This is a genomic window from Streptomyces sp. NPDC090445, assembly GCF_044769385.1.
In the GTDB taxonomy this organism is placed as follows: domain Bacteria; phylum Actinomycetota; class Actinomycetes; order Streptomycetales; family Streptomycetaceae; genus Streptomyces.
The window spans coordinates 1-57,671 of sequence record NZ_JBIVXV010000010.1 but is presented as its reverse complement, the minus strand read 5'-3'; the positions used below and the strand labels follow the sequence as shown (position 1 = coordinate 57,671).

Sequence of the window (57,671 nt, the reverse complement as noted above, 5' to 3'; positions counted from 1 at the left end):
CACGGCGGCCGGCGGCGGCCCGGTCGGCACGGCCGATCTGAGGCGCCGGGTCGCCGAACTGGCCGCCGAGCACCGCGGCTTCTGGGCGAAGTCGGCGCGCGAGGCGGGGGCCGAAGCAGAGCTGGTGGAGCAGGCGGTCGTCCGGCTCGCAGCCCTCGGCCTGATCGCCCGCACCTCCGACGGCGTCGTGCCCCGCCCCGCCCTCGCCCGGTACGCCGTCGGCGAGACCGTCGTCCTCGCACCCCGTACGGCGGGCACCGCCGAGGTGCCCGCGCAGCGAAAGGCGTCACCGCGTTGATCCCCCGTACCGTGCTCCCGGCCCCCGCGCGCTCCCGCTGGCAGCCCCTGCGGATGGGCCTCGTCGACCTCTTCCACTACGACGTGGAGGAGTTCCACTTCCGTGACGGCAGGCTCCTGCTGCGCGGGAACAACGGGACCGGCAAGTCGAAGGTGCTCGCCCTGACCCTCCCCTTCCTCCTCGACGGGGACCTCGGCGCCCGCCGGGTCGAGCCGGACGGGGACGCGGGCAAGCGGATGGAGTGGAACCTGCTGCTCGGCGGCGAGCACCCGCACTCCGAACGGCTCGGCTACACGTGGGTGGAGTTCGGGCGCCGCGACGAGGTGAGCGGGGAGGAGCACTTCCGTACGCTCGTCTGCGGGCTCAAGGCCGTCAGCGGGCGGGGCATCGCCCGCCACTGGTGGGCGGTGACGGCGCAGCGGATCGATCACGGGCCGGCCGAGGTCCGCTCACCCGGATCCCTGAGCCTCCTCGACGCCACCGGCACCGTGCTGTCACGGGACCGGCTCATCGAGGCCGTATCGGGGCACGGCCTGGTCCACGACCAGGCCAAGGCCTACCGCCGGGCCGTCGACGAGGCGCTGTTCGGGCTCGGCGAGCAGCGTTACGGGGCCCTGGTGGACCTGCTGATCCAGCTGCGCCAGCCGCAGCTGTCCAAGCGGCCCAACGAGGCCGCCCTGTCCCGCGCCCTCACCGAAGCACTCCCGCCCATGGACCAGGCCGTCATCGCGGACGTGGCCGAGGCCTTCCGCTCCCTGGACGAGGAGAAGGAGGAGCTGCGGGCCGCCCGGGCGGCCGAAGGCGCGGGCGCCGCCTTCCTCGACCACTACCGGCGCTATGCCCGCATCGCCTCCCGCCGCCGCGCACGCCTCCCGCGCACCGAGCACTCGAAGTACGAGCACCTGCTGCGTGACCTCGCCGGAGCACAGGACGAGAAGGCGGGCGCCGAGGAGGAGCGGGCGGCGGCCGCCGAGCGGATCGCCGAACTCGTCGAGACGCAGGTGCGGTTGCAGGCCACCGAGGCCGCCCTGCGCGAGGGCCCCGAGATGCGCAGCGCGCGGGAACTGGAACGTGCGGCCCGGGCCGTGGAGCGGTCCCGGGACGACAGCGCCCGCGCCCACGCCGACCGGGATCAGGCGGCGCTGCTGCACACCCGTGCCCTGGGCCGCCTCGGAGCGGCCGAGAACCGCCTCCAGGCCGCCCGGCAACGGACCGGGGACACCCTCCGCCGGGCCGGGGAGGTCGCCCGGGAGGCCAGGCTGGACCTGCCCGAGGCCGAGGCCGAGACCGGGGCCGGGGCTGAGACCGGCACCGGAGCCGAGGGCGTGGCCGGAGCCGAGGGCGTGCCGATGGCCGGGCTGCGCGCCGCCGTGGCCGAGGCGACCGATCGCCGACTGCGCACCCTCGCGCACGTGGAGGAACTCGCCGGCCGGGCCGGGGAAACGGCGGCCGAGCGCCGCACCGCCGCGCTCCGGCTCGACGAGGCGGAAGCCGACCTGGTCCAGGCCGCCGAGGCACAGGAGGGCGCCGACGCGGCCGTGACGGCGGCCGGCCTGGCGCTGGTGGACGCCGTACGCGAGCACGCCGGCCGGTGCGCGGAACTGGCGTACCCCGACCCGACGGGACTGCTGGACGAGCTCCAGGAATGGGCCGTCCACCAGGACGGCCCCTACCCGGCACGACGGTACGCGGCGCAGGCCCACAGCGCCCTCGCGGCGGTACTCGCCGACGGGACGGCGCAAGCGGCGCAGCGCCGGGCCGCCCTGGCCGCCCGGGCCCGGGAGGCGGAACACGAACTCGCCGGGCTGGAGGCCGGCGGCCGACGGGCGCCCGCGGCCCCGTACACCCGGACGCCGGGGCTGCGCGAGCGGACGCCCGGTGCTCCGCTGTGGCGGCTGGTGGACTTCCGGGAGCACGTCGGGGAGCGTGATCGGGCCGGTCTCGAAGCGGCCCTGGAGGCGGCCGGGCTGCTGGACGCCTGGGTGCTCCCCGACGGTGCGGCCCTGGCCGCGGACGGCCACGACGTACTCCTCGCCCCGCGGACCGGCCCGACCGGCGGCCTGACCGGCGGTCCGGTCGGCGGTCCGGTCGGCGGTCCGGCCGGCGGTCCGTCGCTCGCCGACGTGCTGTGCCCGGCCGTCGACCGCGGCGATGCCCGGGCGGTTTCCGTAGGGGAGGAGACGGTGGCCCGGCTGCTCGGGGCGATCGGCCTCGGGGCGCCCGCCGGGGACACCGCGGAGGATGCTGCGGAGCACACCTGGGCCGCGCCCGACGGCCGCTACCGGGTCGGTGCCCTCATCGGCCGGTGGGCCAAGCCCGCCGCCGAATTCATCGGAGAGGGCGCCCGGGAGGCCGCGCGGCGCATCCGCATCACCGCCCTGCGCGTCGAAATCTCCGGACTTCAGGAGCAGTCGGCTGCCGTCGCCGAGCAGGTGCAGGTGCTGGCAGCGCGCCGCCTCGCACTCGACACGGAGCTGGCCGCCGTACCGGACGAGGCGTCCCTGACCCGGGCGCACGCCGGCGCCGTCGCTGCCGCCGACACCGTACGCCGGGTCAGGCTTCGCCGTGAGGCACGAGCCGCCGAGGTGCTGGCCGCCGGCGAGCGGGCCGAGCGGGCCGCCGCCGAACTCCACGAGGCCGCAGCCGATCTGGGGCTGCCCTCCGACCGGCCGGGGCTGGCCGCCGTACGACGGGCCCTCGGGGAGCTCGCCGTGGTCCTGGCCGAGCTCTGGCCCGCGCTGCGCGAGCGCACGGAGGCGTCCCGTCAGGCGGGGGAGGAGCGCGAGGAGGCCGGACGGGCAGCGGAGCGCACCGCCGAACTCGGCCTGCGGGCGGAGGAAGCGGCCCGGCAGGCGGCGGCCGACGACGAGCGGCTCGCGACGCTGCGGTCGACGGTGGGCGCGGCCGTGGCCGAGCTGGAGCGGCGGCTCGCCGACACCGCGCAGGCCCTGCGCCGGTGCGCGGCCGACCAGCGGCTGGTCCAGGACCGCCACACGGAGGCGGACCGGCGGGCCAGCCGGTCCGAAGGCCGGATCGAACAGCTGGAGAAGGACATCACCGTCGCTGCTGCCGCACGCGCCGAAGCCGTGGCCGCACTCCAGCGGTTCACGGCCACCGGGCTGATCCACGTGGCCCTCCCCGACCTGCCCGTGCCGGCCGCGGGAGAGGAGCCGTGGGCGGCGACCCCGGCGATCGCGCTCGCCCGCTCCCTCGAAGCGGAGCTGGCCGCGACCGATGACTCGGACGGCGCGTGGGAGCGCGTGCAGCGGCGGCTGAGCGAAGAGCTCAAGACCCTCCAGGACGCGCTCTCCCGGCACGGCCACACCGCGTCGGCCCGCATGGTGGAGGAGGGGATGGTCGTCGACATCGTGTACCAGGGGCGTGAGCGGGCCGTACCCGAACTCGTCGAAGCCCTCACGGTGGAAGCGGGGGAGCTCACCCGCATCCTGTCCGCGCACGAACGGGAGATCCTCGAAACCCACCTCATCACCGAGGTCGCGGGCACGCTCCAGGAGCTCATCGGGGCCGCCGAGCGCAAGGTACTGGCCATGAACGCCGAGCTGGAGGAACGCCCGACCTCCACCGGGATGACCCTGCGGCTGGTGTGGCGGGCCTCCCACAAGGCCCCGGCGGGACTGGCCCAGGCGCGTGGCCGGCTGCTGCAGACCGCCGACGCCTGGACCCCGGAGGACCGGACCGCGGTCGGGGAGTTCCTGCAGGCACAGATCGCCCGCCAGCAGACCGAGGACGTGGCCGGCAGCTGGCTGGAACACCTCACCGCCGCCCTCGACTACCGCTCCTGGCACGAGTTCGCCGTCGAACGGCTGCAGCACGGCCGCTGGGTGCCGGCCACCGGACCGGCTTCGGGCGGCGAACGCGTGCTGGCCGTCTCCGTACCGCTGTTCGCCGCCGCCTCCTCGCACTACGCGAGCGCGGGCAGCCCCTACGCGCCGCGGCTCGTGACCCTGGACGAGGCGTTCGCCGGGGTCGACGACGACTCGCGCGCCAAGTGCCTCGGCCTCCTCCACGCCTTCGACTTGGACGTGGTCATGACCAGCGAGCGGGAGTGGGCCTGCTATCCGCAGGTCCCCGGCATCGCGATCGCCCAGCTCTCCCGCGTCGACGAGGTGGCCGCCGTCCTGGTCACCCGCTGGGAATGGGACGGTACGGCCCGCACCCGCCGCGAAGACCCGGTGCGCCGGGCCGAGCCGGAGACGCTGTGGGTGTGAACCAGGCGGCGGTCGACGAAGCCCGCCTGCACCGGCTCCTCGGCGCGGCGGACCTGGCCTGGCTGGTCGACCGCCTTCGCCGCCGGCTGGAGCGAGGACAGCCCCTGACCGGCCCGGTCTCCCTGGCCGCCCCCACCCCGGCCCAACGGGCGGCGGCCGAGCGACTCCTCGGCCGGGCACCGGGCGGCGGCGCGTCGCTCACCGTACGCCTCGACGCCGTGGACGCCGTACTGCGCCGGTCGGGGATCAGCCCCGACGGCCTGACGGCGGCCGCATCCGCGCTCACCGGCCCGGTCGTCCCTCTCGCAGACGCCCGCCGGACCGAAGAACACGCATGGACCGAGGCCTACGCCCCCCTCACCCTCCTCGCCCGGGACGAACCACTCCTCGCCGACTGGGCAGCCGGGCTGCGCGACAACGGCCTCGTACGACGCCTCGCCGGCACCCCCGCGGCTGCTCGCACGCTGCTCGACCAGGCGGCGCGCGTACTGCGGGACCTGCCCGCCGAGCCCGCCCGCTCCCTGACCGTGTTCGCCGCGGACACCCTGGGCAGCTCCCACGCACTCGACGACGGCACCCCCCTGGCCACGGTCGCCCTCTCCGGCGTCCGCGCCCTCACCGGCCATCCGGACGGTACGGGCGCCGCCTGGCGACGGGCCGCCTGGGCCTCGGCCGGCCTGCTCCGCGACGACGTCTCCTCCACGGTCCTCGTCCTGAACCTCCGCGGCACCCCCGCCCTGGACTGGATGGCCGACGCCGGCGAGCCGTGCGTCCTCACCCTCCGCCAACTCGCCCACCACGCCCCGCGGACCGCGCCCCCGCTGATCCACATCTGCGAGAACCCCGCGGTCCTCTCGGCCGCGGCGGACACCCACGGCGCGGGGTCCTCCCCCTTGATCTGCCTCCAGGGCCAGCCGTCAGCGGCCGCCCTCACCCTCCTCGACCGTCTCCGCGGACTCGGAGCCTCCTTCCGCTACCACGGCGACTTCGACTGGGGCGGCCTGCGCATCGCCACGACGCTGCTCCGGCACATCCCGTGGCGACCGTGGCGCTACACCGCCGCCGACTACCGTGCGGCGGTAGCCGCCGCAGACCGCGTTCCCCCACCCCTGGTGGGCAAGCCGGCGTTGTCCCCGTGGGACCCGGACCTGACATCCGCCCTCGCGGAACACGCAGTCCGCATCGAGGAGGAGTCGGTCCTGGCCACCCTCCTGCCAGACCTCGGGCCGGCGGCCGGGTACTCCTGATGCGTGGGGACACGCCGGCTGCCGTAGCCGTGGTTACCGGGCGTTCCGCGGTACTCCGGCCTCAAGACGTTTGCGTCCGACGTACCCGCATCAGTCCGCGAAGCCCTCGTCGAGATCCAAGAACAACTGATCCTCGATCACACGCTTCCGAGGCTTCGGGTCGGCAGTGCCCGTCTCGGGGGAGGAACGCGCGAACGCGTATCCGATGCCAACCGTGGAGGAGGGGCGCCATCGAGAGCGATGTGATGCGACGAACGTCGGTATGCGCGTGGACGGAGCCTGTGCGCGGTGGCTCCGTCCACTCCGCTCGTCGGGCTGCGGGGGCTACCCCTGCCGTGTCAGCGCTGAACCCAGGAACGGGCTGGGCGTTCCGTGCCAGAAGACGTCCACGCTGTCCCTGGCCCGAGTCGCCGCCACGAACAGCAGGGACCGGGCGCGCTGCACCTCGTGGCGGTAGCGGACCGGATCCGTCGCCCGCAGCCTGTTCACGGCCTCGCGCGGGACCAGGCCGTCCGCGACACCGGCAATGATCATGCGCTGGTACTCCAGCCCCTTGAACCGGAACATCGTGCCGATGTGCACGCCGCCGTCCCCGTGCGGGCCGTCGGCGCGGATCTCCACCGGGCGGATCCCGTGCAGGCCGAGGGTGTACGCCACTTCGGCCGCCATCTGGTTCGTCGGCACGCAGATCGCGATCTGCTCGTGCGGAATGCTCATGTCCGGACTGGCGTCCCACGTCTGGATCAGCGCTGCGATGCCCTCCCGCTCCGTTGCCCAGTCGGGGTGCGCGTGCCCGGTCGGCTGGTTGCCGCTCAGCACGGACCGGTAGCCGGCCAGCGTCTCCTGGCTGCCGTCGAGATCGTCGTAAGCCGTCTCGCCCAGTACGTCGAGAGCGGAGCGGAGGATCTGCCGGGTGGTGCGGTAGCTCAGGGTCAGCTTCGAGGACCGGCCGCGGATGTTGATTCCCAGGCTGCCCAGCGTCACCTGGTTCTTGTAGATCCGCTGATGGGTGTCGCCGACCAGGAACAGGTCGTCGGCCTCGCGCGGGGCCATCGCCCGCAGCATCTTCCAGTGCGCCGGGCGCAGATCCTGTGCCTCGTCCACGACGATGTGCCGGTAGCGGTACCGCAGCCAGCCTCCGGAGCCGTCCTGCAGGTGGACGTTGTCCAGCCCGCCCGTTTCCTCACGCTGCCGCGCGATCGCAAGGATGCGCTGCTCTCGGCCGATCTCCAGCCTGGCGGCGCGCTCGGCCACCTGGTCCCACGTCTGCCGGCCGAGGCGGTCGAGTCGCTGCGTGAAACGCTCGGCGAGCTGCCAGATCCGGGCGCGCTCGGCACGGGAGATGTTCCGGCCGCGCCCGGCCCGCCGGGCGCGGAAGTAGTCGGCGCGGGTGGGCACGGCCTGCCCGAGGATGACCTGGGTCCATTCGTCGTGCAGGAATTCGGGATCCCAGTCGTCCTCTCCCAGCTCGTCCAGCAGCGCACGCCATTCCCGTACGGCCTGGCTGTCGTCTATGGTCTGCTTTCCGCTGCCGGGTTCGGCCTCGCGGACGATGCGCAGCGCCACCTGGTCGACGTGGCTCACGTCCACCCGGGCGAGCAGCTCTTCGCCGCCCAGCTCCAGCAGGCGCGAGCGCAGGTCCGCGGCCAGGTTTTTGTTGTATGTCGTCAGCAGGATGGGCTTGTCATGTCCGGGGCGTAGCTGGCCGACCAGATGACGGACCCGGTGCAGGGCGACGATGGTCTTGCCCGTGCCGGGCCCGCCACCGACCCGTGCGGGTCCCGAGTAGCGCCGTTCCACGAGCTTGGCCTGGGTGGGGTGGAGGAAGACCTTCCACCGGCTGAAGTCGCCCCCTTCCAGTGCTTCCTTGAGGGCCTCGTCGGATGTGGTGACCACCGTGGCCGGACGTTCGGCGGCGGCCTGGAAGTCCTCGGGGTCGATCGGCTCGGCGGCGGCGACGGGCGCCGTCACCTGATCGAGCACGTCGTCGTAGGACTTGCCGTCGAAGAGGGCGAGCAGCACCTCGCCCGTGAGCTGGGGCGCGTACTCGACGAGTCCCAGCAGCTGGTCCTCGGTGGTCAGGGTCCGGACGACCGGGAGCAGGGGTTCGGCGACGCCGAGTTCGGACAGCTGGGTGTCGGACCAGGCGGCGAAGAGCTCCTCGGGCCCGGCCGGTGCGGGTGCGGCAGCCGGAACCGCGGGAGGGGGCGCGAGGCGTCGGAAGACGCTCTCCTCGACGACTTCCAGGTCGACGTACTCGATGCCGCCGGTCACCGGGTTGACGCCGGCGGACAGCCGGTCGTAGACGTCCTTGCGGTGCTTGACGGAGACGATCAGCCAGTCGTCGTCCGCGAGCCTGAGCAGCAGGGCCCGGTAGTCGTCGCTGACACGGGCCGACCACAGCCGGCTGTCGCCCTTGAGCTGCTGCAGCTTGAGCCCGGTCGCCCCCGGGTTGGTCTTGAACTTGTGCTGGAAGTCGAAGAACGCGCCCTTGACCGTGCGGGGGAGCTTGCGGATCTCCTTGTCGGCCTTGTCGAGCAGGCGCAGCTTCACGCCCGAGGTGTTCATGAGGTGTGCCCCCCGTTGTCCGTGCTGTGGTGGTTCTCGTCCTCTCGGCGCCCCGTGAGCCGGGCGATCAGCTCGGCGGGGTCCCAGGCGGTGGCGGGGCGGACGTCCCAGCCGGCGGCTGTGAACGCCTTGTCCCGGTCCGCGGCCTCGTAGTCGGGTTCCGCGCCGGCTTCGGGTCCGCCCGTACGGGGGGCCAGGACCACGCCGGTGCGGACGGCGGGCCAGGCCAGTTCCGCCTGCCAGCCCGCTTCGTCGAGTTCGTAGCCGTCCTCGGGCGCGGGCACGCCCGCGTCGGCCAGGGCCCGTGCCAGCGCGGCGAGTCCGGGCTCGTCCTCGTCGAGGTACTCCATCACCTCGTCCCAGCGGGCGTCCCGGCCGTCGGCCGCGGGCGCCGGTTCCCCGGCCGCCGCCCCCTCGTCCCGGACAGCCCCGACTTCCACTGCCGCCGCAGGGGCGGCGGCGGGCTGGGCCGGCTCCGCCACCGCGATCCGGGTCCGCGTGGACGGCAGCCAGCCCTCTCCACCGGTCACGGTCAGCACCTCGGACGCGAAGCCGTCGAGCAGGCCGGTGGTGAGCTGCACGCTGTCGCCGCCACCGTGGTCCAGGAACTGCAGCACGTTGCTCCAGAACAGCCAGGCCCGCCAGCGGCGCCGGTGCGCCGGTCCTTCGGCCAGGGCCGCCTCACTGTCGTCCAGCACCGTGAGCCCCGTCCACACCGGCGGGGTACGCCTGCTGTCCGCGGCCAGCACGAGGCGGCAGCCCGAGGCATCCGTCCCGTACAGCAGCCGGACGGGCCCGGCAGGGCCCGCGGCCGCTCCGCCGCGCAGCGCCGCCTCCACACCCGCGCCGACGCCGTCGCCGCCGAGGGCGGCCGCCCGGATGCCCCCGGCCGCGATGAAGCCCGCGGCAGCCGCCTCGGCCCGCCGCTGCCAGCGGACCGCGTCGGGCGAGCGCAGATAGGCGAGCAGGAGCCGGGCCGGGCTGACCCACACGGAGTCGGCCAGCTCGCCGGGCAGCCCCTTGCCGACCTGGCTGTAGTAGTCGCGGGCCCGCTTCTGCGCCTCCGCCCCGTACGGTTCCCAGACCGGGTTCACCGGACCCGCCCCCGCGTATCCGTTGTCGCGTACGCGCTCGCGCCATTCCTTGACGTCGTCGTACGTCAGCTGGAACACGCGCAGCCCGTCGCTGCGCAGCCCCGTCCGCTTGGCCGCGTCGTCGGCGAGACGGTTGTGGGCGGGAGTCGCGTGGTACGCGAATCCGTCGAGGTACACGGCGACACGGGGGCCGGGGGCGTCGAGGCGTTCGAGGAGTATGTCGGGTCGCGTGCCGTCCAGGGCGCGCTGTTGCGAGACCCGCCAGCTCACGGTGGTGCCGTCGGCCGCGGTCAGCCGGAGGTCGAGGGCGTACGTGCCCGCCGCAGTGGTGTAGGCGTCGGCGGTCGCCTGCGACTCGGTGAGCCTGGCCCATTCCTGGAGCGTCTCGATGAACATGATCTCCAGGTCGCTCTCCGCCTGGCGCTCCAGCGGGATGTGACGCGTGGTCTCGACCGGAGAGGTCCGCCAGCCCTCGGCATTCTCGCCCAGCAGCTCCTGGAACATCTGCCGCACCTCGTTGCGGCTGACCTTGTCGTAGTCGGCCGCCGGGACGCGGCGCAGCAGGCACTGGTGGCAGCCGTCGAGACCCTTGGCGCGGCACGGGCAGCTCTCGATGACCTCGCGCGCCTTCACCAGCACGTCGCGGAAGCCGTCGGCGGACGCGAGCCGGTGCAGGTAGCCGGTGCCGCCCGGGAGGCGGTCGTAGACCACGAGGAACCGCCGCGGCCAGTCGGAGCCGTCGGCACCCGCGTGATCGGGCATGGTCGCCTCGGCGATGTCGATGTGGTCCGGGTCCCCGCCGTACTGCGCCGAGATGCCCGCGAACAGCGCTGCCGTGAACGAGGCGAGGCGCTCCTTGGCCCGCGCCACAGAGGCGGGCAGCAGGACGCGGACGGCCTCCGTGGTGAGTTCGTGGGCCAGCAGCAGCGGCACGTCCTCGCCCTTGCCCTGCTGCTCGCCGCCGCCGGACGCCGAGGTTCCCTTGACCCTGCGGCGGGGGCACCACAGGAGGTGGTGCGCGGCTGCCGTGGTGCTCAGCGCGCCGGACTCCGTGAGCGCGTGCTGGGGTACGTCCACCACGGGACGTCCCTCGGCGGTCGCACCTCCGCAACCGGTGCAGACGTAGAACGGGTTGAGCCGGACGTCCGCGCCGGCGAACGGTACGGTGCTGCTGCCCTCCTCGCGGTCGAGGCCCAGGTTGAACGTCCGGATCTTCGCCTGCCGGGTGAAGTCCACGCCGAACACCGCGGTCTCGTGGCGCCAGGAGCCCGGAGTGATGCGCTCCGGGTCGATGTCGACACTCGTCAGTACCGAGTAGTGGCGGCGGTCGCGTTCGTCGCGGTCGTCCCGGACCCGGGCGTCGTCGCGCTTGTCACGCGAGATGACGCGCCGCGGCTGGAGCACGTACTGCACGCAGCCGGCGTCGGCGATCTCCCGCCCGCCGCAGCGGGGGCACGGACTCGTGTCGGCCTTGGCGTCGTGCGTACGGACGTATCCGCATGCGGGGCAGAGCCGCCACACCGACCAGGCGCGGCGGTCGGGGGTGCCGACGTCGAGCGCGCGCACCACGTGCCGGTAGCCGTTGACGTAGAAGCTGTTGCCGGGAGCCAGTTCCGTCAGGGCGAGCTTCCGGGAGCGCTCGTAGTCCCGGGTCTCGCTGCGGTACACCCGCTCGCGCGGGTCTGCCGCGGGGGCTTCCGGCCGGGCGTCTTCTTCCTCGTCGTCCGCCGTCTGCGTCCAGTACAGCGTCGCTTCCAGCTGTGTCGTGGTGTCGGTCAGGCTGTAGTTCGGCAGCAGGCCCAGTTCCACCAGCGTCCCGTGGGCGCTCGACTGGCTCAGCTCGCGCAGCAGGTTTCCGACACTGCGCCGCTCGGCGAGGAGTTCACGGCGCTCGCGCTCCTGCACGGTGTCGCTGCGGACCAGCTGGTCGGCTGCCTCGTCGATCGCCGCGATCCGCCGCCGCAGCTCCTCGCGGCGCCCGGTCCAGTCCTCCTCGGCTTCCTGCAGGGCCCGGACGATGCCGTCCGTGGCGTACTCCCTCAGCTGGTCCGCCGCATGCTCGGACACGGTCTCCCCGGCCGGGCCGGTGGCGCCCGCGGGGTCCGGGAAGAGGCGGAGGAACTCCTCGACGAGGACGGCGCCGTGCGTCTGGGCGGCGTCCGCCAGGTCCTGGCACCATCCGGTCGCGCCGAACAGGGCGGAGGACAGCCGGGGTACGGGAGCGAGGACCTCGCCGTCCGCGGTGCGCAGCTCGCCGCGGGCGGCGAGATCGAGGAGGCGCGCGGTGTACTGGCGCCGCAGGATCTCGACGGCGGACAGGTAGCAGCCCGGGGGGAGGATCTTTCCGGCGATCATCTCGCGCGGCTCGTCCAGGTAGTACAGGTCGCGGGCCCGGCGGCCGCCGAACGCGACCACCAGGGCGTTGCCCGTGCGGCGTCCGGCGCGGCCGGCCCGCTGCACGTAGTTGGCGGGGCCGCCGGGCAGGGAGCCGAGCAGCACCGCGGACAGCTCGCCGATGTCGATGCCGAGTTCGAGCGTCGGAGTGCAGGACAGCACGTTGGGATCGGTGTAATGCGTGCCCGCCTTGAAACTGCGCTCGACCCGCTCCCGTTCCGGCCGGCTGAGCATGCCCGTGTGCTCGGCCGTGACCACACGGAAGGTTCCGCCCGTCAGGTAGAGCCGGCGGTAGTAGTCGGCGCTGTAATCACGTTCTCGCGCGCCCGAACCGAAGGCGGCCACACTGGATCCGCTGCGCGGCGCGTCGGGCTGGGGAGCCGTCAGCATCCCCTTGCACCGGTAGCGGGGGCAGGGGTGCCCGTACCAGCGGGTGCACCGTTCGGGGGCGACGACCTGCTGCCAGCCGCAGTCCTCGCAGCTGACGTACGCCTTGTTGACGACGGAGTCGTGGAGCAGCTGCGCATGGATGTGCCCGGGCAGGAGCCCGTAGAGCCGGGTCTGGCGGTCGCCGGCGGTCCGCACGGCCAGGACGCGTTCGTCGGCGAGGGCGGGCAGCAGGGTGCGCAGGTATTCCGTGGCACCGGCGGCGTCCAGGTCCAGACACCTGCGCGTCCAGTCCTGGTACCAGCCGAGCCGTCCGGTGACCGCGTCGAACTCGGACCGGTCCTTCTGCCCGTCCAGCAGGAAGCGGGGCGGAGCCACGCCCTCGGGGAAGGCGGGCATGCCGTCGGGCCTGCGGCCGGAGATGAGGTACCGGTTCGTCCCGGCTTCCTTCATCCAGGTGTCGAGCCACCGGTGGTACACCGCGCCGCGCAGCCGCATGCGCTCCAGGAGCCCGCGTACGTACGCCAGGTAGCGCTCGGGCGAGGGCAGCGCGCCCGTGGCCAGCAGCTGGCCCGGCAGGGACAGGTGGAGGTCCCGGGCGAGGTCCGTCACCCGGTCCGGATCCTCCACCACGACCTCGGCGGCGGCGGTGCGGGTCAGCTCCAGGGTGCGGCCCATGCGGCTGCGGAGCCCGAACTCCATCACGGTCGCGAAGGCGAGGCGTTCGCCGATCAGCTTCCAGGTGCGGGCGTCGCCGGTGCCGCGTCCCGAGAGCAGCCGGTCGACGCCCGGCTCGTCGTGCAGGTCGGGCGGCACGACCGCGGCCAGGGCCTCCGGGTCGTCCACGGACTCCAGCACGTGCCCGATCAGGTCGTTGAGCGCGGTCGGCGCGCCGGACTCGTCGAGGTTGTGGGCGAGGAGGGAGCGCAGCGAGAACTTGTACGAGGCGTTGGCGACGTACCCCGCACGGTGTGCCGCGTCCTGGGTGGAGTCGTTGAAGAGGAGCGTTTTGCGCTCTTCGGGGACGAGCGCGATGTCGCCGCCGGTGAACAGCTGGGTGACCGTCGCCGAGGCGAGGGCGGCCTGCGCGGTGCCGAGGAAGCGGATGCTGTTGTCGGTGTGGCAGGCCGGGCAGCGGTCGTCCTTGGCCGCCCGGTCGGCCGTCTTCTTGTCGAGCAGGGCCAGTGCGAACCAGGCGTCGAGCAGTTCCCCGGCGTCCGCGGACGCCGGCATCCGGTACGTGCCCTGGCCGCCGTCCAGGACGACCACCGACAGGGGATCGACGCCGCTGCTCTCCGCGGGCCGGGCGCCGGTCAGCGCGTCGAGGGCCTGCTGCCGCTCCCGCCGGGTGGCGGAGATGAAGTAGCGGATGCGCCGCTTGTCGCGGCCCACGGCGGCCCGCCAGATCCGGTCCTGTGCCATGACCAGCCGCTGCGGATCGGCTTCGGGCGACAGGGCCGCCCAGCCGGAGCGCCCGCAGTTGCGGCAGTACACGGCGGGCAGGTGGATTTCGGGCGGCCGGACCGCCGTGTCCGTGCCGGGGAGCGGCTGGGGCCGGCTGGCGAGCGGCGTCGGCCAGCCTCCGGAGGATCCGTCGGGGTCCTCGTCGGCGAGCGGGGCCGCGTTCAGGGCGGCCCGCCGCGCCGCGGTGCGGTCGTCCTCGTACCAGCGGAACTCCGGCGACGCGCCCACTCCCCGCAGGACACGGGTGACGGGGCGGACCCACAGGTGGGCCTCGATGTGCAGCAGCGGCCGGGGCCGGCGCTCGTCGGACTCGGGGTCGCGGGCCGCCGACAGCAGGGCGACGAACCGGGACAGGGCCTGGAGTACCAGCTGCGGGTTCTCGCGTGCGGTGCGCCCCCAGGCGTACCCGAACCGGGCGAGCCGGTCGCGCAGCCCCCACTCGTCCAGCGGTTCTCCGCCCAGCAGTGACAGCACGCCGTGGGTGAAGTCGTGCCGCTTCAGCAGCCGCCCGATGCGGAAGGCGTCGAGGCCGGTACGGCCCAGCAGCCGGGCGGCCAGGCCGTCCAGGTCCAGCAGGTCGGGCTGGGCCTCCGCACCGGGACCGCCGGAGGCCTCGATGACCTCCTGCGGGGTCGGGGGCTCCGGCAGCTCGTAGTCGACGGCACCGGTGAATTCCTCGGCCGACATCCGCTCCTCGCCGATCACGGCGTCGGCGGGGAACGGCATGCCGAACACCCGCGCCGCCACGTCGAGGATGCCGCCGGACTCCTGGCCGGGGCTGCCTTCGCCCAGGGTCGCCGACGTCGCCACGGGGCAGACCGACCCGAGCGGCCGGCCCGGCTGCGACGCACCCACCGCGGCGGCCAGCCGGCGCAGCAGCATGGCCACGTCGGTGCCCTGGGCTCCGTCGTAGGTGTGGAACTCGTCGAGCACGACGTACGCGAGGTCGGCGCCCTCCCACAGCGAGCGGTCCTCGCCGCGCTGGAGCAGCAGGTCGAGCATCTTGTAGTTCGTGATCAGGACGTCGGGCGGTGACACGCGCATCTCCTCGCGCCGTGTCATCACCCGCCGGAAGTCCGTGTCGGGCCGGTCGCCGATGTAGAGGCCTGCCGTGACCTGTGCCAGCTCCGGGCGGGCCAGGTAGTCCCCGATGCGGCCGGCCTGGTCGGTGGCGAGCGCGTTCATCGGGTACAGCAGGACGGCCTTGACGCCGCGGCGGCCCTGTGCCCGCTGCCGTCGGCAGTGGTCCAGGACGGGGATCAGGAACGACTCGCTCTTGCCGGAGCCGGTACCGGTCGTCACCAGCGTCGGCCGGGCCGGGCCGTTCAGGGTGGACAGCCGGGCCCATGCCTTGGCCTGGTGCCGGTACGGGGCGAAACCGGGGAACCCGGCCGTCCACTCCAGCTCCCGCTGCCAGCCGTCGTCGGCCACGTGGAACGGGGTCCTGATGCGCAGGTAGGGCCCCCGGAAGATCCCCGTCTCGGGGTGGCCGAGGAAGCGCTCCAGCGCCCGCCGGGTGTCCTCCTCGGCGAGGGCGTACGTCGTCGTGAGGTACTGCGTCAGACTGCCGCGGAGCTGGGCGGCGGCCATGGTCGGCTTCACGACGTCCCCTTTTTCTTGCCCGTGCCCTGATGATCAGCACCACCGTATAGCGGGCACGGCCGCCCGCCGGGGCAGATCTGACCGAGCGACCGGCCGCCGGACAGTTTTTCGGTCAATCGGGCCGGAAACGCGCTGTTCCGGGATGTCCGGAAACGGGAGAACCTGAGAAGCGAGGGAAGAGGACACGGGCAGAGCCGAGGGGGAGCCGCCATGTCCGGACCGCTGTATGTTCCCGTCCTGCCGGCCAAACCGCACGCCCTGGCCGCCTACCGGCACCTGGACCCGGCCGTGCAGTCGGCCGTCGTACCGCTCTGGAACCTGCCTCCGCGACCGGGCCTCCCCCCGGACGCCCTCCGCACGGAGGTCCGGCGTGACGCGCAGGCCGTGAGCAGGAGGCAGCGCCACCATCCCGCCTGGCTCGACGCCCCGTCTGCCGACCCGGCACAACTGACCGCACTCGCGGCCGTGCTGGCGGAACTGGGCGAACTGGGCCCCCTGCGACCGGTCACCGGCCCCGACCGCCCCGCCTCACACCAGGCGGCTTCCCTGGCACAGGCCCGCACCTCGGGCAACGGCCTCGGCATACGGGTCACGGTGCCCGGGGAGTGGGACGGCGCCGCCGCCCTCGCCGTACGCGATCTTCTGGCGCGGGCGGATCCGGCCGTCGAGGCGGACCTGCTGCTCGACCTGGGCGCTGTCCTGGCCGACCGGGCCGAGGCCGGGAAGGAGGCCCTGCGCGCCCTCGACGCCCTGATGCCGCTGACTCCGTGGCGGACTGCGGCCGTCCTCAGCGGCGCGTTCCCGGATGTGACCGCCGACATGCTGGAACACGGCCTGCACGCCGAACCCCGGATGGACTGGCACACCTGGCGCGAGCTGTCGGACAGCGGCCGCGGGTACGCGTCCTGGCTGAGCTACGGCGACTACGGCATCCAGCCCGCCCGGGCCCTCGCCCGCGAGGCGTCCGCCGGCCGCGGCGGCCCGCCCTGGGGGACGCTGCGCTACACGGCCGGGGAGTCGTTCGTCCTCGCCAAGGTCCTCGCCCGCGGCGAGGACCGCACCACCGTCAACCGGGCGGCAGCCCGGCAGCTCACCGAGCTGCCGGACTTCCGGGGCGCGGCGGCCGGCGCGGGGGAGAGCTGGCTGCGGGACTGCGCGCACGGGCGGGGGCCGTCCGGGACGGGCAACGCGTCGGTCTGGCTCCGGGTGGGAAACGTCCAGCACATGTCGTACGTCGTCCGGAGCCTGCGCACCTGACCCCGGCCCGCCGACCCCCGGCCCCCGTCCCGCAGGGGAGCGGTCAGGCGAAGAGGGGATCCAGCACCGCCGGCCCGGCCGGCACCCGCCAGGCCGGCAGCCGCACCGTCCGGGCCACCGGCGCGGACTTGGCCCCGCGGCCGCCGGAGGGCAGCCCGATCAGCAGGTCACCGCGTGCGTGGGTGAGCCGCAGATGGCGGGCGGGATCCTGCCCGGGCAGGGGACCCGTGTCGATGAGTACCGCCGTGTTCTCCCCGTGCACGGTGAACAGCAGGTCCACCGGGTGCCCGCCGACCACTGCCGCGCGTTCCAGGTCGGTGATGCCACGAGTACCGAGGTAGTCCTGGAGCCGGTCGGCGAGCTCCTCGCGGAATCCGGGCGACGCCGGGGCACCGGGGACCGTGTCCTGGTCTGCGGAAGCCCCCGCGCCCAGCGCCGTCGAGCGCTCCGCGAGGAGGGCCGGCAGCCCCGCCTGCCCCTGCCAGAAGCGGTGGCTCCCCACCGTGATCAGCTGCGACTTCGCCCGGGTGACCGCGACGTTCCAGAGGTTGACCTGGCTCGACACCCAGTGCGTCGTCTTCGGCGGGGTGTTGTCCGTGGCCACCGGGCTCAGGACCATGACGTCGCGCTGACCGCCCTGGAAGGCGTGCACCGTACCGACCCGGACCCGGTCGTCACCGGCCCACACCCGGGCCAGCGCCTCCTTCTGCGCACGGAACGGCGTCACCACCCCGACCGTGGCGTCCTCGGGCAGCCGTGCCAGCAGCTCGTCCACCGTCCGCCGCACCCGGTCCGCCTCGGCCTGGTTGCGCCAGGACCGGCCGCCGCTGCCGGCCGCGGACTCGCCGTGCGGCACGTCCACCCAGCCGAGCACCGGGGCCGGATCGGCCGCCCCTGCCGGATCGGCCGGCGGGACCTGCCTGCGGACATCGGTGAGGACCTGCAACCGGCCCGCATAGCAGTAGCCGTTGACCACGTCCGCGATCTGCGGATGGCACCGGTAGTGCTCGTCGAGCAGCAGCGCCTCCTCGCCGTGCTGTGCCGCCGCGTGGTACGAGGCGTACACGTGGTAGGCCAGCCGGTGGTCCTCCAGCTGCGCGGCGGTCAGGCCCGCCCGTACCCGGGCCTGCCGCTCCTGTTCCGGGCTGATCCCGGGAATGTGCCCGAGCTGCATCGGGTCGCCGATGATCAGCGCCCGCTTCGCCCGGAACAGCAGCGGCAGCACCGACGGGATCGAGCACTGGCTCGCCTCGTCGATCACCACGAGGTCGAAGAGCTTCGGGGTGAGTTCGAGCTGGCGCACCGAGTGCGTACTGATGGCCCATCCTTTCAGGTGGGCCATCAGATTGCGCTGGCTCTTCTGGAAACCCGAGCGCCGGCGCAAAGCCTGGAGCCGCTGGTTCATCAGCGACTGTCCCCGCACCATGCTCTCGGCGGCCACGGAGTGCGCCAGTTCTCCCGACGCCGCGGAGGACGCGGCGGCGCTCTCCAGCCGGGCCTGCTTCAGCGCGTCCTCGTCCCAGGCGAGATGCGCCGGTACGAGCTCCCGCAGGGCCCGCTCCACCGCCACGGCCTCTGCGAGGTCGAGCAGCAGCCCGGGCGGGGCAGGGCGCTCCGCGGCCCAGGCCGGCCACGATCCCTCGGATCCGCCGCCGGACGAACCCGTGAGCGCTGCGAGGGCCCGCCCGCGGCGCCACCTGCCGAAGGTCAGCCATCCGGCTCCGGCGGCCCTCCGGGCGCGCTCCTCCCAGCGGGCGAGCGCAGCCGGCTCCTCCGCCGCCCAGACGCCCTCCAGCAGTCGTACGGGCAGGGCGAGCCCGTCCGCCCGCCGGGCCCGCTCACGGGCCAGCTCCAGCAGGCGGGCCTCCTCGCCGACCCGCCCTGCCGCCTCCGCCCGGAGCGCGGCCGTACGCGCGTGGCGGTTGCGCAGCTCACCGGCCACGGTCGCGGCACCCCGGGCCGGGGCCGCGGCCGGCTCGGCCAGCAGTCCGGCCAGCTTCTCGGCTTCCCGTTCCCGGGCTTCCACGTTTCCGGTCCGCATGAGCAGGCCGGGCGAGATCTCGTCGCACCGCTCGGCCACCACGTTGACGGCCTCGTTGTTCGTGGACGCGACGAGTACGGTCTGCCCGGCGGCGACGGCGGTCGCGACCACGGCCGTCACCACCTCGCTCTTTCCGGTACCGGGCGGGCCGGTCGCGACGGTGAGCCGACGGGTCATCGCCGAGGAGATCACCTGCTCCTGGCTCTCGTTGCACGGGCCGGGGGACACCACCGTCACGGCCGCCGCGTCACGCCCCGTCCCGTCACCACGGTCGCCGTCGCCGTCGCCGCCGGTCAGGAGGGCCTCCAGCGCGGTCCCCGTGATCTGACCGGCGCGCGTGGACATCTGGAGCAGGTTGTCGACCAGGCCCTCGGTCGCGACCCGCTCCATCCCGGAAGGCGCCAGCAGTACGGCGGCGTTGTGGGCGCCCGGCCGCAGCGAGTCCATCACGGACCGCTCGCTGAGCGAGGACAGGTCGAGGGGCTCCAGCTCCGGAACGCCGAGCTCGGTCAGCAGCTCCCGGACCGCCTTGACCATCTGGATGCCGTTGCCCTCCTGCCAGCTCGGCTGCCAGCGGGCCAGCAGCTCGGTGGCCTCGTCGTCGGACAGCAGCTCGGTGATCACACCGGTGTGCAGGGAGGGAACCCCGTTCGGGCGCAGCAGGTCGCGGCCGTTCTCGTCCGGGGTGAGCTCCATCGGCTGGACCAGCAGCGGCGCGATCCGCACCGCCGCCCGCCGGCGGCCGTCCCCACCGCGTTCGGGAAGGGTGATCGCGGGATACCCGTACCAGTACTCCTGGAGCCCGGACCCGTCGGCCTGCGCACCCGTGCTCTTCGGCTTGGGCAACTGCCCGGGGGCGGGGAAGGAGTTCCCGAGCCCGGACTGGATCTTCTCCGGACCCTGGCCCAGCAGGAAGTACGCGAAGCCCCGGCCGCTGTCGCGGTCGGGCAGCATGCCGGACGCCGCCTGGGCGCTGAGGCAGTGCGCGTAGTACCGCAGCAGCCGCTGCCGGTCGACGCCCTCCCCGGCGTCCTGGGCGACCAGCTGCCGCGCCTTCAGCAGGGCGGGGGAGACCCCGCTCTGAGCGGCGGCCCGGGCCGCGTCGCGCGGCGCGTCGGGAAGACGGACCGGACGGGCGACCGAGCGGGCGAAAGGCAGGGAACGGGTGGCCCGGATCGTGGACTTGGTCGGCCGCTGCTCCTCGGGGACGCCCTTGATGACCATCTGTGCGGTCAGGTACTCGAAGAGGTCGTCCGGGGTGATCCAGCCGCCCTCCTTGATCCGCCCGCTCCGCAGGCCCTCCACGATCTCCCCGGTGAACCGGGACGTACCGAGGGAGGACCCCTCCGGTGCCATCGCGGACGCGGCCTGGAGGGCGTCGGAGGCGGTGATGAAGTACACGCCGCCCGGGCGCAGCAGCGTACTGGGCCCGGGCCGTTCGCCGGTGTCCGTGTCCGTGCCGCCCTTGGCCGTCCACCCCTGGACCACGGACCCGCTGGAGCAGCAGTCCAGCAGCACCAGCTTGGACGCCGCCCGGCAGGACGTGAGCATCCGCTCCAGGAACTCGGCCGGGACCGCCGTGCCCGGCAGGTCGTCCGGGTCGGCGTCCCGGGTCAGGAAGTACAGCTGCCCGTCCGCCTCGCAGAACTGGCCGTGCCCGGAGAAGTACAGCAGCGCCGTCTCGCTGGACTGCCGCTCCTCCAGGAACTGCTCGACGGCGTACAGCATTTCGGCGCGGGTCGGCTCGGCGACCATCGCGCAGTCGTTGTACATGCCGATCTCGGTGCTCTCCAGCACCGCCCGCATGTAGTGCAGGTCGGCCCGGACGGGCGGCAGGTCGTGGTAGCGGTCGCTGTCGTACGTGGATACGCCGATGAGCATGGCGTACCGGTCGTTGTCGCTCACTGCGCGCCCGGCCCCGCCTCGCCGCCGTCCTCGTCCGGGGTCCCGGTCGCACCGCCGGCGAGGAACCGGTCGATCAGCTCGCTGTCGGCCCGGGCCTCCTTGCCGGTCACGCGGAGCGTCGCCCCGTCCGCCCGGGTGATGACGATGGTCCGCTGGGGGACGCGGGCCAGCCAGACCTGGATGCCGGCGGCGACGAGCGAACCCCCGCTGAAGACCAGCCCGATCAGGTCGGTGACGGGGCCGCCCTTGTCGGACGCGGACTCGGCCTCGGGCCGGGGGCGCGGGATGTCGAGCGCGGCCCGCGGATCGGTCTCGGCGAGGGCCGCGAGCAGCTCGCGCGCCTCGCGGCGGGCGCGCAGCGGGTCCTCGTCGACGACGGCGATGCGGTGGCCGACGGCGGCCGGGTCGGTGGTGGTGCTCACGTTCTTCGTCCCCCCAGGTCTTCCCCGTGCGGCGGACACACGGACGGGCGAGAGTACCGAAGACCCCTGGCGCTGAACCCGCAAATTTCCGAAAACCTGCTGATCATTGGCGTGAAACGGCCAGCTCCGCCCACACGGTCTTACCGGGCGCCCCGACACGCGGCGCCACCGCCCACCGGCTCGCCAGGCGCGCGACGACGAGCAGCCCGCGCCCCGACTCGGCGTCGTCCGGTGCGTCGTGGTGGGTGGGCAGCGGCACCCGCTCGGTCCGGGTGTCGCTGACCTCGACCCGGAGCGTGTCGGCCGTGGCCGACAGCCGGAGGTGGAAGTCCCGGCCGGGGACATGGCCGTGCCGGACCGCGTTGGCGGCGAGCTCGGCGGCGATCAGCGTCAGCGTCCTGTTGGCGGGAGAGGCGTACGGGTGTCCCCAGGCATCGAGCTGGTGCGAGACGAGCCGGCGGGCGAGGTGAGCGCCGCGCGGGGAGGAACCGAACTGCATGGAGCACTCGTTGGCAGTCGCTCGGTCCGCTGGGGCGGGGGAAGTTTCGCTGTTCATACGGCATACGCTTCCGCCGCCCGCCTACGGTGGACAGTGGCGGCGCGCCTACGAGCGGTAGCGGTAGGCGGCAGGTCTGCGCGTGTAGGCGGGACGGAGCGTGACGGGCGACGCGGTGCGGCGTTGTCCGCTGGAGGTGATGCGAGGCATGAACGAACCCACCCTCGACGACGAGGAAGACCCCGGCCCGGGCACCGCCCCGGACCCCGGATCCGGCATGCTCCGGGTCTTCGGCCGCCAGCTGAAACGCTTCCGGATCCGGGCGGGCATCGAGCGTCCCGACTTCGGGGACCGGCTGGGCTACTCGGTGTCCACGATCGCCGCGTACGAACAGGGTCGGCGGGTGCCGCCACCGCGGTTCATCGACCAGGCGGACGACATGCTGGACGCGGGCGGGGTCCTGAAGGAGATGAAGGAAGAGGTCGCGCGGGCCCAGTTCCCGGCGTTCTTCCGGGATGCGGCGAAGCTGGAGGCGGAGGCGGTTGAGCTGCACGTCTACGCGAACCAGGCGATCCCGGGACTGTTGCAGACGGAGGAGTACGCGCGGGCGGTGTTCGGGATGATGCGTCCCCCCTTGGATGAGGAGACGATCGAGCAGCGCGTGGCGGCTCGTCTGATGCGTCAGGAGGTCTTCGCCAAACACCCGGCGCCGCTCATGAGCTTCGTGGTGGATGAGTCCGTCTTGCGGCGGCCGATCGGCGGGAAGACCGTCCTGCGGGGACAGCTGGAGCAGATCCTGCTGGCAGGCCAGCGGAGAACGGTAGAGATCCAGGTGATGCCCCTGGGGAGCGAGGAGAATGCTGGGCTCGCTGGCCCGTTTACCTTGATCGAGACAAGAGAAGGCCGCAGGATCGCGTACGTTGAAGTTCAGAACGTGAGTCATGTACACGTAGAGCGGCGGCCTGTGTGGGGCCTTGAGATCAAGTACGGGATCCTGCGCGCGCAAGCCCTGACACCTCGGGCGTCGCTCGGCTATGTAGAGAAGCTGCTGGGAGAGCTATGAAGGCCAAGTCGGAGGGCCGGAGGGATGAGCTGCTCTGGGTCACGAGCAGCTACAGCAGTGAGGAAGGCGGCGAGTGCGTCGAAGTTGCCATGGACTGGCGCAAGTCGAGCTACAGCGCGGGTGATGGTGGCGAGTGCGTCGAGGTGGCTGGATGCCCCCACGCCGTCTATGTGCGCGACTCGAAGGACACCACCCGCCCTGGTCTGAGCGTCGGATCGGCTGCCTGGACTACCTTCGTGCGCTTCGCGAGCTGGTAGCCGTCTGGAGCGGCCGACGGAGCTGCCCCGGACACAGGTGTCCGGGGCAGCCGTCCACGACTCCGCGGGTTGCTGAACGCACCTGGGCTACGAACGGGCCGTCCAATGACGGAGGTCGGCGACCAGGTCGTCATGCGAGCTGTTCCGCCCGACCGGAGAGGTGAGCAGGCCGTGCGCGGACGCGGCCTTGGCGATCAGCGGACCGTCACTCTCTCGGAAAGTGGGGGACGGCAGCACCCGCTTCAGCTTCTCCTTGGGGCTGTCGATCAGCCCCGTGTCCCTGCCGCTCAACTGGGCGGGGAGCTTCCACTTGGGGCGGACGTACGGAAACGCCTTGGGGAACAGGAGCAGCCAGCCCTCGGACTCCCACGCGGCCAAGGCATACAAGGAGTCCGCCGGGCACTGACGCCTCAGCTCCGCCGCGACGGCCTTCCGGATGTTCCGATAGCCGTTGCCGGTGTAGTCGTCCAGATCCTCGTGAACGGCGAAGCCGACGAGCGGTCCCTTCTGCTGGAGCGCTTTGCCTTTGGCCTTTCCGACGAGTACGCGCACGTTCTCTTCCAGCGCCGCGCCGGCCTTCTTCTTCAGGCGGACCGGATCGTTGATCCTGACGATCTTGGTGCTTCCCAGACCCGGATGGTGTGCCTTGATGATCTCGGCGACGATCTGGCAGTCGTTGGCGTCCTCACCTGCCAGGACGATCACTCCGCGTCCTGCTTGGTCCCCCTTCACCCCCCGAAAGCTCACATCTCACCACCGGTGAGGTCGCCGCCGAGGACGCCGGAGAACCAGAGTTCGCCCAGCGGTTGGTCGCCGCTCTCCTCGACGATGGCCCGCACCTCCTCGACAGTGAGAGCGGGAATGACCGATGCTCCTTCCTCGTCGCGCTCGCACACCACGATCTCGTCCGGAAGCAGCCGGTCGACGAGGGACGGTGAGTGCGTGGCAACCAGGAACTGGCTGCGGGACGACGCCTCCCGCAGGCGCTTCACGATCAGCGCGAGTGCTTGGGGGTGCAGGCCGTGGTCGATCTCCTCGATGCACGTGAGCGCTGGAGGATTCGGATCGTAGAGGAGCGCGAGCAGGCCCAGCAGTCGCACCGTTCCGTACGAGGCGTAGGCGAGCGGAGTGGGGCGACGCAGTCCGCGTTCGTGGAGGAGGACGGTGACCTGATCGGCTGCCCCACCGACCGTGGCGAACTCGATCTCCTCCAACTGAGGCAGCACCGTACGGGCGTCCTCGATCAAGGATTCCCAGAGGTCGTCCTCGGTTCGCAGGTACATCAGGAACTCGGCCAGGTTGTCCGCCTGCGGGGACAGGTCGAGGAAACGGGCGCCGCGGCGAACCCGGTTCGGCAGGCGGGCCGCCGCCACATCCACGTCGAAGACCCGGAAGGACGACAGCTGCTCGGCGAACCGGGAAACCTCCTTGCCCCCGTCCGAACTCGCCAGGCGCGGCAGCGTGGACAGACCGCTGCTCAGACGTTGAATCCCGAAGCTGCCGCTGTCGTACTCCTGACCCGCTTTGTTGTCGGTGACCTGCGCGGACTCGCCGGAGATCGTGATGCGGCGCCCGCGGCCCTGAGTGCGCTTGAACCGGAAGGACTCGCGGCGGGAGAGGCTGTCCGACCCCGACTTCAAGGTGCGTCGCTGAACGGTGAGTTCGTACTCGTCCGGGGTGTTCTCGCTCGCGTGGGTCGTCCAGGTCGCCTTGAGCCCGATCTTCAGCGTGTTCGGAGGCTTGGCACCGCCCCAAAACGCGATCTCGGTGAAACCCTGGCGGGAGTCCAGGGCCGGCTGGAGATCCGTACGGATCACGTCCGCGAGGAAGTCGAACACCTCCAGGACGTTCGACTTACCCGCGGCGTTCGGTCCGACGAGCACGGTCAGCGGGCCGAGCGGAATGGTCACGTCGCGCAGGCTGCGGAAGTTCTCGACGTGGAGTTCGAGCAGACGGTCGGTCATGGCTGGAACCTAACGGACAGGGCGGCTGGAGGCGGGAGATACGGCGCTGGAGACCGTCGGTGGTTCACGCCGAGGGCGGCGTCCAGCGGCCGGCCGCGATCTCCGCATCCAGCCGCGCCTGGAAGTGCGCATGCGCGGCCCGCATCTCGGCCTCGCGGTCGGCCTTGTAGAAGGGGGCGACGAAGCCGGCGGGCGGCGGCGTGTTGCCCGGGTCGGCGAGGTGCGCCTCGAAGTCCAGCCAGTCTTGCTTGGTTTGACCATGACCATAGGTGTTGAAGTTCTCGGCGATCTTGCGCCCTTCGCCGTCGAACCAGGTCTTGGACTCGTAGTCGTGCAGCTGTGGGTAGCGCGACTTGAAGATCGCGACGAGCTGATCCGCCGTGATGCCGACCCATGCGGAGACCAACGCATCCAGTTCGACCATTGCAGCACGGCGTTCGTGCTCGGTGCGGAGTGGGGTGGCGTACTCCCAGGTTGGCTTCAATCCTGCGGCAAGGGGCTTTAGGCCAGGCCACCCAGGGTTGCCCCAGTCCTCATAGCCCGCCCAGCGGGGGTCGAACAGCTCTTCCCAGATAGGGGCGTAGTGCTTAGAGAGGGCGTTGAGGCGGAGAGCGCGGAGGAGAAGAGCCTGGGCCAGAGGGTGGTCGGGTGCTGGCGCAGGCATGTTGCGGGCGTTGGTGACGTTGAGGTGCCCCTGACCGGTGATGCGTAGCAGGTAGTCCAACGGGAGCGAAGCCCAGAAACCAGCATTCAAGGCTGTGAGTCGGGTGTCAGCCAGCGACATGCTGCGTACTGCATCGACGTGGGCAGGCCCAGGAGGAATGAGCGCAGCGTGTAGGCAACGGCTGCTGTCGAACGGGATCATTTCTCGCCAGGTCAACCGAAAGTATGACGTGAAGGGCCTTCCATGCCAGTTGTCCTGGGCCGTGCGATATGTCTCCTCATTCGAGGCGCGCACATAGTTGGTCACCGGGATGTAGTCCTCGGGCAGCTGGGCCAGAGAAAGTAGATCCCAGTCCCTATTACTGCGGCAGGGAATTCTCGGCTGCTTTGAGAAGGGTAGTGCCGCGGCAAAGTGTGGCCCTTGCAAGACGACATTTGCGAGATCGGAGACGCCTTGAGTTGACCAGAGGATTAGGCCAGCCTTCTTGGAGCTGGCCTCGTGGTAACCCGCAGAAATAAGAGGCTGAAAATTGGCAAGTTTAGTGCCGTAGGAAGCCAGAGCTTCGATTGCTCCCTGCTCGCCGCGAAGGACCGGGTAGAGCAGGGGAGTCTCCGTTGCCGACCCCTCTGAGTTGGTCAGTGCTTGCCACCTTCTCAGAAGATTGGTGTCTACGTGCACCACGCGTTCAACATGCGGCCGGATGTCCCATGAGCCGTGGTGCTTGATGCCAGGGGCCTCGCCGCTTCCGTCATGAGTCAGAGAGCCGGGCAACACGTCTGCGCCGCGGAGCTCGCTCAGGTGCAGGAAGTCGGGCTCTTGCGGGGTGCCGTAAATGTGCATCGCAAACTCTTGGGAACGGTTCAGGTCTTCGAACGCCCAGTTGGACGAGTTGACGAAGTGCCCGTGTACCCGCAGGTGTCGATATGCTGCTGCCCGTATAGTGCCTTCGCGCACGCCACCGAAGTGTGTGTCCGGGTGGATTAGGCCCGCACTGCCGTGCCGCGCTAGATTTCGCCAGACTTGCGACATGAACGCGCGATACAGGTCGCCCTGGGTCCCCGCAAGGAGCGGGTAAGAGGCCGAGCTGCCCAAGATGCCTACGCCCCCCGAGTGAACGGCCAGCTCCGCTAGCACGTAAGTGCGATGATGTGCGTTGCCATCTAGTAGATCCGCCTTTCTCAACCGCCACTCTGGAGCGCCCGGCTTCTCCGCCAGCACGAACCACGGATCCAGCTCCGCGAGGACCAGGTCTTCCCGCCATTGTGGCCGCACCCACGGCGGGTTCCCCACCTGGAGGTCGAAACCACCAGTGCCTCCAAAAACGTGGGCGAACTCCAGCTCCCAGTGGAAGAAGCCCTGGTGGTCGGCTACCTCGCCCGCGACCGCCAGCCACGGGAAGCGGTTCTCCAGCCAGTACGAGCGGTCCATGCCCATCCAGTCGGGCAGTTCGTCCTCGTACCGCTCCAGCGCGCCGAGGGAGTCGAAGGAGGCGACCAGCGACTCTGCCGGGACATCGTGGGTGCCGAGGAGGGCCTCCGCGAAGTCGAGCCAGTCCTCCAACGAGGCGAGGGGGATTACCTCGCGGCGCTGCTCGGTGAAGGCGGCTTCGGCCTTGCGGGTGCCCTTGCGTCGCTTGTCGAGGTCGCCGCGCTTGACCTCGCGGACCGTGACGTTGCCGAGGAGGTCGACCTCCTCGTAGGTGTGGATCACCTCGTCGGGGTTGGAGTCTGCCGAGGTCTCCAGACCCGGAGTTGCCGGTTTTGCGTATACCCCAGCGTCCGTACCGTCCAGCAGGGCGGCCTTCTGTACCGGCCAGAACCACAGCGCGCACCACGCGTCCATGACCTTCTTCAGCCGCCAGTACGGGGTGTCCACCGCGTGCAGGTCCGCCAGGACCTTCTCCCGCGGTACGGCCTCCTTCGGGGCGCGCAGCCAGCCGTCCTCCGCGCCCCAGACGTCCACGCGACGCGAGATCTCCCGCTCGGAAATCTCCAGGCGCTGGACGACCAGGTCCCACAGGTACTCCGCCCGCCGGGCCAGGCCCTGGAGGCGGGCCGTCTGCTTTGCGGTCGGGGACTTCGTGACGGCCTTGCGCCAGGCGGCCAGTGCCTTCGCGGTCTCCGGGGCGAGGGCCTTGGCCTCCTTCTCGGCCGCCACCGCGCCCCACTCCTTCGCCGGGAGGAGGAAGTGGTGGACCGAGCCCTCCGGGAGGGGGGTGCCGGACTGTGCGTCTGTCAGCGGGTGGCGTTCCGGGGTCGTGCCGAGCCAGCCGCCCTTCTTCAGCTTCTCCGGCCCGTACACCTCGCGCCGGCCGCCGATCAGCGAGTTGCCGCGCCGCAGGTGCAGGCCGAACCAGGGCGCCTCCATGCCCGGGTGCATGGTGTTCAGCCACAGCGAGACCTCGGCCAGCTCGACCGCGGTCTCGTTGAGGTCCACGCCGTACGAGTTGTGCAGCGCGATGTACGCCTTGGCCTTCTGGAGCTCGACCGCGTGCTGCTCGGTGTCGATGAAGCGGTTCAGTTCCTTCTGGCGGCGCCGCAGGTACTCCGCGGCGACCTGGTTGATCGCCTCGTTGAGGAACGCGCCCGAGCCGAGGGCCGGCTCGCAGATCTTCCAGTCCAGCAGCTCACGCGCCTGTGTCGTCGTACCGTCCTGGTCCAGGCGGTGCTGGAGCGCCAGCTGCACGGTGACCTTGGTCAGGGACTCCGGGGTGTAGTACGAGGCCGAGGTCTGGCGGTCGCGGCCGGAGAGCCGGTAGACGAAGGAGCCGGGGACGTAGCTGACGCGGAGTTCCTCGCCCGTGTCGCGGTCGCGCCGCTTCACGAAGACCGTGTCCGGGTACTCCTCGATCTTCGACTTGGGTACCAGCCAGGAGCCGTCCTTCGGGTCGCCGCCCTTGGCGACCTCGTACAGCTCCTCGCCCGCGATGAACCCGGAGTACGACATCAGGCCCTCGTACACCGCGCCGAGCTGGTTGATGCCCAGCTGGGCGTACGAGATGAAGCCGCCGCGTTCGCCCTTCTTGCCCTTGGTGAGCATGAGCTTGTGCAGGACCTGGTACAGGGTGGCGTTGCGCAGCCGGGTGTCGAGGTAGCGGACGGATTCGCCGCGGGCCAAGGCCTCGTCGGCGTCGTGGCGGGGGTCCGTGATGGTGTCCGCGCCGATGAGCCGGATGGACTCGGGTTCGAAGAGCTTGGAGTGCAGGGGTTCGAAGCGCAGCCCGATGTCCTCGCTCGTCTTTGCGTCGAGGGCCGTAGTGGGCTCGGCCGCCTCGCCGTGGGTGCGGCGCGGGCGGTAGCCGTCCTGGACCTTGCGGAACAGCAGGTCCAGGGACTCGTACAGGTAGAAGCCGCGGCGGGACTTCTCGTCCACGAGGTCCCGCTCGGCGACGAGTTCACCGAGCCGGCCGAGGCCGTACCCCATCTGGTACTCGGGGTAGTCGGACGGCAGGATGCCCAGCTCCGGGCGGGCCTCGGCGTAGAGGAGGAAGAGGATCCGGTAGAGGTAGCGGAGCGATTCGCGGGTCAGGCGGCGGCCGAGTTCGGGGAGTTCGCCGATGTCCTGCGGGTGTACGCCCTGCTCGCGGAGGCGTTCCAGTACCTCGTTGGCGATGAGCTCGACGCTGACGCGGAGGCCGTCGCGGAGCTCGCTGGAGACGCCGACCGCATGCTTGGTGGACTTGCCGACGAGCTCGGCGAGGGGGTTCTCGCCGCCCGCTTCGGGCGTGCGCAGCGAGTCGGCGCCGAACAGGGCGGCGACCGTGTCGAGTTCGCCGCCGTTGCGGGTGTCGTTGCGCTGGAGCGCGGTGTCCAGGGAGACCGCGAGGTAGCGGCCTTCGCCCCAGACGACCCGGTCGGCCAGGACGACGACACCGCCGACGAGCAGCAGGACGTAGCGGGGCGGCTCCTCGCACGCGAACAGGAACGAGGCGAGCTTGGAGCCGGTGGCGAGGCTGTTCGAGCCGTCGAGGGCGACGGGTTCGAGGAGGCGGCCCGGGCCTTCGGAATCGAGGGCGGCGTCGGGCTCGGCGGCCCAGCCGCAGTCGACCGCGACCAGGCCCTTCTCGGCGTGGGCGACCGGGACCTCGTAGGTCTGGCCGGCCCGGTCCACGGTGAGCGTGCCCGGCTTGGCGTCGTAGCCCAGGGCGCGGAGCACGTCGGAGTTCAGGGCCCGGACGCGGTCCCGCCAGGCGGGGGAGCCGTAGGTCGCCGAGTCGTCCTCGGTGTCGGGCGCGGAGGCGGTGCCTTCGGCGTCCTCGGGGAGGGCGAAGAACGAGCGGGCCCGGAAGTAGTCGCGGCGCAGGGCGCGCAGGCCGGCCCGCGGGGTGACGGGCAGGGCGGTGGCCTTGGGTTCCTTGGGGGTGTCGTCGGCGGGGGTCGCGTCGGTGCCCGTGCCGGCCGGCGGCCTGGCGGCTTCCTCCCGCTCCTTCCAGGTCTGGAGCAGGCCCGCTTTGAGGTCCTTGGGCAGCACCTCGGCCAGGTAGTGGGCCGAGAAGTAGTCGCCGCGGTTGATCAGGGAGTCGAACGTCATGACGGGGCTCTTCTCAGAGGGCGGCGGGTGCGGCGGACAGGGAGGCGGCGGCGGGGGCGGGGCCGTCCGCGTCGGGGTCGGGCACCAGGACCGCGAGGACGCGCAGCATCGGGCGCTGCCCGGTGGTGAGCAGGTCGTCGGCGAGGTCGGTGAGGCGCCTCTTGGCGGTCTCGCCCGCCAGGGTCGGCTGCTCCCACTCGCCGAGGCGGAGCTTGTGCTTCTCGATGGAGTCGCGCAGCGGCCGGTCCCAGGCGTCCCGGTGCTTCTCCATGAACGCCTCGGCGGATTCCAGGGCCCCGGGGATGCCGGCGGCCAGGGGAGCCGGGTCGCGGCGGCGGAGGGTGTTCGCCATGGTGGGGCCGACTCCGGAGCGGCGGAGCAGGGACACCATGTCGTCGTCCACGAGCCCGTCCCCGGACACGCCCATCCACTTGACGACGGTCGGCCTGCCCAGGGCGTTCGAGTACACGCCCTGGATCAGGTACGTCGGCTCCGCCACGGCCGCGGTGATCACGGGGGCTTCCTGGCGGCCGAGCCGGACCAGCACCTTGTCGGTCAGCCACTCGACGACCGGGTGCAGGTCGGTGAGGTAGGAGATCTCCGGCCAGCTGGAGGTGGAACCCGCCTCGCGGGCCCGCTGGAGGGACTGCTGGGCGAGGCGCCGGTTGAAGGTGACGAGGACCCGCTCGCGCAGGCCCTGTTCGCGCAGGTAGTCGGAGGGAAGGGCCCTGAGCCGGTGGAGCAGGTCGGCCGGGGGCTTGAAGGACAGCAGGCCGGACTTCTCGTCGCGGTCGAGGTCCAGGCGCTCGCGGGCGTCGGGGAAGACCTCGCGCAGGGCCTCGTCCAGGAAGTGCGCGGTCGAGGTGAACAGACGGGGGAGGACCTGCCCGGTGTCGGTTGCCGGGGCGCCCGCCTCGGACGGGGCGAGCGCCTGGGCCGGCGCCGGGGTCGGCTCCGAGGCCGTCTCCGGCGGCGTCCCGGCAGTCGGCTCCGCGGTGGCCGTGCCCTCGTCCGCCGGCGGCTGCTCATTGACCCCGCCCCAGAAGTCGGCGAGGAAGTCGCCCATCGCCGCCGCGTCGGACTCGGCGTCGTTCCGGCGCGCGTCCAGGGACTCGTCGACGGTCTTCCCCCGCAGCAGGTCCTGGATCAGGGACTTCTCCTCGGCCTCCGCGCGGTAGAGGCCGGAAACGGCTTCGGCGGTGCCGAGGGAGCGGTGGGCCTGTTCCTCGCGGTCCAGGAGGCGTTCCGCGACGAGGGTGTCGTCCTTGGCGCCCTCGATCCCGCTGGTGAGGATGAGGGCGCGGAACTGCGGCTGGTGGGCCTGCCCGTAGCGGTCGATACGGCCGTTGCGCTGTTCGATGCGGATCAGGGACCAGGGGACGTCGTAGTGGACGAGCTGGTGGCACTGGCGGTGCAGGTTGACGCCCTCGGAGGCCACGTCACCGGTGAGGAGGATCCGCACGGGGGCGCCGGCGAGCCCGAACTCCTCCACCACGGCCATCTGCTGCTCGTCGGAGAGACCGCCGTGCATGAGGCGGGTACAGCCTTCGGCGGCCTTGCCGCGGAATCCGAGGGCGGCCGGCAGGACGCCCGCGAGCCACTCCAGGGTCTGGACGCGTTCGGAGAAGACGACGACGCGGGTGTCCGAGCCGGGGCCGACACCGATGCCCTTCAGCTGTTCCACCAGCTTGCCGAACTTCGCCGAGTCGGTCTCGGTGAGGTCCGCGGCCAGCTCGGCCAGGCGGTGCAGGGCGGACGACTCCGCCGCCGTGCCCTGGGGTTCGTTCTTCTTCTCCAGGGTCTTGATACGGGCGGCGACGGTGGCCCTGAACGCCGCATGGGAGGAGAGGAAGGACTTGAGGAGCGTGTACGGGAAGAGCGGGACCGAGCTGACGGACGTGCCGCCGTCACCCGGCAGCCAGACCGCCGCCAGCTCCTCGAAGACCTTCTCCTCGGCGGGGGTGGCCGGACAGTGCACGGACTCGGACGGGCCGCGGTCCGCCCACTGTCCCTTCATCTGCTCGCGGACCTCGGGGCTGACCTTCGTCCGCCGGATGAAGAGGTGCTCGATGTCCTTGGCGCGGTAGTTCTCCGGGTCGCGGATCGCCGCCGGGTCCAGCAGTCCGATCAGCTCGGCGAAGGACCGCGCGTCACCGTTGTGCGGGGTGGCGGAAGCGAGGACCAGCGCGTCCGTGCGGGGCGCCAGGGTCTGGGCGAGCTGGTTGCGCAGGGAGCCCCGGTTGATCAGGTTGTGGGATTCGTCGATGACGACCGCGTCCCAGCGGATCTGCTCCAGGTGGTGCCGGTACTGGTCGGTGTTCTTCAGCGTGTCGATGGAGATGATCACGCGCTTGAAGAAGGTGAACGGGTTGCGGCCGGCCGGGATCTCCCGCTGGATCCGTTCGATGCCCACCGAGTCCAGCCGGACCAGCGGGATCGCGAACCGGGTCCACAGTTCGTGCTGGAACTGCTCCAGCACGTGCTGCGGGGTGACCACGAGGATGCGCTCGCCCCGGCCGCGGCGGATCAGCTCGGCGAGGGTGAGACCGATCTCCAGGGTCTTGCCCAGGCCGACCACGTCCGCGATCAACAGGCGCGGGCGCAGGTTGTCGCCCGAGAGGGCCAGCTCGGCGGGCCGGCGCTGGTAGGAGAGCGGATCGAGGAGGAAGGAGTCGGCCAGTGCGAGCCGCTGCTCGGACTGGGGCAGGGCCGTGCGGCGCAGTACCGCCTCCAGGAAGAGGCGGGAGCGGCGGTGGTTCGGGGAGTCGTCGGCGATCAGCCGGGTCTCCCGCGGATCGATCAGCTCGATGCTGTCGAGGCGGGTGAAGAACACGGCCTCCTGGTCGCGGACGAAGTCCGACACCCCGACGACCTCCACCCGAGCGCCGTCCTCCGCCGTGCGCACGCAGTTCCGCACCAGCCACACCTCGTCACGGACCAGGACTTGCGCGCCCGCCGGGAACTGCTCCTGCACGGCCGGATCCGCCGGATCCGCCACGTCGCCGTACTGCTCGGAGCCGGTCTGGAGGGCGGTCACCAAGGGCCTCCTGTGGTGTTTCGTGGCGGATGGGGCAAGGCCATCCAGTATCGCGTGTGGTCGGTCGGGGTCAGAAAGTCGCGCGGGCGGCGTAGGTCTCCCGCAGCCGCTGCGCCGTGATCCGTGCCTGAGCGGAGTGGCGAACGCGCCGGGGGCGGCTGCCCGCGGGGGCCGGGGCGGCGGTCGGGGAAGGCGTTGCGAGGGTTCCGGCGGGCTGCGGGGCGGTGCTGTCCGTCGTGGCTCCGGGGCCGGTGGACACGGCATCGGCCTCGACGGGGAGCGTCGGGGTGGGCTCGGGGCCGGCCGGAGGCAGGAGCAGCGTGGTGGCGACGGCCTCCGGCTGCTCGCCGGCCGGTCCGGCAGCCGGCTCCTGCTCGGAGGTGTACGGAACGGTCGCGGGGTCGGCCGCCGGCAGCGGCTTGCCCGGTGCCGGCGGGGACGCGGGCGCGGCCGTGTGCGTCGTGAGCCGGCGGCGGGCCTGCGCGACCTTGAACCCCTGTGCCTCGATCACGGCGCGGCACTGTTGCACGACGTCGTCGAGGGTCGGCCGGTCCTGGGGGAGGTGCGCCAGCATTCCGGTCAGGAGGGGGACCAGCTCATCGGGTACCCCTGACAGGTCGGGGGCCGTCTCCGGGTCGGTGACCTGGTGGAACAGGACGTGGATGTTGGCCGCCTGGTAGGGCAGGTGGCCGGACGCGGCGAAGAGCAGGACGGCGCCCAGCGCGTACACGTCCACCGCCCCGGTCAGCGGCTTCACGCCGTTCGCCTGCTCCGGAGCCATGCACGACGGGGTGCCGACCACGGTGTTGGGCGCCGTGAGGGACACGCTCGACTCGGCGAAGACCGCGAGCCCGAAGTCGATGATCTTCGGCCCGTTGGGGCCGAGCAGCACGTTGGCCGGTTTGAGATCGCGGTGCAGCAGCCCCTGCTTGTGGACGGTCGCCAGCGCCTCGGCAAGGGTCGCCCCGAGCGAGGCGGTGAGCAGCGAGGGAAGGGGGCCGTTGCCGGTCACGTGCCGGCTCAGGTCGGGGCCCTCGATGTACTCGGTGGCCAGCCACGGCGGGTCCGCCTCCGTGTCGGCGTCCAGCAGCGCGGCGATCCGCGCGCCCCAGACCGTCTTGAGGATCTCGACCTCTTGTGCGAAGCGCTGCCGGGTCTCGGAATCCACCACCGAGGGCTTGATCACCTTGACCGCGGCGGGTTCCCCGCCGGGGGACTCGCCGAGGTACACCTGCCCCATCCCGCCGTGCCCGATGCGGCCGAGCAGCTCGTAGCCGCCGAGCTCGGTGGGGTCGTGCGGACTGAGGGGCGCGATGTGCACGGGGCGTGCCTTCCTTCTCTTCCGGCTCTTCCGGTCATGGGTGCTGCCGCACACGCTATCCAGCGCAGGGATGTCCTGTATCCGCCCCTCGGAAATATCCCGAAGGACCCCTCCCCGGCACCTGATCACGCGGAGGCGTCGTCCCCGAGGTCGCGTCTGCGTTCTTCGAGGCACCGCAGCCACAGCGCGTACGCCCGACGCGCCTCGTGCAGCGAGGCCCGGGCGAAGCCCTCGTCGGCGAAGCCGGCCTCGGCTGCCTGCCGGACGACGCCGACCAGATGCGCGGCGACCTGCTCGGTGCGTGCCCTGTGGGCCTCCCGCAGCCGCGGTTGCAGTTCCTCCCCGCGGGCCGCGAACGCGAGCAGGTTGTCCAGGGGCGCTTCCTCGTCCCCGTATGCGGAGGGCAGCGCAGGGAGGTCCAGCCAGGTCAGGCTCCGCACGGCCGGCGGCGTGTCGCCGGCCGTGTCCTCAAGGTCGAGGATCCGGTTCAGCAGGGCCCGCGGTCCGTCGGTGGCCCGGACGGTCCCGGCGGCGGCGTCCAGAGCGTCCAGTTGGGCGGGGATGCCTGCCGACGCCTCCGCCGTGAGGAGCTCCCGGAGCCGGGCGGCGACGGCCTGCCCGGTATGCGAGGCCGTGTCGATGACCTCGTCGTACGCGTCGAGCTCGGAGAAGGCCCGTGCGGCGGCGCGCACCGCCTTGGTCAGCATGTCCGCGCTGTCGCCGTTGAACCTGCCGACCGCCCGGGCCAGCTGCGCGGGCGTGAGGGAGGCCGCGGAGAGCGACTCCTCGGCCTGTCGCTGCCCGCCCACGGCGTAGGGTGCCTCGCTCTCCACCGTTCCCCCTGTCGTGGTGGCGTTCCTCAGCTGTAGATCATGAACGGTCGGGGAGCGCCGGGGCAATCCGCGCCTGCGCGGGGAGACGACTGCGGCCAGTGTTCGGCCGGAATTGGCCGGAATCCTGCGCTCGGCCCCCGGCGTGATCACCAGAGCGGCACAATGCGGCCACACGATCGAGGAGGACCATGGCCGAGAGGTATCCGGAGTTCCAGCTGAGCCTGCCCCACGGCGGACCCGTGGCGCGCGGCAGGCTGCTGTCCGAGATGGGGACCAACGGCAGCCAGAAGATGGTGGTCCTCGCCGGATCCCCGGCCAGGCCGGACGTCACCGCGTCGTTCCCGGTGCGGATGCCCGCATCGCACAGACTGCGGGAGAAGCTGATCGCGGAAGGGACGATACTCGCAACCGCCACCTGGCCCGGGTGGTTCGAAGTCGTCGGGGACGTCGAGTGCAACTCGCCGTCGGCCGCCGCCGAGATCCTCATGGGCCGCAGCGCCAACGGCTGGCTCGCGTGGCGGACCGCCGACGGCCGACCGCTGGCCGACTTCCTCGAACAGGTCTGGTCCGGCCCTCCACGAGCATGGCTGGTACGGGGGCCGCACGCCACCGGCCTCGACCTCGTCCGGCGGACGTGGATTCCGGAGGGACGGGTGACGCTGGCCGCGTCCCGGTTGCGGCCGGACGTGGCCCAGGGCGTCAGCAAGGAGCAGCTGCGGGCCCTGGTCGACGAGGACTACGAGTCCACCGCGACGTACGACGAGAAGGAGCAACTCGTCGACGGGTTCCACGCCTTCTTCTCCCGCATGCGCCCCGGGGACACGGTGTGCACGGTCGTCGACGGTCTGCTGTACGTCGGAGCGATCACCGGCCCTGCCGAGCAGAAGGTCGCCGAGGACGGCGGCAGCAGCCTCCGGCGCCCCGTCGACTGGGCGGGCAAGGACTTTCCTCTCGGCGGGCTGCCCGGCGAACTGCGGCAGAGGCTGGCCGTGACGCACGAGGTGGCCGACCTGACCTCGGTGAAGGCGATCATCGACGGCCTGGGCGTCAGCGACAAGGAGCTGGTGGAGGAAGCGGCCGACGGCGAGGCCGAGCCGGGGGCCGAGCCCGCGGCCGTCACGGCCCGCCGTGCGGTGGAGCTTCCCGAACCCACCGAGGAACTGCGCCGGACACTCCACGTGCATCGCGTCGACTGGCTGGAGGAGGTCAGGAACCTCCTCGCCGACGAGAACCAGTTGATCTTCTACGGTCCGCCGGGGACGGGGAAGACCTTCCTCGCACAGAAGCTCGCCGAGTTCTTCGGCGGCGGACCCGAGCAGGTCAAGCTCGTCCAGTTCCATCCCTCGTACGCGTACGAGGACTTCTTCGAGGGCTTCCGTCCACGTGAGGACCCGAAGACGCGGGAGGTCGCCTTCCGCCTCACGGCCGGCCCGCTGCGCGAGATCGCCGGCGTCGCGCGTCGCGAGGGGAACCGGCACATCCCGCACTTCCTGATCATCGACGAGATCAACCGGGCCAACCTCGCCAAGGTGTTCGGTGAGCTGTACTTCCTCCTGGAGTACCGCGACCAGTCGGTTCGGCTCACCTACTCGGGAGAGGACTTCTCCCTGCCGCGCAACCTCTTCATCATCGGCACGATGAACACGGCCGACCGTTCGATCGCCCTCGTGGACGCGGCGATGCGGAGGCGTTTCGCCTTCGTCGAGCTGTCTCCGGACGTCGAACCGACGAGCGGGCTCCTGGGCCGCTGGCTGGAAGGGCGGGAGGGGCGGGAGGGGCCGGAGGGGCGGGAGGAAGGAGCGGACGGAGCGGACGGTGAGCTCGCCGACCTGCTGGACGCCCTCAACGCCCTCATCGAGGACCCCGACTTCCGGGTCGGCCCGTCGTACCTGATGAAACCCGGAGTCTTCCGGGAAGGCGGGCTGGAGCGGACCTGGCGGACCAAGATCCTTCCGCTCCTGGAGGAGCACCACTACGGCGAGGGCATCGACATCCAAGGACGCTACGGGCTGCCCGCGCTGCGGCGGGCCGTTGCCCGGAAAACAGGGCGAGACGACGCGCGCGAAGACCTCGACCAGGCATGACGGCTTCTGTTTCCCTCGTGGAGCATGCCCCCGCCCGCTCGTTCCGCCTGCCGGACACCATCGGGCGCGCGCTCCTCGACTCGAAGATCCTGGAGCAGGCCGCACCCGACCCCCACGAGCGGGGGATGTGGCGGCTGCGCGCCGGCAGCAAGGTCGGAGCCGTGGCCGTCACGGTGCCCGGCGGGGAACGGATCACCGTACGGATCGCCCCCAAGGTGCCCGTCGCGCGCCTGCTGTTCCTGCTCGGCTACAGCCGCGACCCGCGCGGCTGGCGTGACGGCGCGGTCGACCTGTCCGCTCACAGCGAGCTGCTTCCGGCCTTCGCGCACGCCGTCGAGCGCCAGACCGAGCGCGCCCTGCGGCAGGGGCTCCTCCAGGGCTATCGGACCACCGAGGAAACGGCCCTCGTCGTACGCGGCCGGATCCGGGAGGCCGACCAGGCGAGACGCCGGTTCGGCCTGCCCCTGCCCGTGGAGGTGGCCTACGACGAATTCACCGCCGACATCGCCGAGAACCGCATCCTGCGCACCGCCGTCGACCGCCTCCTGCGCCTCCCGGGGGTGCCTCAAACGGTGCGGACGCGTCTGCGTCACCACCGGGTGCGACTGGCAGAGGTCACACCGGTCGCGCGGGGCCGGGAGATCCCGGCCTGGCGGCCGACACGGCTCAACGCCCGGTACCACCAGGCGCTGCGACTCGCCCGGGTGGTGCTGGACGGCGCGTCGGGCGAGCACCTTCCGGGCGGGCTGCGCATGGACGGATTCCTCTTCGACATGAACACCGTCTACGAGGACTTCGTGTGTACGGCGCTGCAGGAGGCTCTTCGCCCCCACGGCGGACGGAGCGTCTTTCAGGCGCGGGATGTGTACATGGACGAACGCTCCGCAGTCCGTCTGCGACCCGACTTCGTCTGGTACGGAGACTCGGGGGTGCCGCGCGTCGTCGCCGATGCCAAGTACAAGGCCCGTGTGAAGAAGGGCTATCCCAACGAGGACCTCTACCAGATGCTCGCCTACTGCACGGCTCTCCGACTGCCCGAGGGGCATCTGGTGTACGCGAAGGGCAACGAGCCTCACACGGACCACCAGGTACGGCACGCTGGAGTGACCCTTCACCAACACGCGCTGGATCTGGACCAGGAGCCGAACGAGATGTTGGCGGACATGAGGATCCTGGCCCGACGCATGGTTGTGGGAAGACGCGAGAAACTCTGATCCGGGGCCCCAGGGGCGGCGCGAGGGCTGTCACCGGACGTCGCTGCACGCGACAGTTCGGCGCCCGATGACGCCGTGCAGGCGGTGCTCCGTCATCTGCCGGTTTGCGGGTGGGGCGGTCTGGTCGCCCCGTACCCGGGATCGCGTCCCGTCGTTCGGGTTGGCGGATTGCTGTCCTGCTCGGCCTCCAGGGTTTGGTGGGGTGGGGCGGGTCCGGTTACGGGTCCTGGTGGGGGGCCAGGCGGCGGAAGCGGCTGCCGTGGAAGACCAGGGGGGCCGTGGCCGACGCGGTGCGCAGGTGGTGGATCTCCAGCAGGGCGATCGTGTGATCGCCCGCCGGGACCTCCGCGAAGACCGAGCACTCGAACCAGGCCGCCGCGCCGTCGAGGAAGACCGCCCCGTCCCGGGAGGCCCGCCAGCCCACCTCCCGGAACCGGTGCTCCGCCGCGCCCGCCAGGCGGCGGCACGCCGCGGCCTGGTCCTCGGCCAGCACGCTGAGGCCCAGCCGCAGCCGGCCCTGCAACTGCGGCCAAGTGGACGACGATTCCTGGATGCACGCCGACAGCAGCGGTGGCGTGAGGGACACGGACGTGAAGGCGCTGACGGCCATGCCCACCGGTTCACCGCCGACCAGGCCGCACAGCGCCGTCACACCGCTCGGGAAGCAGCCGAACGCCTGCTTGAGCGTCGGCGCGTCCAGCTCGGCGGTGTCGAAACCGATCAGGTTGTCGATCACGTCAGACGGTGGCCCCGTGGCGGCCGGCCGGGCGGGTCAGGCCCAGTCGGTCGCGCAGCGTCGCCGGTCCGGGCGGGGTCGCCGGGCCACCGTTCGTCCGGCGCACCTCGGCCGCGAGGGACAGTACGGCGTCGTGGGCCGCGTCCGGGTCGGGGGAGGGTGCGTACAGGGTGAAGCCGTCCGCGCCTTCCGCCTCGTACACGGCCAGGAGGTCGTCGGCGGCCCCGGTGGCGCCGTCGGCCGGCCAGTCGAGCAGGACGAGGACCTCGTCGGGGTTGCGCCCGGCCCGCCGGGCCTGTTCCCGCAGGTCGTCGCGGACCGCCTTGGCCTCCCCGGCGCTGTGGGCGGGCAGCAGGACCACGTTGGCGATGCGGGCCGCGAGGGCGAGTTCGCCGGGGTCCGTCGCGCGCTGCACCAGGGGCGGGTGCGCCTGGGGCGGGCGGGCGATGTTCAGCGGTCCGGCCACGTCGAAGTACTCGCCCGCGTGGTCGAGCGCGTGCAGTCGTTCGGGGACGAAGTACGCCCCCGAGGCGCGGTCCCTGAGGAAGGCGTCGTCGTCGAAGCTGTCCCACAGGCCGGTGAGCACCTCGGCGAACTCCGTGGCGCGGGCGTGCCGCTCCGGCGCGGTGCTCGGCTCCCGGTGGTAGTTGGCGGCCGCGTCCGGATCGGCGTGGACGAGCGGCTGCCAGCCGCCGCGGCCGGCGCCGAGGTGGTCGAGCGTGGCCAGGGCGCGGGCCACGTGGTAGGGGAAGGCGTGCTCGGTGCAGACGGAGGGCACGATCCCCACGCTGGTGGTGCTGACGGCCAGGGCCGCTGCGAGGGTGCCGGCCTCGAAGTGCGGGTCGTCGGCCGGGTCGGGCGCCGCCGCATGGCGGTCCGCCAGGAGCAGGGCGTCGATCCCGGCGGCCTCGGCCTCCCGGGCGCGTCGGCGGACCTGCGCGAAGGAGGTGTCCCCGCTGCCCTGCGCGCCCGCGCCGGCCGGCCGGGCCGCCGTGATCAGGCGTGTGAACAACGGGATGCGGCCATCGCTGCGGGTCATGCGGCACCTTCCTCGAACGTCGTGGCACCGGCGAGCGCGGTCGCGTCGGCCGGGGGAGGGCTCGCCAGCCCCAACTTCTCGCGCAGCGTGCCCTCGGCGTACTCCTCGGACACGAGACCTCGCCGCCGCAGCTCCGGCACGACGTGGTCGACGAACGCGTCCAGGGAGGCCGGGAGGTGGGGGAAGTCGACGATGTAGCCGTCTGCGGCGCGCTCGGTGAACCCGCGCTCCATGTGGTCCGCCACCTGCTCGGGGGTGCCCGCGAAGAAGTCCGCCACCTGGCGCAGTGCGAGCTGGCGGAGCGTCAGGTTCTCCCTGCGGGCCAGCGCCGTCCACATCGCCCGCGTGCTGGACGAGCGGTTCGAGGCGGGGATGTCCGGCACCGGCCCGTCCAGCGGGTACTTCGTCAGGTCCACGTCGCCCAGCTGCTCCTGGAGGGCGCGGACGGCGACGATGTCGGGCACCAGGTCGTGCAGCTCGCCGATGAGCCGGCGCGCCTCCTCCTCCGTGCCGGCCACCAGGGGCTGGACACCCGGCCAGATCTGCACCTGCTCCGGGTCCCTGCCGTGGGCGGCGACCCGTCGCTTCAGGTCCTCGTAGGTGGCCTGGCCGTCGGCCAGCTGCGTGTGCCGGGTGAAGATCACCTCGGCGTGGCGGGCGGCGAACTCCCGGCCCACGGGCGAGGCTCCGGCCTGGAAGATCACGGGGCTGCCCTGCGGGGAGGGCGGCAGGTTGAGCGGTCCGCGGACCCCGAAGAACGACCGTGCGCCGGCTGCTTCGGCGGCCGTCGGCCGTTCGAGACCCCACAGCCGCTTGGCCACGCCGATGAACTCCTCGGCGCGCACGTAGCGCAGATCGTGTTCCATGTGCTCGGGGAAGCCGAAGTTGCGCGACTCCCACGGTGCGGCGGAGGTGACCACGTTCCAGCCGGCCCGGCCGCCGCTGATGCGGTCCAGCGAGCTGAACCTGCGGACGACGTCGTACGGCTCGTTGTACGTGGTGGTCGCGGTGGCCGCGAGGCCGATGTGCTCGGTGCCGGCGGCGTAGGCGGCCAGCAGGCTCAGCGGCTCGAAGTGCTCGTTGCGCGCGGTGCGGCTGATGTGCTGGACGTCGGTGCCCCACATGGCCACGACGTCGGGCACGAACACGCAGTCGAACCGACCGCGTTCGAGCGTGCGTACGCACGCCAAGTGGAAGTCGAAGTCGAGCTGTGCGTCGACCGGCGTGGAAGGGTGCCGCCAGGCGGCGATGTGCGAACCCGGGCCATCGATGATGGCGCCGAGTTTCATGGTGCGTTTCTGGTGAACCATGCGAACTTCCCTCAACGGACGTTTTCGAACGAATAGCTCTCCGTGGAACGCGGATCTCGGCGAGCGTTCTGGTCGGTCATGCGGACCGACCGTACTAGACGGGTGGGATTACGGCGACCCGCTCCCGGAACTCATTGCATGCTGAAACCAGACTGAAACCGGTCCGGTCCATACTGGCGAGTAGGTGCTTCGGGGGCCACCGGGAGCGTCGCGTCGTCGGCCCGGTCCCCGTAGCGCTTTCCCAGTGAAATTGAATGGTCGTCGGGGTGCCGGGGCAGGAGAGGTGTCGCGAGGTCACAGCGCCGGCAGACCACTCCCGCAGGGCGGATCCCGAGGGCTTTCAGCGCCCCGTCCGCTCTGTTCATGCTGAATTCGTTTCGTTTCGGATCTGCGTGTGACGCGTTGCGCGAGTGCGCATTGTCCTGGTTTTCTGGAGGGGTATCACCGATGAATGCTGCCGATATGCTCGGGCGTGACGGTCAGAAATCCAGTGCGCAGATCGCGATCGTCGGGACGGCCTGCCGGGTTGCCGGAGCGGACACTCCGGACCAGTTCTGGAACCTCCTCAAGGAGGGGCGCTCGGCGATCAGGGAATTTCCGCCCGAGCGGCGCGCGCACGCGTCGGCGGACGTGGATCTGCCGGGCGGGTACCTGGACGCGGTCGACGGGTTCGACGCCGATTTCTTCGAGGTCTCCCCGGCCGAGGCGGCCGCCATGGACCCGCAGCAGCGCCTGGCGCTGGAGCTGAGCTGGGAGGCCGTCGAGCGCAGCGGGACCTCCCCGCACGCGCTGCGGGGTGCCCGGGTCGGCGTGTTCGTCGGCGTCATCAACGACGACTACGCGGCCCTGCTGCACAGGCAGGGGCCCGATGCCGTCTCCCGGCACAGCCTCACCGGCACCCAGCGCAGCTTCGTCGCCAACCGGATCTCCTACCACCTGGGCCTGCGCGGGCCCAGCGCCGTGGTGGACTCCGGGCAGTCCTCCTCGCTCGTCGCCGTCCACCTGGCGGTGCAGAGCCTGCTGCGCGGCGAGTGCGACGCCGTGCTGGCGGGCGGCGTCAACCTCGTCCTGGCCGACCACGGCACCCGCAGCCTCAAGAGCTTCGAGGCGCTCTCACCCGACGGCCGCTGCTACACCTTCGACGCGCGCGCCAACGGCTACGCCCGCGGCGAGGGCGGCGGCTTCGTCCTGCTCAAGCCCCTGCAGCAGGCCGTCGCCGACGGCGACCGGGTCCTCGCCGTGATCCGGGGAACCGCGGTCAACAACGACGGCGGCGGTGACGGCCTGACCGTCCCCGACGCCGCGGCGCAGCACGCGGTCCTGCTCGACGCCTGCCGCGCCGCCGGTGTCTCGCCCACCGACGTTCAGTACGTGGAACTGCACGGCACGGGTACCCGGGTGGGCGACCCGCTCGAAGCCTCGGCCGTCGGCAGGGCCTTCGGCTCCGCGCGCCCCGAGGAGGCGCCGCTGCGGATCGGTTCCGTCAAGACGAACATCGGCCACCTCGAGGCGGCGGCGGGCATCGCCGGACTGCTGAAGGTCGTCGCCTGCATCAGCGAGCGCGAGATCGTCCCCACGCTCAACCACGAGACCCCCAACCCGAGCATCCCGCTTGACGAGTTGAACCTCTCCGTGCAGCGCGAGCACGAGGCGTGGCCGGACGAGAACGGCCAGATCGTCGCCGGTGTCTCCTCCTTCGGACTGGGCGGCACCAACTGCCACGTCATCCTCACGGACGCCCCGGCGGACCTGCGTGCCCCGAGGGCGGCCGCCCCCGGGGGCGCAGCCGGTGCCGCCGCCCCGGCACCGGTCGCGGCCGCCGGTCCGCTCGCCTGGCCGGTGTCCGGCCGTGACGAGGGCGCGCTCGCCGCGCAGGCGGAGCGACTGGAGGACCACCTGCGGCGGCACCCGGGCTCCGGGCCGCGCGCCGTCGCCCGCACGCTCGCCGCCGGGCGGGCGCAGTTCGAGCACCGTGCCGTCGTCGTCGGCGCGGACGAGGCGGCGCTGCGGGCCGGACTGCGCGCCCTGGCGGGCCGATCCGGCGCGGCCGAGGTGGTACGGGGCGTCGCGGCCGGCCCCCGCACCGGCACGGACCCCGGCGTGGTGTTCGTCTTCCCCGGACAGGGCGCGCAGTGGGCGGGCATGGCCGCCGGACTGCTGGAGTCGTCGCCCGTCTTCGCCGAGCGCATGGCGGCCTGCGAGAGCGCGCTGGCTCCGTACGTCGACTGGTCGCTGACCGATGTGGTGCGGGACCCGTCCGACCCGGAGCGGCTGGACCGGGTCGACGTCGTGCAACCGGCGCTCTGGGCGGTGATGGTGTCCCTGGCCGAGGTGTGGCGGTCGGCGGGCGTCGAACCGGCCGCCGTGCTCGGCCACTCCCAGGGCGAGATCGCCGCCGCCGTGGTCGCGGGGGCCCTGTCCCTCGCGGACGGAGCCCGGGTGGTGGCCCTGCGCAGCCGGGCCATCCGCCGGCTCCTGGCCGAGCGGGGCGGCATGGTCGCCATCGCGCTGGGCGCCGCGGCGACCGGCGAGCTGATCGCCCCCTTCGACGGCCGGCTGTCGGTCGCGGCCGTCAACGGCCCGTCGTCGACGGTGGTGTCCGGCGACCCGCAAGCCCTGGACGACCTGCTGGCCCGGTGCACGGCCGCGGACGTCCGGGCCCGCAGGATCCCGGTCGACTACGCCTCCCACTGCGCCGAGGTCGAGGTCGCCCGCGACGAGGTCCTCAGTTCCCTGTCCGGGATCGTCCCGGAGCAGGCCGCCGTGCCGTTCTACTCGGCGCTGACCGGCGCCCTGCTCGCCGACCCCCGGCTGGACGAGGAGTACTGGTACCGCAACCTGCGCGAGACCGTCCGGTTCGAGGACGCGGTGCGCGCCGCGGCGGCGGACGGCTTCACCCGCTTCGTCGAGATCAGCGCCCATCCCGTGCTCGCAGCGGCCGTCGAGGAGACCCTGGAAGCCGCCGACGCGGGACCGCGGGCCCTGGCGGTCGGCACGCTGCGCCGCGGCGAGGGCGGCTGGGACCGCTTCCTGCTGTCCGCCGGCGAGGCCTGGACCGGCGGCGTCGACGTGGACTGGCCGGCCCTCCTCGGCCCCGGTCCCCGGGCGGCCGACCTGCCGACGTACGCCTTCCAGCGCCGCAGCCACTGGCTGACCCCGGCCCCGGCCCCGGCGGCCGCGTCCCCGGCGACCGCCGAACCGCAGCCCGCGGCCCCCGCCCGGACGGCGCAGTCGGCGCAGTCGGCGCAGGCGGTCCGGGAGCAGCGCCACGACGTGATGACACCCGAACGGGCGGCCGATCTCGTCCGGCAGGAGACCGCCGTCGTCCTGGGCCACCCGCACCCCCACGACATCGACGTGCAGCGCACCTTCAAGGCGCTCGGCCTCGACTCCGTGGGCATGGTCGACCTGCGCAACCGGCTGCGGGCGGCGACCGGGGCGTCCCTCACCACGACCGCCCTCTTCGACCACCCGACGCCCGCCGCGACCGCCTCCCACCTGTACGGCCTGCTCTCCGGCGGCGACGACGCACCCGCGGGGGAGACGGCCGCCCCGCGCCCCGGCTCCGCCGACGAGCCGATCGCGATCGTGGCGATGGCCTGCCGCTTCCCCGGCGGCGTGACGAGCCCCGAGGAACTGTGGGAGCTGGTCCTCGCCGAACGCGACGTCATCGGGGACTTCCCCGTCAACCGCGGCTGGGACCTGGACCACCTCTACGACCCGCAGCTGGAGCGCCCCGGCACCAGTTACGTGCGGCACGGCGGGTTCCTCCACGACGCGGACGGGTTCGACCCGGCGTTCTTCGGCATCTCGCCCCGCGAGGCGCTGGCGATGGACCCGCAGCAGCGGCTGCTGCTGGAGACGTCCTGGGAGGTCGTGGAACGCGCCGGCATCGATCCGCACGGCCTGCGCGGCAGCCGCACCGGCGTGTTCTTCGGGACGATGTTCCAGGAGTACGGACCGCAGCTCAAGGACGGCGCCGAGGGCGTCGACGGCCACCGGCTGACCGGAGGGACGATCAGCGTCGCCTCCGGCCGGGTCGCCTACACCCTGGGCCTCGAAGGGCCCGCGGTGACCGTCGACACCGCCTGCTCCTCGTCCCTGGTGGCCCTGCACTGGGCGGTGCGCTCGCTGCGGTCGGGGGAGTGCTCGATGGCCCTCGCCGGTGGTGTGACCGTCATGCCGACGCCGGGCATGTTCGTCGAACTCAGCCGACAGGGCGCGCTGTCGCCCGACGGCCGCTGCAAGCCCTTCTCTGCGGCGGCCGACGGCACCGGCTGGGCCGAAGGCGTGGGTGTGCTGCTGGTCGAGCGGCTGTCGGACGCCGTGCGACGCGGCCACCGGGTCCTCGCGGTCGTCCGCGGCAGCGCCGTCAACCAGGACGGCGCCAGCAACGGGCTGACGGCCCCGCACGGCCCCTCGCAGCGGCGCGTCATCCGGGACGCGCTCGCGGACGCGGCCCTGAACCCCGACGACGTCGACGCGGTCGAGGCGCACGGCACCGGCACGACGCTCGGCGACCCCATCGAGGCGCAGGCCCTGCTGGCCACCTACGGGCAGGGACGGACCGACGGCCGGCCGCTGCGCCTGGGATCGGTGAAGTCGAACATCGGGCACACCCAGGCCGCGGCGGGCGCGGCCGGCGTCATCAAGATGGTGATGGCGATGCGCCACGGGCTGCTGCCGCGCTCCCTGCACATCGACGAGCCGTCGCCGCACGTCGACTGGACCGCGGGCGCCGTGGAACCGCTGACCGAGGCGGTGCCGTGGCCGGCGGACGGCCGCCCCCGCCGGGCGGGCGTGTCCTCGTTCGGCATCAGCGGAACCAACGCGCACCTCATCCTGGAGGAGCCGCCCGCCGAAACGCACACCGCCGTCCCCGGCCCGCGCCCCACCGCCGGCCGCGCCACCTCCCGCCCCGCGACGGCGGGGGCACCGGTGCCCGTGCCGTGGGTCGTGACCGCCGGCGACGACGCCGGACTGCGGGCGCAGGCCGGACGCCTCGCGGCGTTCACCCGGGCCGGCGAGGAGCCGCCGTCACCGCTCGACGTCGGCTGGTCGCTGGCCGCGACCCGGGCCGAACTGGAGCAGCGGGCCGTGGTCCTGGCCCCCGACGCCGAGGCCGGCGCGGCCCGCCTGGCCGGGCTGGCCGAAGGCCGGCCCACGGTGGGGGCGGTGTCCGGCACCGCCGACGTCCGGGGCCGGGTGGTGTTCGTGTTCCCCGGCCAGGGCTCCCAGTGGCCGGGCATGGCGACCGAGCTGCTGGACACCTCCCCGGTGTTCGCCGCCCGGATGGCCGAGGTGGACGCGGTGCTCGGTCGTTTCGTCGACTGGTCGGTGACCGACGTGCTGCGGGAGGTCCCGCAGGCCCCGTCCCTGGACCGGATCGAGGTCCTCCAGCCGGTGCTGTTCGCCGTGAACGTGGCACTGGCGGCGCTGTGGCAGGCGTCCGGCGTGCGGCCCGACGCAGTCGTCGGCCACAGCCAGGGCGAGATCGCCGCCGCCCACGTGGCCGGCGCGCTGACGCTGGAGGACGCCGCCAAACTGATCGTGCTGCGCAGCGCCCTCTTCGCCCGCGAACTGGTCGGCAACGGCGCGGTCGCCTCGGTGGCCCTCGCGGCCGACGAGGTGCAGCAGCGGCTGGCCCGCTGGGAGGGGCGACTCGTCATCGCGGGACGCAACGGCCCGCGCGCGGTGACGGTCGCGGGTGACGTCCCGGCCCTGGAGGAGTTCGTGGACTCCTGCCGCGGTGACGACGTGCGCGCCCGGCTCGTGGGCGCCACGGTGGCCTCCCACTGCGCCCAGGTGGACCCCCTGCGCGAGGAGATCCTGGAACTCTTCGCCGACATCACCCCCCGCAGGGGCGACGTGCCGTTCTACTCCACGGTCACCGGCGGACAGCACGACACCGAGACCCTCACGGCGCAGTACTGGTTCGACAACGCCCGACAGCCGGTGAACTTCGAGGGCGTCGTACGGACCCTGCTGGCCGACGGATTCCGCTTCTTCGTCGAGTCCAGCGCGCACCCGGTGCTGGCCACCGGCCTCCAGGCCACCGCCGAGGACGCCCGTACCGAGGCCGTGGCGCTGGGATCGCTGCGCCGCGCCGAGGGCGGCCCCGACCGCTTCCTCACCTCGCTCGCCGAGGGCTACGTCCGCGGCCTGCCCGGCGTGGACTGGAAGGCCTGGTTCACCGGGACGGACGCCCGGACCACCGACCTGCCGACGTACGCCTTCCAGCGCCGGCGCTACTGGCTGGACACCGCGCCCGCCGACAGCGGCGACCCCCGCGGACTCGGCCTGGGCGCCGCCCACCACCCCCTGCTCGGTGCGGCGTTGACCACCGCGGCGAGCGGTGACGTCCTGCTGACCGGCCGGCTCTCGCTGACCGCGCAGCCCTGGCTCGCCGACCACACCGCCCTGGACACCGTGCTGCTGCCCGGCGCCGCCTTCGTCGAACTCGCCCTGCGCGCGGGCGAGGCGGTGGCCTGCGACCGACTGGCGGACCTCACCCTCGAAGCCCCGCTCGTCCTGCCCGCCCGCGGCGGCGTCCAGTTGCAGGTCGCCGTGGAACCGGCCGACGCGACCGGGCAGGCGCGCCTCGCGGTGTACTCACGCCCCGAGACGGGCCACGCCGACGACCCCGAAGAGCCCTGGACCCGCAACGCCACCGGCGTGCTGACCGCCGCCGCGGCACCGGCCCCCGCACCGCAGCAGCACCGGGCCTGGCCGCCGCCCGGCGCCGAACGCATCGACCTGGACTCCTTCTACGACCGGATCGCCGACCGCGGCTACGGCTACGGCCCCGCCTTCCAGGGCCTGCGCGCCGCCTGGCGCACCGGCGAGGAGATCCACGCCGAGGTGGCCCTGGCCGAGGAACAGGCCGCCGAGGCCGGCCGGTTCGGCATCCACCCCGCCCTCCTGGACGCGGCCCTCCACCCCGCCCTGCTCGACGCGCTGGAGCAGCGGGACGCCGCCCCGGTACGGCTGCCGTTCGCCTGGAGCGGGGTCGGCCTGCACGCCGGGGGCGCCGTCTCCGTACGGGTCCGCATCGCCCCGGCCGGCCCGGACACCGTGTCCGTGACCCTCACCGACCCCACCGGCGCGCCGGTGGCCGTCGTCGAGTCGCTGACCCTGCGCCCGGTGCCGGACGGCGTGATCGGCGCCGCCGCGGACACCACCCGCAACGCGCTGTTCCGCGCCGAGTGGACCGCGCTGCCGGTGGCCGACACCGTGGACACCGGCGGCTGGGCCGTCCTCGGCACGCCGGACCCGGACGGCCGGACCGCCACCGCCCCCCTCGGCGCCGTCCGGCAGGCCGCCGGCATCGAGGCCCTCCTCGCCGACGGCGACGTACCGCCGGTCGTGGTCGCCGCCCGCTCCGCCGCGGCCGGGGACGGCGCCCCGGCGGCGGCCGCGCACACCGCGACGGCCGAGGTGCTGGCCCTGCTGCACACCTGGCTCGCCGACGAACGCACGGCAGAATCCCGGCTCGTCGTCGTCACCCGCAACGCGGTCGCCGCCCGCCCCGACGAGGACGTCACCGACCTGGCGCACGCGCCGGCATGGGGTCTGCTGCGGTCGGCCCAGTCGGAGCACCCCGGCCGCTTCCTGCTCGTCGACGTCGATGACGCGGACGCCTCCCGAGACGCCCTCGCCGCCGCCGTCACGGCGGCCCTCGACGCCGGGGAACCCCAGGCAGCCGTCCGCGCGGGCACCGCCCTCGTCCCACGGCTGGCCCGGGCCGGCGCCGCCGCGGACGGGGCAACCGCCGACGGCGCGCCCGCGCCCGCGTTCACCACGACCGGAACGGTCCTGATCACCGGCGGCACCGGCGCCCTCGGCGGCCTCCTCGCCCGCCACCTCGTCACCGAACACGGCGTACGCCACCTGCTCCTCACCAGCCGCCGCGGCCCGGACGCGGCCGGTGCCGACCGGCTGCGGGCCGACCTGCTCGCGCAAGGCGCCACCCACGTGGACATCGTCGCGTGCGACGCCGCCGACCGGGCCGCGCTGGCCGCGACCCTCGACGCCGTACCCGCCGACCGGCCGCTGACCGGCGTCGTCCACGCCGCGGGCGTCCTGGACGACGGCCTCGTCACCGCCCTGACGCCGGCGCGGCTGGCCGGCGTACTGCGCCCCAAGGTCGACGCCGCCGTCCACCTGCACGAACTGACCCTCCACCGGCCCCTGTCGGCGTTCGTGCTGTTCTCCTCCGTCGCGGGCACCTTCGGCAACCCGGGCCAGGGCAACTACGCCGCCGCCAACGCCTTCCTCGACGCCCTCGCCCAGCACCGCCGCGCCCGGGGCCTGCCCGCGCACTCCCTCGCCTGGGGCCTGTGGGCCGACGCCGGGGAGATGCTCGGACACCTCGACCAGGACGACCTCGCGTGGATGCGGCGGGCCGGCATCCAGGCCCTCCCGTCCCCGCAGGGCCTGGCCCTGCTGGACGCGGCCGTCCGCCGGGACGACGCCCACCTGGTCCCCGTACGGCTCGACCCGGCGGCCCTGCGCCGCGAGGCGGAGTCCGGCATGCTGCGGCCCCTGTTCCGGGGCCTGGTCCGCACCGCCGCCCGCAGGACGGCCGCCGCCGACGCACCGACCACCGACCTGGCCGGGCAGCTGTCCGGCCTCGCCCCCCAGGAGCAGGGCCGGGCCCTGCTGGACCTGGTGCGCGCCCAGGTCGCCACCGTCCTGGGGCACGCCACCCCGGAGACCATCGCCGCCACCCGGCCGTTCAAGGAGCTCGGCTTCGACTCGCTCACCGCGGTGGAACTGCGCAACCGCCTGAACGCCGCCACCGGGCAGCGGCTCCCCGCCACGCTCGTCTTCGACCACCCCACCCCGAGCCGGCTCGCCGACCACCTGCGCGAGCACCTCCTGGGCGGGTCCGCCGCACCCGCCGCCCTCCCGCCGGCCGGCCCGGCACCGGCGGGCACGGACGACGAACCGATCGCGATCGTCGGCATGGCCTGCCGCTACCCGGGCGGCGTCGCCTCCCCGGAAGACCTGTGGCAGCTGGTGGCCACGGGCCGGGACGCGGTGTCGTTCCTCCCCACCGACCGGGGCTGGGACGCCGGCCTGTACGACCCCGACCCGGAGGCACCCGGCAAGAGCTACGCCCGCGAGGGCGGGTTCCTCCACGACGCCGCCGACTTCGACCCCGCCTTCTTCGGCATCTCCCCCCGCGAGGCGCTGGCGATGGACCCGCAGCAGCGGCTGCTGCTGGAGACGTCCTGGGAGGCGTTCGAACGGGCCGGCATCGACCCGGGCACCCTCAGGGGCAGCTCCACCGGCGTGTTCGCCGGCGTCATGCACCACGACTACGGCAGCGACGCCGAGATCCCCCAGGGCCTGGAGGGGTACGGCGTCACCAGCACCCAGGGCAGTGTCGCCTCCGGCCGGATCGCCTACACCTTCGGCCTGGAAGGACCCGCCGTCACCGTCGACACGGCGTGCTCCTCGTCGCTGGTCGCCCTGCACCTGGCCGTGCAGGCCCTGCGCTCCGGCGAATGCTCACTGGCACTCGCCGGCGGCGTCACCGTGATGGCCACGCCCTGGGTGTTCGTGGAGTTCAGCCGCCAGCGGGGCATGGCCCCCGACGGCCGCTGCAAGGCGTTCGCCGAGTCCGCCGACGGCGCCGGCTGGGCCGAGGGAGCCGGCGTGCTGCTGGTGGAGCGCCTGTCGGACGCCCGCCGCAACGGGCACCCGGTGCTCGCCGTGGTCCGGGGCAGCGCCGTCAACCAGGACGGCGCCAGCAACGGCCTCACCGCGCCCAACGGCCCCTCGCAGCAGCGGGTCATCCGCGCCGCGCTGGCCAACGCCGGACTGACGGCCGCGGACGTCGACGCCGTGGAGGCCCACGGCACCGGCACCACCCTGGGCGACCCCATCGAGGCGCAGGCCCTGCTCGCAACCTACGGCCAGGACCGACCCGCCGACCAGCCCCTGCGCCTGGGCTCCGTCAAGTCCAACATCGGCCACGCACAGGCCGCCGCGGGCGTCGCCGGCGTCATCAAGATGGTGCAGGCCATGCACCACGGACTGCTGCCGCAGACCCTGCACGTGGACCGGCCCTCCCCGCACGTGGACTGGAGCGCGGGCGCCGTCGAACTGCTCACCGAACCCCTGGCCTGGAACCCCGACGGGCGCCCCCGCCGCGCCGGCGTCTCCTCCTTCGGCATCAGCGGCACCAACGCCCACGTCATCGTCGAGGAGGCGACGCGGCCCGACCCCGCCGGGGACGCCCGACCCGCCGCCCCCACCGGGACCGCCGCCGCGCTGTCCGGGCCGGCCGTGGTGCCCTGGCCGCTGTCCGGCAGGTCCGAGTCCGCGCTGCGCGCCCAGGCCGAGCGCCTGGCCGGCTTCGTGGACGCCCGCGCCGACCTCGACGTGACCGACGTCGGCCACGCCCTGGCGACCACCCGCACCGCGTTCGAGCACCGCGCCGTGGTGCTGGCCGCCGACCGCGCGAGCGCCCTGGCCGGGCTGACCGCCCTGGCGCAAGGGCTGCCGGCCGCCGGCACGGTCACCGCAACGGCGGCCGAGGCACCCGGCCGGGTCGCGTTCGTCTTCCCGGGCCAGGGCTCGCAGTGGCGGGGCATGGCAGCCGAACTGCTGGCCTCCTCGCCGGTGTTCGCCGACCGACTCGCCGAATGCGACGCCGCGCTCCGCCCCCACGTGGGCTGGTCCGTCACCGACGTGATCCGCGGCGGCGACGACGCCCCGTCCCTGGACGACGTCGTGGTCGTGCAGTCCGCCCTGTGGGCCGTCATGGTCTCCCTCGCGGCCCTCTGGCAGGCCGTGGGCGTCCGGCCCGACGCCGTCATCGGCCACAGCCAGGGCGAGATCGCCGCCGCCACGGTCGCCGGCGCGCTGTCCCTGGAGGACGCGGCGAAGGTCGTGTCCCTGCGCGCCCGCGCCATCGCCGACGACCTGTCCGGCCACGGCGGCATGGTGTCCGTGCCGCTTCCTGCCGCCCGGGTCCGCGAGCTCACGGCCCGCTGGGGCGAGCGGATCTCCGTCGCCTCCGTCAACGGCCCGTCCTCCACCGTCGTCTCCGGCGAGCCGCAGGCCCTGACGGAACTCCTCGCCGCATGCGAGGCCGACGGGGTGCGCGCCAAGCGGATCCCCGTGGACTACGCCTCCCACTCCGCCCAGGTGGAAACCGTGCGCGACCGCGTCCTCGCCGACCTGGCGGACGTCCGCCCCCGCTCCGGCGACGTCCCGTTCTACTCGACGGTCACCGGCGGACCGTTCGACACCGCCGGCGCGGACGCGCAGTACTGGTACACGAACCTGCGCCAGGAAGTGCGCTTCGACGACACCGTACGGCAGCTGCTGCACGACGGCTTCGGCTTCTTCGTCGAGGTCAGCGCCCACCCCGTCCTCACCGTGGGCCTGCAGGAGACCTTCGACGACACCACGACCCCGGCCGTCGCGCTCGGCACCCTGCGCCGCGACGAGGGCGGCACCGAGCGGTTCCTGACCTCCCTCACCGAGGGCCACGTCCGCGGCCTGGCCGTCGACTGGAACCAGGTCCACGGCACCGCCGCCCGGCGCGTCGACCTCCCGACGTACGCCTTCCAGCGGGAGCGGTTCTGGCTCGACGTCCCGGCCCGCCGCGGCGACGCGGCCGGCCTGGGCCTGACCGCCGCGGACCATCCGCTGCTGGGCGCGACGGTACCGCTGCCCGACGGCCGCGGCGTGCTGTGGACCGGCCGCCTGTCCCTGGCCGCACAGCCCTGGCTCGCCGACCACGCCGTGTCCGGCACGGTGGTGCTGCCGGGCGCGGTCTGGGTCGAGCTGGCCCTCCAGGCGGGCGAACGGCTCGGCTGCGGCCGACTGGAGGAGCTGACCCTCCACCAGCCCCTCGTCGTCGACGGCGCCGGGGCGCGCGTCCAACTGTCCGTGGCGGGCCCCGACGACGACGGCCGCCGTGCCGTGACGGTCCACTCCCGCCCCGAACACGGAGCCGACACGGCCGCCCTCGGCGACGCGCAGTGGACGCTGCACGCGGCGGGTTCGCTGCTGCCGGGCTCGCCCGCTCTCGTGGAGGGCGGTGGTCTGGAGGTGTGGCCGCCGCGGGGTGCGGTGGCCGTGGAGACCGCGGGTCTCTACGACCGGTTGGCCGGTGCGGGGTACGAGTACGGGCCGGTGTTCCAGGGTGTGCGGGCCGCGTGGCGGCGGGGCGAGGAACTCTTCGCCGAGATCGCCCTGCCCGACGCGGTGAACGGCGAGGCACCGGCGTACGGCATCCACCCGGCGCTGCTGGACGCGGCGTTCCACCTGTCGATCGACCCCTCCGGAGAGGAGCTGCGCCTGCCCTTCGACTGGTCCGGGATCGAACTCACCGGCCGGCCCGGGCCCGTACTGCGCGTGGCGCTCGTACCGGCGGGCGATGACGCGGTGGCGGTGCGGGCGACCGACGAGTCGGGTGCGCCGGTGCTGTCGGTGGGCCGGCTGGTGACGCGGCCCGTGCAGCGGGAGCAGCTGCGGGCCGCCGCGGGCGGCGGTGTCCAGGACGCCCTGTTCCACATGACGTGGGAACCGGTACCGGCGGCGACCGACGCGGCGGTGGAGTGGACTGCCTGGGGCTCTTCGGAGGTCTCGGGGTTCGTGGTCCGGGAGGCCGGGGCCGTGGACGACGACCGGGCCGACGAGGTGTCGCAGACGGCGGCACGGATTCTGCCCGTGGTGCAGGAGTTCGTGTCCGGGGAGCGGTTCGTCGGGTCGCGGTTGGTGGTGCTGACGAGGGGTGCCACGGGTGAGGCCGTGGTGGATGTCGGTGCGGCGTCGGTGTGGGGTCTGGTGCGTTCGGCGCAGCGGGAGCATCCGGGCCGGCTGGTGCTGGTGGATGTGGAGCCGGGGCTGTCGGCGGACGCGGAGGCGGCTGCGCTGGGGCTCGCGCTGGGTGTGGGCGAGTCGCAGGTGGCGGTGCGCGGCGGCCGGGTGGTGGTGCCGCGTCTGGCCCGGGTGGGTGAGGTGCCGGTGGGCCGGTCGGAGGGTTCGTTCGGTCCTTCGGGGACGGTGCTGGTGACGGGTGGCACGGGTGGTCTGGGGGCGTTGGTGGCCCGGCATCTGGTGTCGGCGTACGGGGTGCGGGACCTGCTGCTGGTGTCGCGCCGTGGTGCCGCCGCCGAGGGTGTGGACGCCCTGGTGGAGGAGTTGGCGGAGGCCGGGGCGCGGGTGCGGGTGGAGGCCTGTGACGTCGGTGACCGCACGGCACTGGCCGTACTGCTCGACTCGATCCCCGCGGACCGGCCGCTCACCGGGGTGGTGCACTCCGCGGCGGTCCTCGACGACTCGGTGATCGAGTCCCTGGACGCGGACCGACTCCGGGCCGTCTTCCACGCGAAGGCACGGGCCGCACTGCACCTCCACGAGCTGACCGCCGGGCTCGACCTGACCGCGTTCGTGCTGTTCTCCTCCTTCGCCGGCGTCGTGGGCAGCGCGGGCCAGGCGGCCTACGCGGCGGCCAACGCCGTACTGGACGGACTGGCGGCGCAGCGTCGTGAACAGGGCCTGCCCGGGGTGTCACTGGCGTGGGGCTGGTGGGCCTCGGACGGCGGACTGACGGGGGACCTGTCGCAGGTCGACCGGGTACGGCTGTCCTCCCTGGGCCTGGCCGCCATGTCCGCCGAGGAGGGGCTGGCGCTCTTCGATGCGGCGGTGGCGTCGGGGCGTGCGGTGGTGGTGCCGGCGGCGTTGGACGTGGCCGGGTTGCGGCGGCGTGATGCCGACGAGGTGCCGGTGGTGTTGCGGTCGCTGGTGCGTGGTTCGGGTGGGCGTCGTTCGGCTGGTGGGCGTGGTCCGGCGGAGGTGGCGGGTCTGGCCGGCCGGTTGGTGGGGCTGGGCGAGGTCGAGCGTCGTCGGGTGGTGCTGGACGTGGTGCAGCGGCAGGTGGGGGAGGTGTTGGGGTACGGGCCGGGTCGGCCGGTGGCGGTGGACACGCCGTTCAAGGGGCTGGGTTTCGATTCGCTGATGGCGGTCGAGCTGCGCAACCACCTCAACCGGCTCACCGGGCTGCGCCTGCCCGCCTCCCTCGTCTTCGACCACCCCACGATCCAGGAACTCGCCGCGTACGTGGAGAAGGAACTCGGCGCCGGAGCAGGCCCGGCGCTGGAGCCGATCCTCGACGGCCTGGGCCGGATCGAGCAGGCACTGACCGGGCCCGACCTCGGCGACGAAGCCCGGCAACGCATCGCCGCCCGCCTCACCGCACTGCTCGCCCTCTCGGCCCCCGGGCGGGAAACCGCCCCCGAAGCCCCCGTACAGCCGGACCCTGCGGACGGCGGCGGCTTCGTCGACGAACTGGAGGCCGCGACGGCGGACCAGATCCTCGACCTGATCGACAAAGAGTTCGGGAACTCCTGAACCTGCCCCGGCCAGACCTCAATGCACCTTTGCGGGAGTGACCCCTCATGACCGACGACCAGAACCTTCTGAACAAGCTGAAGTGGGCGGCACGGGAGCTGCACCAGACGCGCCGGCAGCTCCAGGAAGCGGAAGACCGCCACCGCGAGCCGATCGCGATCGTCGGCATGGCCTGCCGGTTCCCGGGCGGCGTGAACTCGCCCGAGGACCTGTGGACCCTGGTGGACCGGGGCGAGGACGCCATCTCGGACTTCCCGCAGGACCGGGGTTGGGACACCGAATCCCTCTTCGACCCGGACCCCGAGCGGCCCGGTAAGAGCGCCACCCGCAAGGGCGGCTTCCTGTACGACGCCGCGGAGTTCGACGCCGGCTTCTTCGGCGTCTCGCCGCGCGAGGCGCTGGCGATGGACCCGCAGCAGCGGCTGCTGCTGGAGGCCTCCTGGGAGGCGGTCGAGCACGCCGGCATCGACATGACCACCCTCAAGGGCAGCCGGACGGGCGTGTACGCGGGCGTCATGTACCACGACTACGCGGCCGGACTGCCCGCCGTACCGGCAGAGATCGAGGGCTACTACGGCACGGGCACGGCCGCCAGCGTCGTCTCCGGCCGCGTGCCGTACACCTTCGGCTTCAACGGCCCGGCCATCACCGTGGACACGGCGTGCTCCTCGTCGCTCGTCGCCCTGCACCTGGCCGTACAGGCCCTCCGCAGGGACGAGTGCTCCCTCGCGCTGGCGGGCGGCGTGGCGGTCATGTCCAGCCCCGTGATGTTCGCGGAGTTCAGCCGCCAGGGCGGGCTCTCGGTCGACGGGCGGTGCAAGGCGTTCGGGGCGGGCGCGGACGGAACGGGCTGGTCCGAGGGCGTCGGCGTCCTCGTGCTGGAGCGGCTCTCGGACGCGGTCCGCAACGGGCACCGGGTGTGGGCGGTGGTGCGGGGCAGCGCCGTCAACCAGGACGGCGCGAGCAACGGGCTCACCGCACCCAGCGGCCCGGCACAGGAGAACGTCATCCGGCAGGCACTCGGCGACGCGGGGCTGGCGGCCGGCGACGTCGACGCGGTCGAGGCGCACGGGACGGGGACGAGGCTGGGTGACCCGATCGAGGCGCAGGCCCTGCTCGCCACCTACGGCCGCGACCGTTCCGCCCGGAGCCCGCTGTGGCTGGGCTCCCTCAAGTCCAACCTCGGCCATGCCCAGGCCGCGGCCGGTGTGGCCGGTGTGATCAAGATGGTGATGGCGTTGCGGCACGGCGAGCTGCCGCGGACGTTGCACGCGGATGAGCCGACGCCGTTGGTGGACTGGTCGGCCGGTGCGGTGGAGCTGCTGCGGGAGGCGCGGTCGTGGCCGCGGGCGGAGCGTCTGCGTCGGGCGGGTGTGTCCTCGTTCGGGATCAGCGGGACGAACGCGCACGTCATCCTGGAGGAGGCCCCGCAGGCCCCGGCCCCGACCCCGGCCGCGGAGCCGAAGCCGGAGCCGGAGTCGGAGTCGGAGTCGGTTCCGGCGGGTGGACCGGTGCCGTGGGTGGTGTCGGCGCGCAGCGCGGAAGCGCTGCGCGCACAGGCCCGGAGCCTGTACGCGTACGCCGCTGGACGCCCCGAGTCCGACGTGCGCGCGATCGGCCGCGCGCTGGCGACCACACGAGCCCGCCTGGAACACCGGGCCGTCGTCCTGAGCGAGGACCGGCAGTCCCTGCTGACCGGCCTGGACGCCCTCGCACAGGGCGCTGCCGCTCCTGGACTGGTGCGCGGCACGGCTGATGGTCCGGTGCGTTGTGCGGTGGTGTTCACGGGGCAGGGGAGTCAGCGGCTGGGGATGGGTCGTGGCTTGTATGAGGCGTTTC

24 protein-coding genes (1 of these 24 running past the window's edge) are annotated in these 57,671 nt (G+C 73.0%); 10 read left to right on the top strand and 14 right to left on the bottom strand.

What is annotated here, in order from left to right; translation table 11 throughout:
• The 3 genes in view from ACIQUT_RS20875 to ACIQUT_RS20865 are tightly spaced (each overlapping or abutting the next) and all read left to right on the top strand, a layout consistent with a single transcriptional unit that may run on beyond the window.
• Positions 1-298 carry the final stretch of a TIGR02678 family protein gene (locus ACIQUT_RS20875; protein ID WP_403564505.1) on the top strand. The gene continues 950 nt to the left of window position 1, outside the view, so 298 of the gene's 1,248 nt are visible here — the last part of the coding sequence; the start codon falls outside the window, past its left edge; it ends in the stop codon at positions 296-298.
• Positions 295-4,527, top strand: a complete 4,233-nt coding sequence (locus tag ACIQUT_RS20870; RefSeq protein WP_403564503.1) for a TIGR02680 family protein — start codon at positions 295-297, stop codon at positions 4,525-4,527. The genes ACIQUT_RS20875 and ACIQUT_RS20870 overlap by 4 nt, the downstream gene beginning before the upstream one ends.
• Positions 4,518-5,774, top strand: coding sequence for a TIGR02679 family protein (locus tag ACIQUT_RS20865; protein WP_403564502.1), 1,257 nt, complete (start codon positions 4,518-4,520; stop codon positions 5,772-5,774). The genes ACIQUT_RS20870 and ACIQUT_RS20865 overlap by 10 nt, the downstream gene beginning before the upstream one ends.
• A 324-nt stretch (positions 5,775-6,098) precedes the next feature.
• On the opposite strand, the gene ACIQUT_RS20860 is transcribed toward ACIQUT_RS20865, so the two are convergent.
• Together ACIQUT_RS20860 and ACIQUT_RS20855 are read right to left on the bottom strand one after the other, a co-directional pair.
• Positions 6,099-8,342 carry a UvrD-helicase domain-containing protein gene (locus ACIQUT_RS20860; RefSeq protein ID WP_403564500.1) on the bottom strand — a complete coding sequence of 748 codons (2,244 nt, stop codon included), beginning with the start codon at positions 8,340-8,342 and terminating at the stop codon, positions 6,099-6,101.
• The gene (locus ACIQUT_RS20855) at positions 8,339-15,283 is read right to left on the bottom strand and encodes a DEAD/DEAH box helicase (RefSeq protein ID WP_403564498.1); all 6,945 of its coding nucleotides are present in this window, start codon (positions 15,281-15,283) and stop codon (positions 8,339-8,341) included. The genes ACIQUT_RS20860 and ACIQUT_RS20855 overlap by 4 nt, the downstream gene beginning before the upstream one ends.
• Positions 15,284-15,493: 210 nt before the next feature.
• Here ACIQUT_RS20855 and ACIQUT_RS20850 point away from each other — a divergent pair, with 210 nt between their 5' ends.
• Positions 15,494-16,540: a beta family protein gene (locus ACIQUT_RS20850; RefSeq protein ID WP_403564496.1), complete on the top strand. Its 1,047-nt coding sequence runs from the start codon at positions 15,494-15,496 to the stop codon at positions 16,538-16,540.
• Between the two features lie 43 nt (positions 16,541-16,583).
• Here ACIQUT_RS20850 and ACIQUT_RS20845 read toward each other — a convergent pair whose 3' ends face one another.
• The 3 genes from ACIQUT_RS20845 to ACIQUT_RS20835 form a co-directional block, all read right to left on the bottom strand.
• On the bottom strand, positions 16,584-20,486 hold the full coding sequence (locus ACIQUT_RS20845) for an AAA domain-containing protein (protein WP_403564495.1): 3,903 nt from the start codon (positions 20,484-20,486) through the stop codon (positions 16,584-16,586).
• Positions 20,483-20,908, bottom strand: coding sequence for a hypothetical protein (locus tag ACIQUT_RS20840; RefSeq protein ID WP_403564494.1), 426 nt, complete (start codon positions 20,906-20,908; stop codon positions 20,483-20,485). The genes ACIQUT_RS20845 and ACIQUT_RS20840 overlap by 4 nt, the downstream gene beginning before the upstream one ends.
• Before the next feature lie 103 nt (positions 20,909-21,011).
• The gene (locus ACIQUT_RS20835; RefSeq protein WP_403564492.1) at positions 21,012-21,407 is read right to left on the bottom strand and encodes an ATP-binding protein; all 396 of its coding nucleotides are present in this window, start codon (positions 21,405-21,407) and stop codon (positions 21,012-21,014) included.
• A gap of 205 nt (positions 21,408-21,612) precedes the next feature.
• On the opposite strand from ACIQUT_RS20835, the gene ACIQUT_RS20830 reads away from it, so the two are divergent.
• The gene (locus ACIQUT_RS20830) at positions 21,613-22,467 is read left to right on the top strand and encodes a helix-turn-helix domain-containing protein (protein WP_403564491.1); all 855 of its coding nucleotides are present in this window, start codon (positions 21,613-21,615) and stop codon (positions 22,465-22,467) included.
• Positions 22,464-22,724, top strand: coding sequence for a DUF397 domain-containing protein (locus tag ACIQUT_RS20825; RefSeq protein WP_403564489.1), 261 nt, complete (start codon positions 22,464-22,466; stop codon positions 22,722-22,724). The genes ACIQUT_RS20830 and ACIQUT_RS20825 overlap by 4 nt, the downstream gene beginning before the upstream one ends.
• Before the next feature lie 87 nt (positions 22,725-22,811).
• Here the strand turns inward: ACIQUT_RS20825 and ACIQUT_RS20820 are convergent, their stop codons facing one another.
• The 6 genes from ACIQUT_RS20820 to ACIQUT_RS20795 all read right to left on the bottom strand — a co-directional run bounded on the left by ACIQUT_RS20820 (position 22,812) and on the right by ACIQUT_RS20795 (position 35,073).
• Positions 22,812-23,429 (bottom strand): hypothetical protein, encoded by a 618-nt coding sequence (locus ACIQUT_RS20820; protein ID WP_403564488.1) that lies wholly within the window; start codon positions 23,427-23,429, stop codon positions 22,812-22,814.
• A gap of 38 nt (positions 23,430-23,467) precedes the next feature.
• Positions 23,468-24,688, bottom strand: a complete 1,221-nt coding sequence (locus ACIQUT_RS20815; protein WP_403564486.1) for an AAA family ATPase — start codon at positions 24,686-24,688, stop codon at positions 23,468-23,470.
• A 64-nt stretch (positions 24,689-24,752) separates the two neighbouring features.
• Positions 24,753-29,882 carry a class I SAM-dependent DNA methyltransferase gene (locus ACIQUT_RS20810; protein ID WP_403564484.1) on the bottom strand — a complete coding sequence of 1,710 codons (5,130 nt, stop codon included), beginning with the start codon at positions 29,880-29,882 and terminating at the stop codon, positions 24,753-24,755.
• Positions 29,883-29,895: 13 nt separating this feature from the next.
• On the bottom strand, positions 29,896-32,919 hold the full coding sequence (locus ACIQUT_RS20805; RefSeq protein WP_403564482.1) for an SNF2-related protein: 3,024 nt from the start codon (positions 32,917-32,919) through the stop codon (positions 29,896-29,898).
• Positions 32,920-32,989: 70 nt separating this feature from the next.
• The gene (locus tag ACIQUT_RS20800) at positions 32,990-34,240 is read right to left on the bottom strand and encodes a protein kinase (RefSeq protein WP_403564480.1); all 1,251 of its coding nucleotides are present in this window, start codon (positions 34,238-34,240) and stop codon (positions 32,990-32,992) included.
• A gap of 125 nt (positions 34,241-34,365) precedes the next feature.
• On the bottom strand, positions 34,366-35,073 hold the full coding sequence (locus tag ACIQUT_RS20795) for a hypothetical protein (protein ID WP_403564478.1): 708 nt from the start codon (positions 35,071-35,073) through the stop codon (positions 34,366-34,368).
• Between the two features lie 188 nt (positions 35,074-35,261).
• Here ACIQUT_RS20795 and ACIQUT_RS20790 point away from each other — a divergent pair, with 188 nt between their 5' ends.
• Together ACIQUT_RS20790 and ACIQUT_RS20785 are read left to right on the top strand one after the other, a co-directional pair.
• Positions 35,262-37,157, top strand: coding sequence for a DUF4357 domain-containing protein (locus ACIQUT_RS20790; protein WP_403564477.1), 1,896 nt, complete (start codon positions 35,262-35,264; stop codon positions 37,155-37,157).
• Positions 37,154-38,371, top strand: coding sequence for an McrC family protein (locus ACIQUT_RS20785; protein WP_403564475.1), 1,218 nt, complete (start codon positions 37,154-37,156; stop codon positions 38,369-38,371). Before ACIQUT_RS20790 ends, ACIQUT_RS20785 begins: the two co-directional genes overlap by 4 nt.
• A gap of 217 nt (positions 38,372-38,588) precedes the next feature.
• Here the strand turns inward: ACIQUT_RS20785 and ACIQUT_RS20780 are convergent, their stop codons facing one another.
• Genes ACIQUT_RS20780 through ACIQUT_RS20770 form a run of 3 tightly spaced genes read right to left on the bottom strand, consistent with a single transcriptional unit; the run spans position 38,589 to position 41,456 of the window.
• Positions 38,589-39,107: a flavin reductase family protein gene (locus tag ACIQUT_RS20780; RefSeq protein ID WP_403564474.1), complete on the bottom strand. Its 519-nt coding sequence runs from the start codon at positions 39,105-39,107 to the stop codon at positions 38,589-38,591.
• A 1-nt stretch (position 39,108) separates the two neighbouring features.
• Entirely contained in the window at positions 39,109-40,146 is a 1,038-nt protein-coding gene (locus ACIQUT_RS20775; protein WP_403564472.1) for an LLM class flavin-dependent oxidoreductase, read from the bottom strand.
• Complete coding sequence (locus ACIQUT_RS20770; RefSeq protein WP_403564470.1) at positions 40,143-41,456, bottom strand: LLM class flavin-dependent oxidoreductase; 1,314 nt, start codon at positions 41,454-41,456, stop codon at positions 40,143-40,145. Before ACIQUT_RS20770 ends, ACIQUT_RS20775 begins: the two co-directional genes overlap by 4 nt.
• 447 nt (positions 41,457-41,903) lie before the next feature.
• On the opposite strand from ACIQUT_RS20770, the gene ACIQUT_RS20765 reads away from it, so the two are divergent.
• Together ACIQUT_RS20765 and ACIQUT_RS20760 are read left to right on the top strand one after the other, a co-directional pair.
• A complete protein-coding gene (locus ACIQUT_RS20765) occupies positions 41,904-55,832 on the top strand; it encodes an SDR family NAD(P)-dependent oxidoreductase (RefSeq protein ID WP_403564468.1) in 13,929 nt (4,642 codons plus the stop codon).
• 47 nt (positions 55,833-55,879) lie between these two features.
• Positions 55,880-57,671, top strand: a 1,792-nt coding sequence (locus ACIQUT_RS20760; RefSeq protein ID WP_403564467.1) for a type I polyketide synthase, incomplete at its 3' end; no start/stop codon positions are given.

What these genes read in the sequence shown, in the direction of transcription:
- ACIQUT_RS20860 (WP_403564500.1), bottom strand. Translation starts at nt 8,342, where the DNA reads ATGAACACCTCGGGCGTGAAGCTGCGCCTGCTCGACAAGGCCGACAAG.
- ACIQUT_RS20850 (WP_403564496.1), top strand. Translation starts at nt 15,494, where the DNA reads ATGTCCGGACCGCTGTATGTTCCCGTCCTGCCGGCCAAACCGCACGCC.
- ACIQUT_RS20835 (WP_403564492.1), bottom strand. Translation starts at nt 21,407, where the DNA reads ATGCAGTTCGGTTCCTCCCCGCGCGGCGCTCACCTCGCCCGCCGGCTC.
- ACIQUT_RS20830 (WP_403564491.1), top strand. Translation starts at nt 21,613, where the DNA reads ATGAACGAACCCACCCTCGACGACGAGGAAGACCCCGGCCCGGGCACC.
- ACIQUT_RS20825 (WP_403564489.1), top strand. Translation starts at nt 22,464, where the DNA reads ATGAAGGCCAAGTCGGAGGGCCGGAGGGATGAGCTGCTCTGGGTCACG.
- ACIQUT_RS20815 (WP_403564486.1), bottom strand. Translation starts at nt 24,688, where the DNA reads ATGACCGACCGTCTGCTCGAACTCCACGTCGAGAACTTCCGCAGCCTG.
- ACIQUT_RS20810 (WP_403564484.1), bottom strand. Translation starts at nt 29,882, where the DNA reads ATGACGTTCGACTCCCTGATCAACCGCGGCGACTACTTCTCGGCCCAC.
- ACIQUT_RS20790 (WP_403564477.1), top strand. Translation starts at nt 35,262, where the DNA reads ATGGCCGAGAGGTATCCGGAGTTCCAGCTGAGCCTGCCCCACGGCGGA.
- ACIQUT_RS20785 (WP_403564475.1), top strand. Translation starts at nt 37,154, where the DNA reads ATGACGGCTTCTGTTTCCCTCGTGGAGCATGCCCCCGCCCGCTCGTTC.
- ACIQUT_RS20775 (WP_403564472.1), bottom strand. Translation starts at nt 40,146, where the DNA reads ATGACCCGCAGCGATGGCCGCATCCCGTTGTTCACACGCCTGATCACG.
- ACIQUT_RS20770 (WP_403564470.1), bottom strand. Translation starts at nt 41,456, where the DNA reads ATGGTTCACCAGAAACGCACCATGAAACTCGGCGCCATCATCGATGGC.
- ACIQUT_RS20765 (WP_403564468.1), top strand. Translation starts at nt 41,904, where the DNA reads ATGAATGCTGCCGATATGCTCGGGCGTGACGGTCAGAAATCCAGTGCG.